Source organism: Comamonas resistens (genome assembly GCF_030064165.1).
Taxonomy (GTDB): Bacteria; Pseudomonadota; Gammaproteobacteria; order Burkholderiales; family Burkholderiaceae_C; genus Comamonas; species Comamonas resistens.
The window spans coordinates 2555903-2613573 of record NZ_CP125947.1; the positions used below are offsets into that span (position 1 = coordinate 2555903).

The 57671-nt window shown below is 58.7% G+C and carries 47 protein-coding genes; 26 read left to right on the forward strand and 21 right to left on the reverse strand.

Annotated elements, in window-relative coordinates:
- Positions 1-215 precede the first annotated feature (215 nt).
- Together QMY55_RS11910 and QMY55_RS11915 are read left to right on the forward strand one after the other, a co-directional pair.
- Entirely contained in the window at positions 216-1322 is a 1107-nt protein-coding gene (locus tag QMY55_RS11910) for a site-specific integrase (protein WP_283488795.1), read from the forward strand.
- Between the two features lie 584 nt (positions 1323-1906).
- Complete coding sequence (locus tag QMY55_RS11915) at positions 1907-2836, forward strand: outer membrane protein transport protein (RefSeq protein ID WP_283488796.1); 930 nt, start codon at positions 1907-1909, stop codon at positions 2834-2836.
- A gap of 117 nt (positions 2837-2953) precedes the next feature.
- Here the strand turns inward: QMY55_RS11915 and QMY55_RS11920 are convergent, their stop codons facing one another.
- The 6 genes from QMY55_RS11920 to scpA form a co-directional block, all read right to left on the reverse strand.
- Positions 2954-3418, reverse strand: a complete 465-nt coding sequence (locus QMY55_RS11920) for a VOC family protein (RefSeq protein ID WP_283488797.1) — start codon at positions 3416-3418, stop codon at positions 2954-2956.
- 69 nt (positions 3419-3487) lie between these two features.
- Positions 3488-4300, reverse strand: a complete 813-nt coding sequence (locus QMY55_RS11925) for a YdcF family protein (RefSeq protein WP_283488798.1) — start codon at positions 4298-4300, stop codon at positions 3488-3490.
- A gap of 145 nt (positions 4301-4445) precedes the next feature.
- On the reverse strand, positions 4446-6494 hold the full coding sequence (locus QMY55_RS11930) for an acetyl-CoA carboxylase biotin carboxylase subunit (protein ID WP_283488799.1): 2049 nt from the start codon (positions 6492-6494) through the stop codon (positions 4446-4448).
- Positions 6495-6521: 27 nt separating this feature from the next.
- Positions 6522-8057 carry an acyl-CoA carboxylase subunit beta gene (locus tag QMY55_RS11935; RefSeq protein WP_283488800.1) on the reverse strand — a complete coding sequence of 512 codons (1536 nt, stop codon included), beginning with the start codon at positions 8055-8057 and terminating at the stop codon, positions 6522-6524.
- 80 nt (positions 8058-8137) lie between these two features.
- Positions 8138-9142, reverse strand: coding sequence for a methylmalonyl Co-A mutase-associated GTPase MeaB (gene meaB, locus QMY55_RS11940; protein ID WP_283488801.1), 1005 nt, complete (start codon positions 9140-9142; stop codon positions 8138-8140).
- A gap of 37 nt (positions 9143-9179) precedes the next feature.
- Positions 9180-11357, reverse strand: a complete 2178-nt coding sequence (gene scpA, locus QMY55_RS11945) for a methylmalonyl-CoA mutase (protein WP_283488802.1) — start codon at positions 11355-11357, stop codon at positions 9180-9182.
- A gap of 124 nt (positions 11358-11481) precedes the next feature.
- Between scpA and QMY55_RS11950 the strand changes: the two genes are divergently transcribed.
- The 3 genes from QMY55_RS11950 (at position 11482) to QMY55_RS11960 (ending at position 15806) form a co-directional block, all read left to right on the forward strand.
- Positions 11482-12117 (forward strand): GntR family transcriptional regulator, encoded by a 636-nt coding sequence (locus QMY55_RS11950; RefSeq protein WP_283488803.1) that lies wholly within the window; start codon positions 11482-11484, stop codon positions 12115-12117.
- A 152-nt stretch (positions 12118-12269) separates the two neighbouring features.
- Positions 12270-13814 (forward strand): MHYT domain-containing protein, encoded by a 1545-nt coding sequence (locus tag QMY55_RS11955; RefSeq protein WP_283488804.1) that lies wholly within the window; start codon positions 12270-12272, stop codon positions 13812-13814.
- Positions 13815-13865: 51 nt separating this feature from the next.
- Positions 13866-15806, forward strand: a complete 1941-nt coding sequence (locus tag QMY55_RS11960; RefSeq protein ID WP_283488805.1) for an AMP-dependent synthetase/ligase — start codon at positions 13866-13868, stop codon at positions 15804-15806.
- 276 nt (positions 15807-16082) lie between these two features.
- On the opposite strand, the gene QMY55_RS11965 is transcribed toward QMY55_RS11960, so the two are convergent.
- From QMY55_RS11965 to QMY55_RS11980, 4 genes are all read right to left on the reverse strand, one after another.
- A complete protein-coding gene (locus QMY55_RS11965; protein WP_283488806.1) occupies positions 16083-16757 on the reverse strand; it encodes an alpha/beta fold hydrolase in 675 nt (224 codons plus the stop codon).
- 78 nt (positions 16758-16835) lie between these two features.
- A complete protein-coding gene (locus QMY55_RS11970; RefSeq protein WP_283488807.1) occupies positions 16836-17204 on the reverse strand; it encodes a DUF1428 domain-containing protein in 369 nt (122 codons plus the stop codon).
- A gap of 180 nt (positions 17205-17384) precedes the next feature.
- A complete protein-coding gene (locus QMY55_RS11975; protein WP_283489067.1) occupies positions 17385-17567 on the reverse strand; it encodes a hypothetical protein in 183 nt (60 codons plus the stop codon).
- Between the two features lie 84 nt (positions 17568-17651).
- Positions 17652-18119, reverse strand: a complete 468-nt coding sequence (locus QMY55_RS11980) for a hypothetical protein (RefSeq protein ID WP_283488808.1) — start codon at positions 18117-18119, stop codon at positions 17652-17654.
- On the opposite strand from QMY55_RS11980, the gene dusA reads away from it, so the two are divergent.
- The 3 genes from dusA to rsxB all read left to right on the forward strand — a co-directional run bounded on the left by dusA (position 18109) and on the right by rsxB (position 21367).
- The gene (gene dusA / locus QMY55_RS11985; RefSeq protein ID WP_283488809.1) at positions 18109-19089 is read left to right on the forward strand and encodes a tRNA dihydrouridine(20/20a) synthase DusA; all 981 of its coding nucleotides are present in this window, start codon (positions 18109-18111) and stop codon (positions 19087-19089) included. The two genes, QMY55_RS11980 and dusA, sit on opposite strands and share 11 nt — an antisense overlap.
- A gap of 156 nt (positions 19090-19245) precedes the next feature.
- Entirely contained in the window at positions 19246-20664 is a 1419-nt protein-coding gene (locus tag QMY55_RS11990) for a polyhydroxyalkanoate depolymerase (protein WP_283488810.1), read from the forward strand.
- A 28-nt stretch (positions 20665-20692) separates the two neighbouring features.
- Positions 20693-21367, forward strand: a complete 675-nt coding sequence (rsxB, locus tag QMY55_RS11995; protein ID WP_283488939.1) for an electron transport complex subunit RsxB — start codon at positions 20693-20695, stop codon at positions 21365-21367.
- A gap of 69 nt (positions 21368-21436) precedes the next feature.
- On the opposite strand, the gene QMY55_RS12000 is transcribed toward rsxB, so the two are convergent.
- A complete protein-coding gene (locus tag QMY55_RS12000; protein WP_283488811.1) occupies positions 21437-22924 on the reverse strand; it encodes a methyl-accepting chemotaxis protein in 1488 nt (495 codons plus the stop codon).
- Positions 22925-23133: 209 nt separating this feature from the next.
- Here QMY55_RS12000 and dapC point away from each other — a divergent pair, with 209 nt between their 5' ends.
- The 5 genes from dapC (at position 23134) to prmB (ending at position 28918) form a co-directional block, all read left to right on the forward strand.
- Positions 23134-24339 carry a succinyldiaminopimelate transaminase gene (gene dapC / locus QMY55_RS12005; RefSeq protein WP_283488812.1) on the forward strand — a complete coding sequence of 402 codons (1206 nt, stop codon included), beginning with the start codon at positions 23134-23136 and terminating at the stop codon, positions 24337-24339.
- 106 nt (positions 24340-24445) lie between these two features.
- Entirely contained in the window at positions 24446-25279 is an 834-nt protein-coding gene (gene dapD, locus QMY55_RS12010) for a 2,3,4,5-tetrahydropyridine-2,6-dicarboxylate N-succinyltransferase (protein ID WP_283488813.1), read from the forward strand.
- Positions 25280-25553: 274 nt separating this feature from the next.
- Positions 25554-26720: a PilT/PilU family type 4a pilus ATPase gene (locus QMY55_RS12015; RefSeq protein WP_283488814.1), complete on the forward strand. Its 1167-nt coding sequence runs from the start codon at positions 25554-25556 to the stop codon at positions 26718-26720.
- 51 nt (positions 26721-26771) lie between these two features.
- Positions 26772-27974 carry a succinyl-diaminopimelate desuccinylase gene (gene dapE, locus QMY55_RS12020; RefSeq protein ID WP_283488815.1) on the forward strand — a complete coding sequence of 401 codons (1203 nt, stop codon included), beginning with the start codon at positions 26772-26774 and terminating at the stop codon, positions 27972-27974.
- Positions 27971-28918: a 50S ribosomal protein L3 N(5)-glutamine methyltransferase gene (gene prmB, locus QMY55_RS12025; protein WP_283488816.1), complete on the forward strand. Its 948-nt coding sequence runs from the start codon at positions 27971-27973 to the stop codon at positions 28916-28918. Before dapE ends, prmB begins: the two co-directional genes overlap by 4 nt.
- A 126-nt stretch (positions 28919-29044) precedes the next feature.
- On the opposite strand, the gene QMY55_RS12030 is transcribed toward prmB, so the two are convergent.
- On the reverse strand, positions 29045-29905 hold the full coding sequence (locus QMY55_RS12030; protein WP_283488940.1) for a ferritin-like domain-containing protein: 861 nt from the start codon (positions 29903-29905) through the stop codon (positions 29045-29047).
- A 169-nt stretch (positions 29906-30074) separates the two neighbouring features.
- Between QMY55_RS12030 and QMY55_RS12035 the strand changes: the two genes are divergently transcribed.
- The 5 genes from QMY55_RS12035 (at position 30075) to QMY55_RS12055 (ending at position 37269) form a co-directional block, all read left to right on the forward strand.
- Positions 30075-31055: a LysR family transcriptional regulator gene (locus tag QMY55_RS12035; RefSeq protein ID WP_283488817.1), complete on the forward strand. Its 981-nt coding sequence runs from the start codon at positions 30075-30077 to the stop codon at positions 31053-31055.
- Positions 31056-31284: 229 nt separating this feature from the next.
- A complete protein-coding gene (locus QMY55_RS12040) occupies positions 31285-32871 on the forward strand; it encodes a class I adenylate-forming enzyme family protein (protein ID WP_283488818.1) in 1587 nt (528 codons plus the stop codon).
- Between the two features lies 1 nt (position 32872).
- Positions 32873-34096 (forward strand): acyl-CoA dehydrogenase family protein, encoded by a 1224-nt coding sequence (locus QMY55_RS12045; RefSeq protein WP_283488819.1) that lies wholly within the window; start codon positions 32873-32875, stop codon positions 34094-34096.
- Between the two features lie 40 nt (positions 34097-34136).
- Positions 34137-35135 carry a Bug family tripartite tricarboxylate transporter substrate binding protein gene (locus QMY55_RS12050; RefSeq protein WP_283488820.1) on the forward strand — a complete coding sequence of 333 codons (999 nt, stop codon included), beginning with the start codon at positions 34137-34139 and terminating at the stop codon, positions 35133-35135.
- A 100-nt stretch (positions 35136-35235) separates the two neighbouring features.
- Positions 35236-37269 carry an ABC-F family ATP-binding cassette domain-containing protein gene (locus QMY55_RS12055; RefSeq protein ID WP_283488821.1) on the forward strand — a complete coding sequence of 678 codons (2034 nt, stop codon included), beginning with the start codon at positions 35236-35238 and terminating at the stop codon, positions 37267-37269.
- 721 nt (positions 37270-37990) lie between these two features.
- On the opposite strand, the gene phbB is transcribed toward QMY55_RS12055, so the two are convergent.
- The 3 genes from phbB to QMY55_RS12070 all read right to left on the reverse strand — a co-directional run bounded on the left by phbB (position 37991) and on the right by QMY55_RS12070 (position 42247).
- Positions 37991-38728: an acetoacetyl-CoA reductase gene (gene phbB, locus QMY55_RS12060; RefSeq protein WP_283488822.1), complete on the reverse strand. Its 738-nt coding sequence runs from the start codon at positions 38726-38728 to the stop codon at positions 37991-37993.
- A gap of 302 nt (positions 38729-39030) precedes the next feature.
- On the reverse strand, positions 39031-40212 hold the full coding sequence (locus QMY55_RS12065; protein WP_283488823.1) for an acetyl-CoA C-acetyltransferase: 1182 nt from the start codon (positions 40210-40212) through the stop codon (positions 39031-39033).
- Positions 40213-40351: 139 nt separating this feature from the next.
- A complete protein-coding gene (locus tag QMY55_RS12070; RefSeq protein ID WP_283488824.1) occupies positions 40352-42247 on the reverse strand; it encodes a PHA/PHB synthase family protein in 1896 nt (631 codons plus the stop codon).
- Between the two features lie 189 nt (positions 42248-42436).
- Between QMY55_RS12070 and QMY55_RS12075 the strand changes: the two genes are divergently transcribed.
- Complete coding sequence (locus QMY55_RS12075; RefSeq protein ID WP_283488825.1) at positions 42437-42748, forward strand: hypothetical protein; 312 nt, start codon at positions 42437-42439, stop codon at positions 42746-42748.
- Here QMY55_RS12075 and QMY55_RS12080 read toward each other — a convergent pair.
- Both QMY55_RS12080 and maiA read right to left on the reverse strand, forming a co-directional pair.
- Entirely contained in the window at positions 42659-43597 is a 939-nt protein-coding gene (locus QMY55_RS12080) for a polyphenol oxidase family protein (RefSeq protein WP_283488826.1), read from the reverse strand. The genes QMY55_RS12075 and QMY55_RS12080 overlap by 90 nt on opposite strands.
- Before the next feature lie 11 nt (positions 43598-43608).
- Positions 43609-44274: a maleylacetoacetate isomerase gene (maiA, locus tag QMY55_RS12085; RefSeq protein WP_283488827.1), complete on the reverse strand. Its 666-nt coding sequence runs from the start codon at positions 44272-44274 to the stop codon at positions 43609-43611.
- Between the two features lie 159 nt (positions 44275-44433).
- On the opposite strand from maiA, the gene QMY55_RS12090 reads away from it, so the two are divergent.
- The 3 genes from QMY55_RS12090 to QMY55_RS12100 all read left to right on the forward strand — a co-directional run bounded on the left by QMY55_RS12090 (position 44434) and on the right by QMY55_RS12100 (position 48581).
- Positions 44434-45129 (forward strand): fumarylacetoacetate hydrolase family protein, encoded by a 696-nt coding sequence (locus QMY55_RS12090; protein ID WP_283488828.1) that lies wholly within the window; start codon positions 44434-44436, stop codon positions 45127-45129.
- A gap of 136 nt (positions 45130-45265) precedes the next feature.
- Entirely contained in the window at positions 45266-45826 is a 561-nt protein-coding gene (locus tag QMY55_RS12095) for an NUDIX hydrolase (RefSeq protein ID WP_283488829.1), read from the forward strand.
- 289 nt (positions 45827-46115) lie between these two features.
- Positions 46116-48581, forward strand: coding sequence for a putative bifunctional diguanylate cyclase/phosphodiesterase (locus QMY55_RS12100; protein WP_283488830.1), 2466 nt, complete (start codon positions 46116-46118; stop codon positions 48579-48581).
- Positions 48582-48649: 68 nt separating this feature from the next.
- On the opposite strand, the gene QMY55_RS12105 is transcribed toward QMY55_RS12100, so the two are convergent.
- The 3 genes from QMY55_RS12105 to QMY55_RS12115 all read right to left on the reverse strand — a co-directional run bounded on the left by QMY55_RS12105 (position 48650) and on the right by QMY55_RS12115 (position 52095).
- Positions 48650-51136, reverse strand: a complete 2487-nt coding sequence (locus tag QMY55_RS12105; RefSeq protein WP_283488831.1) for a YgiQ family radical SAM protein — start codon at positions 51134-51136, stop codon at positions 48650-48652.
- A gap of 237 nt (positions 51137-51373) precedes the next feature.
- Entirely contained in the window at positions 51374-51925 is a 552-nt protein-coding gene (locus tag QMY55_RS12110) for a PepSY domain-containing protein (RefSeq protein ID WP_283488832.1), read from the reverse strand.
- The gene (locus tag QMY55_RS12115; protein ID WP_283488833.1) at positions 51910-52095 is read right to left on the reverse strand and encodes a hypothetical protein; all 186 of its coding nucleotides are present in this window, start codon (positions 52093-52095) and stop codon (positions 51910-51912) included. The genes QMY55_RS12110 and QMY55_RS12115 overlap by 16 nt, the downstream gene beginning before the upstream one ends.
- Positions 52096-52274: 179 nt before the next feature.
- Here QMY55_RS12115 and QMY55_RS12120 point away from each other — a divergent pair, with 179 nt between their 5' ends.
- From QMY55_RS12120 to QMY55_RS12135, 4 genes are all read left to right on the forward strand, one after another.
- Positions 52275-52865, forward strand: coding sequence for an IMPACT family protein (locus QMY55_RS12120; protein ID WP_283488834.1), 591 nt, complete (start codon positions 52275-52277; stop codon positions 52863-52865).
- A gap of 904 nt (positions 52866-53769) precedes the next feature.
- Positions 53770-53922, forward strand: a complete 153-nt coding sequence (locus QMY55_RS12125) for a hypothetical protein (RefSeq protein ID WP_283488835.1) — start codon at positions 53770-53772, stop codon at positions 53920-53922.
- Between the two features lie 207 nt (positions 53923-54129).
- Positions 54130-54912, forward strand: coding sequence for a YoaK family protein (locus QMY55_RS12130; protein ID WP_283488836.1), 783 nt, complete (start codon positions 54130-54132; stop codon positions 54910-54912).
- 428 nt (positions 54913-55340) lie between these two features.
- Positions 55341-56537, forward strand: a complete 1197-nt coding sequence (locus tag QMY55_RS12135) for a GGDEF domain-containing protein (protein ID WP_283488837.1) — start codon at positions 55341-55343, stop codon at positions 56535-56537.
- Positions 56538-56699: 162 nt separating this feature from the next.
- Here QMY55_RS12135 and QMY55_RS12140 read toward each other — a convergent pair whose 3' ends face one another.
- Positions 56700-57635 carry a LysR family transcriptional regulator gene (locus QMY55_RS12140; RefSeq protein ID WP_283488838.1) on the reverse strand — a complete coding sequence of 312 codons (936 nt, stop codon included), beginning with the start codon at positions 57633-57635 and terminating at the stop codon, positions 56700-56702.
- Positions 57636-57671: the final 36 nt, after the last annotated feature.

Sequence of the window (57671 nt, forward strand, 5' to 3'; positions counted from 1 at the left end):
ATATTATGTATTTAATTTTCATACAGAAGAATACATACATTAGCTCGGTTTTAGATCTCAAAAGCAACTCAAGAGTAGCTTTTAAGCTGCTGCTGTGAAAAATTCACCAATAAAACAAGCAAATTTATAGTCAATGAGCCTAGACAGAAATCACCAGCAAAGAAGCTTCTTGACACACTGTGTAAAGATCCAGATAAAGGATCGAAAATAGAGACATGGATTTCTCCAAGCCCTCCCCTCCTTCTTTGCTGGTATCAGATGAGGAGCAAGCTCTTGTCTTGCGTGTTGCTCCAGGCTGCGCCCTCGCCCCGCAAGCGCGTGACGCCATCCAGGAATTGATGCACGAGGGCGAGTCAGCAAATACGCGCAGCAGTTATCAAAGTGCCATGCGTTATTGGGCTGCGTGGCATGTGCTGCGGTTGGGCAGCACGATGCAATTGCCTCTGAGCGTGGCCAGCGTGCTGCAGTTCATCATTGATCATGCCCAGCGGCAGACTGCTGCAGGCTTGCAAAGCGAAATGCCGGAAGCGGTAGATGAGGCTTTGGTCGCCTCCGGATACAAGGCTAAAAAAGGCCCTCCCTCACATAGCACCTTGGTTCATCGCATGGCGGTTCTGTCCAAGGCACACCAGGTTCATGCACTTGCAAACCCCTGCCAGGATGGCGCAGTCAAGGAGTTGATGTCACGCACCCGCAAGGCCTACGCGCGACGCGGCGAATTGCCCCAGAAAAAGGAGGCATTGACGCGCGATGTTCTGGAGCAGTTGCTGGGCACCTGCGACGACAGCCTACGCGGGTTGCGTGACCGTGCACTTTTGCTTTTCGCCTGGGCCAGTGGCGGGCGGCGCCGTTCCGAGGTCGCAGGTGCCGACATGCGTTACCTACGGGCCGTGGGACAGAGCGATTTCATCTACACATTGGCTCACAGCAAAACCAACCAGAGCGGCACCGATGCGCCGGAAAATCACAAGCCCGTCACGGGCCGCGCGGCTATGGCCTTGAAGGCCTGGCTTGGCGCTGCACAGATCTCGGAAGGCGCTATCTTCAGGCGTATCCGCAAGGGCGGCCATGTGGCCGAACCGCTGACACCCGCTGCAGTGCGCAATATCGTTAAGCAACGCTGTGCGCTGGCGGGCGTGGAAGGCGATTTTTCTGCGCACTCATTACGCTCCGGTTTTGTGACCGAGGCAGGACGACGCAATCTGCCGCTGGCCGACACCATGGCCTTGACCGGGCATCAGAGCGTCAATACGGTGCTGGGATATTTCAGGGCAGATTCGGCGCTCAACAATCAGGCAGCCCGTATGCTGGATGAGGATTGATATTCCGAAAGCCAAGACTCACAAGGGTAAGGCCCTTGCACAAGCAGATCAACGAGCCATCCGTATAGCCAAGCCTCAGGTAATTGGCAAACTTGGTTCGGGCTGTGCTCCGACATCATGACTTGGGCAAGCTTCTAATGGAGCATGATGACGATCGCGCTCGTGTTGGCCCAAATATGGATCACGATGACAGCTCTGCCCTTGCACCTCTTCCAATGATCACCCCGGAACTGCTGGCACGTAAGCATGGACAAAAGTGAAGGGCGAGTCCGAAGATCTGGCGATATGAGCTATGCCTCTCTATGCCATCACACAAAAGCCTGAGTTGATTACCATCGGCCAGCCGTAATTCCCGACCTCAAGATACTTTAAATTACATCTTGCGGCATGAGCTGTGTCGTGATTGGGAGAAGAAGTTGGGCAGTACGCGAATAGCCGCGGCCTGCGTGGTCCTGGTGCAGGGAAGCGTTGTGCAGGCAGGCGGGCTGGATAGAACCGGACAAAGCCTTGAGCCGTTATTTGCGAAAGGAAATGTCCTCTCGGTAGATGTTTATCGCTCCAGGCCCAGCGTCAAAGGCACTGATGTGCTGGGCCAATCCACCGGGCAAGTGGCAGACGCATACACGCAGTGGGGCTTTGCCTACAAGCAGGAGCTGACTCCTCAGACCTCGATGCTGATCATGCTGTCGCGCCCTTTCGGGCTGGACATTCACTATGGCGTCCAGCAATCTTCGTTGCTAGGCGGTACCGAGGCCCGTGTCAGTACCCATGAACTGATGGGAGCGCTGCGCTACCGATGGGATGAACAATGGGGTGTTCATGGAGGCCTGCGCATGCAGCGCTCTGAAGGCAATGTGGGCTTCGGCGGGTTGGCTTTTGGGGCTGCGCACGGTTACCGGGTGGACTTTCGCCCCAGCACCGAGCCAGGCTATCTGCTGGGCCTGAGCTATGAACGCCCCGATGTCTCTTTGCGAATGGCCGCAACCTACTACTCAGCCATTCACCACAAAATGAGCACGCGTGAAAACGTGCTGCCCGTGACAACGACCACCTCTTCGACATCGCCCCAAAGCTTCAACCTTGATGTTCAGGCAGCCATCGCACCGAGTACGCTGGCTTTCGGGCAGATTCGCTGGATGCAGTGGAGCCAGTTCAAGCTCAGTCCGCAAGTCTTTGCGGCAGCAACGAACGGCGGCAGTCTGACCGATCTGGAAGACACCACCACCTACACGCTGGGTCTGGGGCAAAAGCTGTCCTCTCAATGGTCCGGGTTTGTCTCGGTATCTTATGACCGCAGCAAACATACCAACGCTCCGTCGGCGTTGCGACCCAGCAATGGGCGCGTCGGCTACGCCCTCGGTGTGAGTTATCAGGACCCGCGTTTCAAGCTCACCCCATGGATCAGTTATCAGCGCCTGGGGGCGGCAGATATCTCGCTAGTCAACTATCCAATAGCAAGCTTTAGGCAAAGCTCGGCCATGGTGTTTGGTGTCAAGCTTGACTACACCTTTTGAAGCGATTCAAGTGCGGCTCAGATTGGCCAGAGTGCTACTGCAGTCATTCTCAGGGTTCAGCCTCGGAATGTGAAAACGTGGTTCAGGGCATCTCCTGAACCACGTCTACCACAGGCTCTAACCCAGGGCGGCAATCACATCGGCGGGCGCCTGCACCAGCTCGATCAGCACGCCCTCGCCGGCAATCGGAAACTCGTCATTGCTCTTGGGGTGCAGAAAAGTGATGTCATAGCCTGCCGCTCCCTTGCGGATACCGCCGGGAGCAAATCGCACGCCATTGGCCGTCAGCCATTCCACGGCCTTGGGCAGATCGTCGATCCACAGGCCGATGTGGTTCAGCGGCGTGGCATGCACGGCGGGCTTTTTCGCTATGTCCATGGGCTGCATGATGTCCACTTCCACCTTCATCGCGCCCCGCCCCATGGCCAGAATGTCCTCGTCCACGTTTTCGCGCTCGCTCTGAAAGGTGCCGGTCTGCTCCAGGCCCAGCATGTCCACCCACAGCTTTTTCATGCGCTGTTTATCGGTGCCGCCGATGGCGACTTGCTGAATGCCCAGAACCTTGAAAGGACGATTGCTCATGAATGACTCCTTGATTAATAGCTTAAAGCGCAATACTGGTAAGCGCCAGAACCGATTTCTATTGAAATATCAGACCTCGCCCAGCAACCAGCTGCTGGCCATGGCAAAGTATTCGCGCAGCCAGGCATTGAATCGCGTGGCCAAAGGGGTAGGAGCCGCCACGGGATAGACCTGAGGCAGATCCTGCCGCTTCGCAATGTCCATGGCGCGCATCAGATGAAAGTCGCTGCTGACCATGGCCATGGGCGCATCCGCAGCCACGCCGCGCTCGGCCAGCAAGGGCCGGCTGAGCTTGAGGTTCAGCTCGGTGCTGGTGCTGAGCTTTTCCAGCACCAGCCGCTGCGCAGCAATACCGTGGCGCTGCTGCAGATAGCGGGCCATGACCTCGGCCTCAGACTCTTTTTCACCCCAATCGACACCGCCGCAAACGGCGACCAAGGCCTGGGGCTGCAGCTTGGCCAGTTCTGCTGCCGTATCCAGTCGCGCAGCCAGAACCGGCCTGGGGTGACCATCGAGCGTGCCGCTGCCCAGCACCACAATGGATTGCACGGGCGGCACTTGCTGCGGCGCAAGACCCAGACCGAAAAGGTGGCTCCAGAACCAGAAAAGGCTGATCAGCCACAGCGCCAGGCCGGTCCAGGCAAGCAACCAGAGCCTTGCATGCAGGGCTCTGGCTGCACGCCAGTGCTGCACGGCCTGCCATTTCCAGCTCAGCCCCAAGGCCGTAGCGCCCAAGCCGGCGGGCAACACCACACCGACATTGAAATGCCCCATGCCCATCAGTACCAGAGCATCGACAAGCAGCAGCGCCCCCAACATAGCCAGCAGCGCACGCGCCAATCTGGCAGGGCGGGAAATCGTTGTATCTGCTTTCAATGTCATAGCTACTAGCTGAATCTGGATAAAGGATAGAGCCGATCTTATTGAAAATTGGAAAGCCCGCAGAGCCAAAGCCGTGCGGGCTTTTGCTTCGGGGCCTTATGCTCAGACCATATCGGCTCTGAACAGAGGCCCCGAAAAGTTCTCATCACTCGAATTCCAGAATGATGTCGTCCACCGCCAGCGAGTCGCCCTTGGCGGCGCTGATCTTGCTGACCACACCGTCCTGGGCTGCGAACAAGATGTTCTCCATCTTCATGGCTTCGATGACGGCCAGCTTCTCGCCGGCCTGCACCTTCTGGCCGGGCTGCACGGCGACATCGACCAGCAGGCCTGGCATGGGCGAGAGCAGAAACTTGGACAGATCGGGCGGAGCCTTGTAAGGCATGAGCTTGTGCATCTCGGCGCCCTTGGGCGAGAGCACCAGCACATCGGCTTGTGTGCCGTTGTGGATGACGCGCAGGGCCAGCGGGTTCTTGCCGTTGCCGCGCTCGATCTGGCAGGTGAACGCCTTGCCGTTGCAGACGCCGCGCACGACCAGATCGCGAATGTCGGCATTGCTGCGGAACTCGTAGGCCTTGTCGCCGATGACGACCTTGCAAACGCGCGCCTGGGCATCAAAGTCGGTCACCTCGCCAGTCACATACTGGTTCTTGCCTTCAGCCCCCAGAACCACGGCGGTGTACTTCTCGCCCACCTGCACCTGGTGGCCTTGCATCTGGCCGGTGATGGTCGATGCACGCGCACGGTAGCGGCGATTGCGGAACAGGGCCAGAGCCACCAGGAAGTCGGGGTCATCGTGGGGCACGTCCTCGGCATGGAAGCCGTCGGCATAGTGTTGGGCGATGAAGCCGGTGTTGAACTTGCCCGAGACAAAGTCCGGGTGCGCCAGCAGGGCCGCCTGGAACGGGATGTTGGAGCTGATGCCGCGGATGGCAAAGCCGTTGAGCGCTTCGCGGGCCTTGGCAATGGCGTCGTTGCGATCCTTGCCGTGCACGATGAGCTTGGCAATCATCGAGTCGTAGTACATTGGGATCTCGCCGCCGTCGTAGACGCCGGTATCCACACGCACGCCGCTCAGATGCTCGGTGTCGGACTGCCACATGGTCTGCTCGGGCGGCGCAAAGCGAACCAGACGGCCGGTCGAAGGCAGGAAGTTGCGGAACGGGTCTTCGGCGTTGATACGGCACTCGATGGCCCAGCCGTCGCGCTTTACATCTGTTTGGGTGAAAGCCAGCTTTTCACCCGCGGCCACACGAATCATCTGCTCGACCAGATCGAGTCCGGTGATGCATTCGGTCACCGGGTGCTCGACCTGCAGACGGGTATTCATCTCTAGGAAGTAGAAGTCCTGGTCCTTGCCGACCACGAACTCCACGGTGCCGGCGCTCTGGTACTTGACGGCCTTGGCCAGGGCCACGGCCTGCTCGCCCATGGCCTTGCGGGTGGCGTCGCTGATAAACGGCGAAGGCGCTTCCTCGATCACCTTCTGGTGACGGCGCTGAATCGAGCATTCGCGCTCGTTCAGGTAAACCACATTGCCGTGGCTGTCGCCCAGAATCTGGATTTCGATATGGCGGGGCTCCTGCACGAACTTCTCGATGAAGATGCGGTCGTCGCCAAAGCTGTTGCGCGCTTCGTTCTGGCACGAGGCAAAACCTTCAAAGGCTTCCTTGTCGTTGAAGGCCACGCGCAAACCCTTGCCGCCGCCACCGGCCGAGGCCTTGATCATCACGGGGTAGCCAATGCCCTTGGCGATTTCCACGGCCTGCTCGGGGCCGGCGATGGCGTCGTTGTAGCCGGGGATGGTGTTGACTTTGGCCTCGCCGGCCAGCTTCTTGGACGCGATCTTGTCGCCCATGGCCGCGATGGAATGTGACTTGGGGCCGATGAAGGCTATGCCTTCTTCTTCGCAACGCCTGGCAAAGCCCTCGTTCTCCGAGAGAAAACCGTAGCCTGGGTGAACTGCCTGTGCGCCGGTCTGCTTGCAGGCTTCAATGATTTTCTCGCCCAGCAGATAGGACTCGCGGCTAGGCGCAGGACCCAGGCGCACGGCCTCGTCGGCCAGCTTGACATGGCGGGCATCCTTGTCGGCGTCGGAGTAGACCGCCACGGTCTGGATGCCCATCTTGCGGGCGGTGGCGATCACGCGGCAAGCGATTTCGCCGCGGTTGGCAATCAGGATCTTGGTAAACATGGATAAATCTCCTGGTTCTTCTTGTTCTTACAGAGGGATGTTCCCGTGCTTGCGCCAGGGGTTGTCCAGCTGCTTGTTCTTGAGCATCTCCAGCGAACGGCAGATGCGCTTGCGCGTTTCATGCGGCTGGATCACATCGTCGATAAATCCACGGGCTCCGGCCACGAACGGATTGGCAAAGCGTTCTTTGTATTCGGCTTCGCGGGCGGCCAGCTTGACGGGATCGTTCTTGTCTTCGCGGAAGATGATTTCCACCGCACCCTTGGCGCCCATCACGGCAATCTCGGCATGGGGCCAGGCCAGGTTCACGTCGCCGCGCAAATGCTTGGAGGCCATCACGTCGTAGGCTCCGCCATAGGCCTTGCGGGTGATGACGGTGATCTTCGGCACCGTGGCTTCGGCATACGCATACAGCAGCTTGGCACCGTGCTTGATGATGCCGCCATACTCCTGAGAGGTGCCGGGCATGAAACCGGGTACGTCCACGAAGGTGACCACGGGGATGTTGAAGGCATCGCAAAAGCGCACAAAGCGCGCGGCCTTGATGGAGGACTTGATATCCAGGCAGCCTGCCAGCACCAGGGGCTGATTGGCCACGACGCCCACGGTCTGGCCAGCCATGCGGGCAAAACCGATGACGATGTTCTTGGCGTACTCGGGCTGCAGCTCGAAGAAATCGCCATCGTCCACGGTCTTGAGGATCAGCTCCTTCATGTCGTAGGGCTTGTTGGCGTTTTCGGGCACCAGCGTATCCAGCGACATGTCGGCGCGGCCCACGGGGTCCGTGGTTTCGCGCACAGGAGCCTTTTCCTTGTTGTTCAAGGGCAGGTAGTTATAGAGGCGACGCAGCATCATCAGTGCTTCCACGTCGTTGTCGAATGCCATATCGGCCACGCCGCTCTTGGTGGTGTGGGTGATGGCCCCGCCCAGCTCTTCGGCCGTGACTTCCTCGTGCGTCACGGTCTTCACGACTTCGGGACCGGTCACGAACATATAGGAGCTGTCCTTGACCATGAAGATGAAGTCGGTCATGGCCGGCGAGTACACGGCGCCGCCGGCACTGGGGCCCATGATCATGGAGATCTGGGGCACCACGCCCGAGGCCAGCACATTCTTCTGGAACACATCGGCATAGCCGCCCAGGGAGGCCACACCTTCCTGGATACGCGCACCGCCCGAGTCGTTGAGGCCAATGACGGGTGCGCCGACCTTCATGGCCTGATCCATCACCTTGCAGATCTTCTCGGCATGGGTTTCGGACAGCGCACCGCCGAACACCGTGAAGTCCTGGCTGAACACAAAGACCAGACGGCCGTTGATCATGCCGTAGCCGGTGACCACGCCGTCACCGGGGATCTTGGTGTTTTCCATGCCGAAGTCCGTGCAGCGGTGCTCCACGAACATATCCCACTCTTCAAAAGTGCCGTCGTCCAGCAGCAGCTCGATACGCTCGCGCGCCGTCAGCTTGCCTTTCTTGTGCTGCGCATCGATGCGCTTTTGTCCCCCACCCAGCCGAGCGAGTTCTCGCTTGGCTTCCAGCTGCTTCAGGATATCGTCTTGCATGCTTGTCCTCTAACGTGATTTGGGTTGCTTGTCTCGCAATGGTGATGCTGCGATGCTATGGTAATAAGAGCTTCTAGCGCCTACTGCATTTGGGCTAGAAGCAGATTTCTTGCTGCGGTACTGGCGGCGATACGACCCGCTGCCACAGCGTCCTGAAGGACGGGGAGCATGGCCTTGACCTGCGGATGCTGGCGAAACGCCTGCTTGAGGCCGAAGTCGATGCGCTCCCACATCCAGGCCAATGCCTGCTTCTCGCGGCGCAGGGCCAGGCGGCCGTTGGCGGTTTGCAGTTCCCTGAAGCTGCTGACTGCAGCCCAGAACCCCTCCACGCCCTGGCCCAGCAAGGCACTGATCTGCAGCACCCGCGGCTGCCATAGCGCGCCAGTGTTGGCGTGGTCGGGATTGCCGTGCATGCCCAGCAGGCGCAGGCTCGATGTGATCTGGGCCTGGGCACGCGTGGCAGCATGGGGGTCGATGTCCGCCTTGTTGATGACCACCAGGTCGGCCAGCTCCATCACGCCCTTCTTGATGGCCTGCAGATCGTCGCCCGCATTGGGCAGCTGCAGCACGCAGAACATGTCCGTCATGCCGTGCACGGCGATCTCGCTCTGGCCCACGCCCACGGTTTCGACGATGACCACGTCGTAGCCCGCGGCCTCGCAGACCAGCATGGCCTCGCGCGTCTTTTCGGCCACGCCGCCCAGCGTGCCGCTGCTGGGGCTGGGGCGGATATAGGCCTCGAGCCGCATGGACAGTTGCTCCATGCGGGTCTTGTCGCCGAGGATGGAGCCGCCCGAGACGGTGCTGGACGGATCGATCGCCAGCACGGCCACACGCAGCCCCTTCTCTATCAGGTACAGGCCCAGGGCTTCGATGAAGGTGGATTTGCCAACACCCGGCACGCCGCTGATGCCAAGGCGAAACGCCTTGCCCGTATGCGGCAGCAGAGCGGTGAGAAGGCCGTCCGCCTGTTCACGGTGGTCGGCCCGGGAGGATTCAAGCAAGGTAATGGCCTTTGCCATGGCCCGGCGCTGCACGGCAGGGTTGCCGCGCAGGATGCCGTCTAGCATTTGCTCAGGGGTCACGTCGCGATCGCCTTTGCTATCGATGCTTGCCGGCCGATCAGAGACCGTTGGCCTTCTTGATCTGCTCCAGCACATCCTTGGCGCTGGCGGGAATGGGAGTGCCGGGGCCGTAGACACCCTTGACGCCCGCGTTGTAGAGGAAATCATAGTCCTGGGCGGGAATCACGCCGCCCACGAAGACGATGATGTCGTCGGCGCCCTGCTTCTTGAGCTCGGCAATGATGGCCGGCACCAAAGTCTTGTGCCCGGCGGCCAGCGTGGAGACACCCACGGCGTGCACATCGTTCTCGATGGCCTGGCGCGCGCATTCTTCGGGGGTCTGGAACAGCGGCCCCATGTCCACGTCGAAACCCAGGTCGGCAAAGGCGGTGGCGACCACCTTGGCGCCGCGGTCGTGACCGTCCTGACCCAGCTTGGCTATCATCACGCGGGGGCGCCGGCCCATGGCCTGCGAAGCGGTGTTGATCTCTTCCTTGAGCTTGTCCCAGCCTTCGGCCGAGTCATAAGCGGCAGCGTACACACCGGTCACCTTCTGGGTATCGGCGCGGTGGCGGCCAAACGCCTTTTCCATCGCGTCGGAGACTTCACCCACCGTGGCGCGCAGGCGCACGGCCTTGATGGACAGATCCAGCAGATTGCCTTCGCCGGACTCTGCTGCAGCAGTGATAGCAGCCAGCGCAGCCTCCACTTGGGCTGTATCGCGTTTTGCCTTGATATCCTTCAAGCGGGCAATCTGGCTATCGCGCACCTTGACGTTGTCCACGTCCAGAATTTCAATCGGGTCTTCCTTGGCCAGCTTGTACTTGTTGACTCCAACGATAACTTCCTTGCCGGAGTCAATGCGGGCCTGCTTTTCGGCGGCGGCGGCTTCGATCTTGAGTTTGGCCCAGCCGCTGTCCACCGCGGCGGTCATGCCGCCCATGGCGTCGACTTCCTCGATGATGGCCCAGGCCTTGTCGGCCATTTCCTGGGTCAGCTTTTCCATCATGTAGGAGCCGGCCCAGGGGTCGATCACATTGGTGATGTGGGTCTCTTCCTGAATGATCAGCTGGGTGTTGCGCGCGATGCGGGCCGAGAACTCCGTCGGCAGGGCAATGGCTTCGTCCAGCGCATTGGTGTGCAGCGACTGGGTGCCGCCAAACACGGCTGCCATGGCTTCGATCGTAGTGCGAACCACGTTGTTGTAGGGATCCTGCTCGGTCAGCGACCAACCCGAGGTCTGGCTGTGGGTACGCAGCATCAGGCTCTTGGGGTTCTTGGCATCGAAGCCCTTCATGATGCGGCACCACAGCAGGCGCGCGGCACGCATCTTGGCCACTTCCAGATAGAAATTCATGCCGACGGCCCAGAAGAAGGACAGTCGGCCCGCAAAAGCGTCCACGTCCATGCCCTTGGCGATGGCGGTCTTCACATATTCCTTGCCGTCGGCCAGCGTGAAAGCCATCTCCAGCGCCTGGTTGGCACCGGCTTCCTGCATGTGATAGCCCGAGATCGATATCGAGTTGAACTTGGGCATGTTCTGGCTCGTGTACTCGATGATGTCGCCAATGATCTTCATCGACGGCTTGGGCGGGTAGATATAGGTGTTGCGCACCATGAACTCTTTCAGAATATCGTTCTGAATCGTTCCGGCCAGCTGGTCTTGAGACACGCCCTGCTCTTCGGCGGCCACCACATAGCCGGCCAGCACAGGCAGCACGGCACCGTTCATGGTCATGGACACCGAGACCTTGTCCAGGGGGATCTCGTTGAAGAGGATCTTCATGTCCTCGACCGAATCGATGGCCACACCGGCCTTGCCCACATCACCCGTCACACGTGGATGATCAGAGTCATAGCCGCGGTGGGTAGCCAGATCAAAAGCGACAGAAACGCCCTGACCGCCGGCGGCCAGTGCCTTGCGGTAGAAGGCATTGGATTCTTCGGCGGTGGAGAAACCCGCGTACTGGCGAATCGTCCAGGGACGGCCTGCATACATGGTGGCCTGAGGGCCGCGGATATAGGGAGCAAAGCCCGGCAGCGTGTTGGTATGGGCCAGATCGGCCGTGTCTTCGGCCGTGTACAGAGGCTTGACGGTGATGCCGTCGGGCGTGAGCCAGTTCAGATTGTTGATGTCTCCACCAGGAGCAGCCTTGTTGGCTGCCTTGGTCCAGGCCTGCAGATCAGCAGCGGGGAATTCGGTCTGGCCCTGTGCTGTCGGGTTCTCTTGGCTCATGTTGTCTCTCGTATGCGGTGCGCGCAGTGAAGTTTGGAATTTCGGTGAACTACCTAGAGGTGCAGATAGTGTACATGATTCATAATTATGAATTCAAAATACTTAAGACTTACAATCACGTGTAATGACAAGCAAAACCCTTACACCCAGCGCGCTATACGAGCAAGTTGCCGAGCAGCTGCGTCAACGCATCTTCCAGCGCGAGCTGGAGCCTGGCGCATGGATCGACGAGCTCAAAATTGCCGAGGAATACGGCATCAGTCGCACGCCCCTGCGTGAAGCACTGAAAGTGCTGGCGGCCGAAGGCCTTGTGACCATGAAGGTCCGCAGGGGTGCTTATGTGACCGAGGTCTCACGCAAGGACATTGCGGACGTTTATCACCTGCTGAGCTTGCTTGAAGCCGATGCAGCAGGTGTGGTGGCAGAACAGGCCACTGATGAAGAATTGCAGCATCTGGCGCAGACGCATGAAGAGCTCAAGCTGCAGACCGCAGACGCCGAACGCTTTTTCGCTCTCAACGAGAGTTTTCACATGCAGATTTTGGAGATTGCTAACAATCGCTGGCGCAATCAATTGGTGGCAGACCTGCGTAAGGTCATGAAGCTCAATCGCCACAAATCGCTATTCAAACAAGGTCGTATTGAGGATTCGTTGGCTGAGCATGAGGCCATTATGCAGGCCTTGCTGCAGCGCGATTCCAAGCAAGCAGCCCAGGCTGTGCGGCTACATTTTGGCAATGGGCTACAAGCCGCAGTTTGATAATGCATACCAGTGCATTCGCATAAGATTGCAGGCAATATTCCTACAGAATGGAAGTATTCCTACCGATAGATAGACATTCAACTACCAACTGCGTGCGATGCTCCTAGGGTAAATGTCTGTGCGTCTTTCATACATTTGGAACACAAGTCATGCAGTCCCATTTCTTTTGGAGTCAAGCTCCTGGCACATCCCTGCTGCAAGGTGAATATGACTTGGGTCTGGTACTGCTGTCACTGATGGTCAGCAGTATTGCTGCGGGTCAAGCCTTGCGTCTTGCAGCTTTTGCAAGACTGGCCCTCACCTCCCAATTACGTGGCTGGGCCATTGCCAGTGGCTCGCTGGCGCTGGGAACGGGAATCTGGGCCATGCATTTTATTGGCATGCTGGCCTATAAGCCCCATGCAGCCGTGCAGTACGACCTGCCGCTGACCATTCTCTCCATACTGCCGGGAATTGGTGCTTCGGCCGTTGCCATCACCTTGTTGGCCAAGGCCGAACTGAACAGCAAGCAACTGGTACTCGGAGGCATCATCATGGGTGCAGGCATTGCGACCATGCACTACAGCGGAATGGGCGCCATGCGCATGGAGCACATGGCGCAGTACTCCCCCATCTGGTTTGCCATCTCTTTGTTGCTAGGGGTTGTACTGGCAATGCTGGCGCTGTGGGTACGCTTTGGCCTGGCACGGCTTAGCGATCAGCTCTCCCTCGGGGTGAAGGCACTTGCCGCCATCATCATGGGCTGCGCTGTCGCGGGCATGCACTACACCGCCATGCTGGCGCTGCGTACCTCTACTCCTGAGAGTGCTCACGCCAGCAGCGCTGCACACAGCGACAACCAACTAGTCCTGGCTCTGGTCATTGCCCTGGTCACACTGAGCATTGGTGGCCTTATCGGACAGGCCAACGGATTGCTGCACTACCGCACACGCTGGCAGCAAGTGGACATGAATGAAGCACGCTTGCGTGCGCTGGTTCAGATGGCCGCCGATGGAATCATCAGCATTGACACCCAGGGCAATATTCAGGAATACAACCCTGCTGCCGAAGCCATCTTTGGCTGGTCTGCGGAAGAGGTTGTGGGCCAGAACGTGAAAATGCTGATGCCTGTCGCACTGGCCCATCACCACGATCACTACATTCAACGCCACGAACAGGGCCAAATAAACGCCCAGCCACCCTTGCGCAACAAGATCTCCGAAGTGCTGGGTCAACACAAGAATGGGACATTGATTCCGTTGCGGCTGGCCCTGAGCCAAGCGGAATCACGAGGTCAGCGTATGTATGTGGGCGTGCTGACCGATCTGTCTGATCGCAAAAAAACCGAACGGCAGTTGCATATCGCTGCGACCGTGTTCGATCATTGCTTTGAAGGCGTGATGGTGCTGGACGCCAATCGACGCGTGGTCGACATCAACCCTGCTTTTGCGCGCATGGCAGGGATATCACGCCACAGCGCTAGAAACAAAGATTTCATCGCCCTCTTCCACGGCAATGAAGACGATGCCAGCATCACCGATATGTGGACGGAGGTTGGCCGCAATGGTCATTGGCAGGGAAGCTGGAGGATGCGTCATAACGACTCCCTGCAAGAAGTTTCCATCACCGCAGTACGTGATGAGCAGCACCGCCTGCACCATTACATTGCCATCTGCTATCAGTCTGTCAGACAGGAGCTGGCCTCGTTGATATAGAGGAAGGACTGGCTTGTAACGCTATCATTCCTGAAACTACAGGAAAACAGCATGATCCAGGCGGATGTACTCGATATGGATTCCTCTTTGCCACCAAGCATCGGCCAGGCAAAGACACTGCCCCAGTTGCTGGCACTGCGCACCAAGGCAACTCCGAATGCTGAGGCTTATCGAGAATTCGATGAAAAATCCAATCAATGGAAAAGTTTGAGCTGGATCCAAACTGCTCAGAGAGTCGCCGACTGGTCAAGAGCATTGATGGCATCAGAGCTGCCCCCAGGAGCAAGAGTTGCCATTTTGCTGCCCAACGGACTGGATGCCATGTGCCTCGACCAGGCTTGCTTGCGTTGCGGAATGGTGCCGGTACCTTTGCATGCCATCGACAATGCCGGCAGCATCGCCTATATCCTGAAAGACTCTCAATCCAGCCTGCTGATGCTATCGCAGCTACAAACCTGGGAGCAAATTTGCGCCATTGGAGAAGAGCTACCGTATCTGCAAACGGTTGTGGTAGCGCCCCCAGGCAAACAAGCAGGAGTGCTGTACGACTACCCCGCAGATGAAAGGCATCAAGGCAATCTCCGGGAGATTCCGATAAACATACTGAGCCGGGAAAGCTGGCTGGAGCAAGGCAAGGCGCAAAACAACGCATTACCCATCCCTCCGGCCGAGTCTGAGCTGGCTGGCATTGTCTATACCTCAGGAACGACCGGAAAACCCAAGGGAGTAATGCTGACTCATTGCAATGTGGTCAGTGATGTCCATGCAGTCATGCAACGTGTCCAAGCCACAGAGCAGGACATATTTCTCTCGTTTCTCCCGCTTTCCCATACGTTCGAGCGCACCACTGGCTATTATTTTGCGATAGCCACTGGCTCTTGCGTGGCCTATGCACGCTCTGTCGCCTTGCTTGCAGCGGATCTGAAGGAAGTCAAGCCGACGGTGCTGATTTCTGTACCGCGCATTTATGAGCGTGTATATGCCAAAGTGCAGGAAGCATTGGCTCACGCGCCCCACAAACAAAAACTTTTCAGAGCAGCCGTTCAGAAGGGCTGGAAAGTATTTTGTGAAAAACAGAGCATTAAAAATGCCACAGACTATGTTCAAGACTCTGAAATCAACAGTGGTTGGGCAAGCTGTTTACCCTGGTTTGTACTTCAATCTTTGGTCGCCAAGCCAATGCTTGCACAGTTTGGTGGTCGCTTGCGGGTTGCGGTCAGTGGTGGCGCGCCCCTCTCTCCGACGATTTCCCAATGCTTTTTAGGACTGGGCCTGCCCATGATCCAAGGCTATGGCATGACCGAGACCTCTCCTGTTGTCAGCGCCAATGCTTTGGAAGACAACCATCCAGAGACCGTTGGCAAAGTCTTGCCTGGAGTGGCGGTGCGCATCGGGGAGGACCAGGAGTTGCAAGTTCGCGGCCCCATTGTGATGAAAGGCTACTGGAATCGTCCAGAAGACACTGCTCGTGCCTTTACCCAGGATGGCTGGTTAAAAACCGGCGACCAGGCTGCAATTGAAAATGACCGTATTCTTATTAAAGGCCGCATCAAGGAAATCATAGTCACATCCACAGGAGAGAAAGTTCCACCCAACGATGTTGAGCAAGCAATCATGGTGGATCCATTGTTCGAGCAGGTTTTCGTTGTTGGCGAGGATCGCCCGTTCATTGCATGTGTGGCTGTTCTCAACCAAGTGGAATGGGCAGAGATTGCCCGGTCTTTAGGGCTTGATCCCCGCGCTGAAAGCAGTCTTCAGCATGCGGCGGCAGAGCGAGCCGTGCTTGCTAGAATTGAGAAACAGACATCCAGCTTTGCCAAATACGCGGTACCGCGTGCAGTGCATCCGGTGCTGGAGCCCTGGACAATCGACAACGGGCTAATGACCCCTACCCTCAAGCTCAAGCGAAAGAATCTGATGGCGCATTACACGGAGGCGATTGAGCAGATGTATGGCAAACCCGCAGACCGCTGGAAAAGGGAACCTTCTTGAGTTTCTAAGGGCTGGAACAGCCCTTCATTTATCTGAGCTCATTCCTTGATATTGAATTATCAACACATGTAAGTTACATTAAATAAATTACAAGTCTCAAACCTCAAAATTTCCGCACCGACTAAACCTGCATCGTTTTACATCTGAGAGACTTGGGTAGTTCATTCATAAATTACTCGTCACTTTTTGACGTTGCAGATTCTCTCTGCAATGCTCCGACCCCACTGGCTATGAAATATGAGCGGCGCGCAAAGGCCGAGAAACCCTCCCGAGCCCCTACTTTCCCTCTTGCTTCTTGAGCCACTCGATAACGATATCTGACACCGGTTTTTCATATCCACGGTAGTCGTGCTTCGCGCCGTGGACTTCAACTTGTACAAAATTCTCGGATACAAGAGGTTTTCGAAAAGATGCAGCTCTCGCATCCATGTCGTTGTCGCCATAAATATCGATAACAGGGATCTTCACTTTTCGCAGATTCAGATTGGTGTTAACAGGCTCTTTACCACCTGCAGTTAATCTGACTCCTATGAACCCCACAACTGGGGCAGCAGGATTGCTTGCCAGGAAACCTGTAGTCATGCGCCCACCCATGCTGTGACCCATAAGGTAAATACGCTCGACTCCTCTTTGCGTCTTCAGATATTCAATTGCAGCCTGGATCCGTTGATAGGCCTCTGGAAACGATGCCGCAAGTTCTGGCGAATCCGGCGAATCTGCGCCAGGGACCGGCATGCGCAAAGAAAAAGTGTGGAACCCTAGATCCTTGTGAATGGAGCGCCGCAGTGGTCCGACCACATTACCGTCCGGAGAGTTTCCTCTGCCGTGTGCCAAGACAACTCCTACCTTGGAGTCCTTCCCGTCTAGGTATTCGCCTTGAGGCGTCTGCGCCACAACGTTCGTTACCAAGACACAGCTGCAAATCAAGATCAGTGATTTGAGTACTGACATGACAGAAGCCTCCTAGGTAAAAGCCAACTCTGAAATGACTATTTCGTGCCTCAATAAGACGCATATCTAGAGACCGCGTCACGCCTTCACTTCAAGCACCTGCTCAAATCCCCCAAAGATCATGCGTTTGCCGTCGAAGGGCATGGGCAGGTTGCCGGGAGTGGAAGGATCCATGCGCGGGTCGTCCATCATTTTCTTCATGGCTGAGTCACGTGTGGCCTTGTCCGGCCATTCGACCCATGAGAAAGCCACGGTCTCCTCAGCCGTAGCCAGTACCGAGCGTCGGAAGTCGGTAACTTTGCCATCGGGAACATCATCTCCCCAACCCTCGATCACACGGATCGCTCCCAGCTCGATGAATATCGGGTCGAATTTGCGCGCATGCTCAATGAACTTCGCCTTGTTTGCTGTGGGGACAGCGATCACGAAACCATCGATATATGACATGTGTCCACTCCTGTTAGGTTGAACAGGCGGCGCGTGAGCAGCACCGCTTCAGAATGCCCTTCAGGCCAAGCATGGCTTGGCAAGATTCCTTATGGCGAAGGGCTAACAGAACAAGCCTGATCTTCAAACTCGATATCAGCTGAAATCAATAATCACAGAGGCACTGCGCCTTGCGCCCAGCTACTTGCTTTCCAGCAGCGTGTCAGGCCCCACGTTCGAAGGGGCTTCCTCGGCAGCTGCGGCCTTACGCTGTGCCTTCTCGGCCTTTTTTTTCTTCTTCTCTTGCTCGCGCTGTCGTTTTTCGAATTGGTAGTTTGGTTTGGGCACCGGACGGTTCCTTTTGTGGTTTGCGTTACCCACCATACTCCATATGCTGGTTCTGCGAACTCTTATCTCTACTGAGACTGTGTGGTCAGCCAGCAAAGTAGCATGCGTCAAGTCAAGGAGTTAGATGTGCCGAAACGCGGATGGCATGGCCCACCTGGCCCGCCCCCATGCCACGATGCCTTTTGCATCGCTGACATAATCCTGCAGTATCTGCTTGAGGGTGACGAGACCTTGAACAGGCTGGCCAGTCGCCTGGGCCTCCTCGATTTCTGCTTCACATCTCCCCAGCCATTCCTGGGCAAGAGCGCGCCGGGTGAACATCTTGGCCTCGGAAAGAGTCAGTTCTCCGCCCTCCTTCAGACGGATCTGAGCCCGAAACGATACGACACCCTTGGCACTCTTTCGCTGGGTGATGGTTCCCATCAGTGCTCCATGAAATTCGTGGTGCACCAATGCAGCATTCAGTGTCAAAAAAACCGGCAAAACGGGGTAACCAAGGTCAATTTTCAGTGCACCACAAGGCACTTTTTGTAGTATGAGCACCGAGCAAACCTTTAAAAAACAATCAGATAGCAGCATGTGGCGCATGTCGGTGGCCCCTATGATGGACTGGACAGACAAGCATTGCCGCTTTTTTCACCGGCTGCTGAGTCAGCACACCCTGCTCTACACCGAGATGGTGACTACGGGCGCATTGATTCATGGCGACGTCAAGCGTCATCTGCGTTTTGAGGCACAGGAACATCCTGTCGCACTGCAATTGGGCGGCAGCGAGCCTGCGGACCTCGCGCAAAGCGCGCACCTTGGTCAGCAATGGGGTTATGACGAGATCAATCTCAACTGCGGCTGCCCCAGCGAGCGTGTACAACGCGGCGCATTCGGCGCTTGCTTGATGAACGAAGCATCGTTGGTTGCAGATTGTGTCAAGGCCATGGTTGATGTGGTTGATGTGCCGGTGACCGTCAAGCACCGCATCGGCATCGACAAGATCGAGAGCTATGACTTTGTCCGCGACTTTGTGGGCACCGTTGCCGAAGCGGGCTGCGAAGTCTTTATCGTCCATGCGCGCAACGCCTGGCTCAAAGGTCTGTCGCCCAAGGAAAACCGTGAGGTTCCCCCTCTTCGCTATGAAGTCGTGGCTCAGCTCAAGCGTGATTTCCCCAGACTCACGATTGCGGTCAATGGCGGCATCAAAACTGACGATGTAGTGCAGCAGCAGCTCAACCAGGTCGATGGCGTGATGGTTGGCCGCGAGGCCTATCACAACCCCTGGTGGCTGGCTTCATGGGATGCGCTTTACTATCAGGACGGGAGCATCGAGCGTTCACGGGAAAGCGTTGAAGAGCAAATGGTGCTCTATATGGAGCATGAGGCCCGAGAACACGGAACCCATTGGTATTCCATCGCCCGTCACATGCTGGGTCTGCGCAACGGGCTTGCCGGCGCCCGCCGCTGGCGCCAGGTCTGGAGCGATCACAAGCTCAAAACCTTGCCTCCACACGAAGTGATGAAGCTCGCCCGCACCAAGCCCGTTCAGGCCGAAGCGCTGAGCCTCTAAGGCGCTTCAGAGCCCTGGAGTCAAAACCTTGGCAGCTCAGTAATTACCTGCGTTGCGTGCATCCATCAGCAGGCGGGCTTGAAGGGCTTTTACTAGTTTGCATGTCAAATGCTGCTGTTATATTGCACTGCAACATAACCAAAAGCGCCCCCACTCATGCTCTATCAGATCTACGAAATGCAACGCGCAATGGTCGAGCCTTTTGCCGACTTTGCTCAGGCTGCCTCCAAGTTCTACAACAATCCCCACTCGGCCTTCAGCCAGTTGCCCATGGCTCAGCGCATGGCCGCGGGCTTCAATCTGATGTATCGCCTGGGCAAAGATTATGAAAAGCCCGAGTTCGATCTGCATAGCGTCGAAGTCAACGGCGTAGACGTCACCATTCGCGAGCGCGTGGAAGTCGACAAGCCGTTCTGCGAGCTGCGCCGCTTCAAGCGCTTTTCCGACGACCCCGAGACGCTGGATCTCATGCTCAGCCAACCCGTGGTGCTGATCGTGGCACCACTCTCGGGCCACTATGCCACCTTGCTGCGCGACACTGTTCAAAGCATGCTCGGCGGCCATAAGGTCTACATCACCGACTGGAAGAATGCCCGCACCGTCCCGCTGTCCGAGGGAGAGTTCCATCTCGACGACTATGTGAACTATGTGCAGGAATTCATACGCTATCTGCAGGGCCGTTATGGCCAATGCCATGTGGTCAGCGTCTGCCAGCCCACGGTGCCGGTGCTGGCCGCCGTGTCGTTGATGGCCAGCCGTGGCGAAAAAACGCCCTTGTCCATGACCATGATGGGCGGGCCCATCGATGCCCGCCGCTCGCCGACGGCCGTGAACAACCTGGCCGAGACCCGCAGCTACGAATGGTTCGAGAACAACGTCATTTACGAAGTACCGAACAATTACCCCGGTGCCGGCCGCCGTGTCTACCCGGGCTTTTTGCAGTACTCGGGCTTTGTGGCCATGAATCCCGACCGCCACGCCAACAGCCACTACGACTATTTCAAGGACCTGATCAAGGGCGACGAGGCCAGCGCCGAGCATCACCGCAAGTTCTACGACGAATACAACGCCGTACTCGACATGGATGCCGACTATTACCTGGAGACCATTGCCACCGTGTTCCAGGAATACAAGCTGGTCAAAGGTACATGGCAGGTCAAAAACGAGCAGGGAGAGCCTGAGCTGGTGCGCCCGCAGGACATCAAGAACTGCGCTTTGCTGACCGTTGAAGGAGAGCTGGATGACATCTCCGGCGCCGGCCAGACCCGTGCCGCCCATGATTTGTGCACCGGCATCAAGGCCGATGCACGCCAGCATATTGAAGTGCCAGGTGCCGGTCACTACGGTATCTTCAGCGGCAGCCGCTGGCGCAAGAACGTCTACCCACAGGTGCGTGACTTCATCCTCTCCCATCAGCCTGCCAGTGCAACAAAGGCCAGCGCTGCCGGCCATGTCAGCAGCATGAGCGATGACGAGTTGGAAGTCTCCAGCAAGCCCCAAGCCAGAAGCGATGTGAAAAACGGCGACAATGCCAGCTCGCCAAAAAACGCACGCCAAGCGCGCGAAAAGGTTTAAAAGCTAGAGATTTCGCATGACCTCATCAATGTCCGCAGCCTCTTCGCTTCAAGCACTGGCTGCGAACATTGATGCAGCCTTGCCCCAGACTCAGTGCACACGCTGCGGTTATCCCGACTGCGCGGCCTATGCAGGGGCAATTGCTCGTGGTGAAGCGCCTATCAATCAATGCCCTCCCGGAGGCCAGGAGGGCATTCGTCGTCTTGCCGCCATTACCCGCCAGCCCGAAATTCCACTGAGTGCAGAACATGGCGTGGAATCCTGGCGCAGCCTTGCTGTGGTCGATGAGGCCTGGTGCATAGGCTGCACGCTGTGCATCAAGGCCTGCCCTACCGATGCCATCCTGGGCGCCAACAAACGCATGCATACCGTGATCGCAGAGCACTGCACAGGCTGCGAACTGTGCATTCCCGTCTGCCCCGTGGACTGCATCGAGCTGATCAATGCCAGTGGCAGCGCAACGGGCTGGAACGCCTGGAGCACCGAACAAGCCCAGCATGCGCGTGGCCGTTATGCCCTGCACCATCAGCGAACCGGCCGCAAGGCCAATGCTCCCGTCCGCACCACGGCACAGGAGCCGGCTGCCGAAGCTGCGACTGAAAGCACGGAGCAGCCTCAATCCTCTGCTGCCATGGACAAGAAAGCCATGCTGGCCTCCATCATGGCTAAGGCCAGAGCGCAGCGCACAGAACAAAAATCATGATAAAACAGTCCTGTAACGCTTACCCAGAAAGCGCTACAAGCTATCAAAACAAGAGTTCCAAGTCTTTACTCAGACAGCCGCCAGACTCTTGTAGACGCCGCAGCCCCAATACAGCCCGTTGTGCTTGCAGACATAGGACATCTTGGTCTGCACTTTCTGTGTGCTGGGGTTGATGTAGTCGTACTCCACCCAGCCCGGGCAGGACTCCGCCTGGGCAATGATGTCGGCAATCAACTGCTCGCCTCGAATGCCAGGCACATCCTGCACGCGCACGCCGACTTTTTCGGGATTGCCACCAAAGGCCCGATATTCTCCCTGAGCGTTGAGCGCAAACACATACATATCGCGGTCGTGATAAGGCTGCAGGGGGTCGCTGATGGAGTGCAGCACCTGACTCTGGCTGTGTCCTCCATTGAGCAAGCGCAGGGCTGCATCGACCAGGGCTACCGCCTCCTCGGCCGTGCCTTGCTGCAGCCGGAACCGCTCGACCGTTCCCGACAGAGCCTGCGCACGCAACTGCAAGGCCTGGGCCTGTTGCAATGCATGGCCCACCATCTGGGCATTGTGTTGTGTGATGTCATCGATCTGGCGCACTGCATTCGTGATTTCCTGCAGGCCCGTGCTCTGGCTGCTGGCCGAATCGGACAGCACCCCCATATGGGAGACCACATCATGAATGGCACGCGTCACGCCGTTGATCTCCTGGCCCGCATCGCGCAGCAGTTGCACGCTCTGGGTCACCTGCTCCACGGTCTCGCCAATCAGCTGGCGGATTTCCTTGGCGGCTTCACCGCTGCGCTGGGCCAGAGAGCGCACCTCGCTGGCCACCACGGCAAACCCCCTGCCTTGCTCGCCCGCCCGGGCCGCTTCCACGGCAGCGTTCAGCGCCAGGATATTGGTCTGAAACGCAATACCATCAATGACACCGATGATCTCGCGCATGCGCCCGGCGTTGCGCTCTATGGATTCCACCGAATGCACGGCATGCTCCATGGCCGCTGCGCCCTGGTCCGCCGCTGCACGCACACCATGCGCCTGGGCATGTGCAGCCCGCGCCACATCCACATTGTTCTGTACGGCAGTGGTCAGTTGCTCCACGCTGACCACGGTCTGAGTCAGATTGCTGGCCTGAGCCTCGGTACGCTCGGCCAAGGCCTGGTGTTCTCCGATCAGGCTCTGTCCGGCCTGCGCCACCAGCGCCGCATTGCTGCGCACATCGGCCACCATGCCGGACAGCGCTTGCACCATGCCTTGGGTCAGATTCGCGGCATTGTCCGGAACTGCGGCCAGCCTCAGGTCACCATGCGCGACCTGCTCCAGGGCCTGTTGCAACTCCAGCCAACGCGCCTGCCAGCGCCTGTAGAACCAATGTCCCCACAGCAGCATGCCCAGACCCCAGACCGGCAACCAGCCCAGCTGCAGCCCTCGGTCCAATGGAGCCAGCATGACCAAGGGCCCTGCCAGCAGCCACGGCAGGCCTGTGAGGGCAGCCACGGGGCTAATGGCACGCGATAAACGGGGATCTCCCTTGTCTGAACTGACGATCTGTTGCTGCATGGCATATCCTCTCTTGCATCTAATCTCTTGTATGCGGTTCGGGCCGTGCAACTGCCAGCCTCCTCGCCACCTCTTTGCCTCGGTGTTTGCTTTTGCCCGCCAGCTTAAGTAACAAATTGCAATATTTCGAGACTGGGAAACCCGAAATTTCAAAAAGTTGAGCCTGCATTTGTCCATGCTCAAAGTGCATCACTTCATAATAGATGGCTATGAACCCCCTGCTTTCGCGCCTTCAGCCTTATCCGTTTGAACGTCTTCGCCAGCTGTTCGCCGGCGTGCAGCCCCCGGCCGGGGTACGTCCTATCAGCCTCGGCATCGGCGAGCCACGCCATGCCACGCCCTCATTCATTGAAAACGCCTTGAGCGCCGAGCTGCAGGGCCTGTCGGTCTACCCCGCCACCGCCGGTCTGCCTGCGCTGCGCGAAGCCTGTGCTCAATGGGCCAACCAGCGCTATGGCATAGAACTGGATGCAGCCACCCAGGTACTACCCGTCAACGGCTCGCGTGAAGCCCTGTTTGCCTTCACTCAGGTGGTGGTTGACAACACCAGGGCTGGTGCCCGTGTCATCTGTCCCAATCCCTTCTACCAGATCTACGAAGGCGCGACCCTGCTGGCCGGTGCCACGCCCTATTACGCGGCCAGCGATGCCTCGCGCAACTTTGCCGTGAACTGGGATGCCGTACCCGAAGACGTGTGGCAGAACACACAGATGATTTTTGTCTGCTCACCGGGCAACCCCACGGGCGCCGTGATGCCACTGCCCGAATGGGAAAAGCTGTTTGCCCTATCCGACAAGCATGGCTTTGTGATTGCCAGCGACGAGTGCTACAGCGAGATCTACTTCCAGGAAGAAGCTCCGCTAGGCGGCCTGGAAGCGGCCAAGAAGCTGGGCCGCCATGACTTCAAGAATCTGGTGATGTTCACCAGCCTGTCCAAGCGCAGCAATGTGCCCGGTCTGCGCAGCGGCTTTGTGGCAGGCGACGCGGCCTTGCTCAAATCCTTCCTGCTCTACCGCACCTACCACGGCGGCGCCATGAGCCCCGTGGTGCAGACCGCATCGATTGCTGCCTGGGGCGATGAAGCCCATGTGGTCGAGAACCGCCGCCTGTACCGCGAAAAATTTGCGCAGGTTACGCCTGTGCTCTCCCAGGTCATGGACGTCAAGCTGCCCGATGCCAGCTTCTACCTGTGGGCTGGAATTCCCCCACAATTGCAGATGGATGACGCGCAGTTCGCCAAAGAGCTGTATGCTCATACAGGTGTTACCGTGCTGCCCGGCAGCTATCTGGCGCGTGAGGCTCAAGGCTTTAACCCTGGGGTCAACCGCGTGCGCATGGCGCTGGTGGCCGAAACCGCAGAATGCCTGGAGGCTGCGCAACGTATCGCCCAGTTCATCGAGTCGCGCACCCGCTGATACCGACCCAAGGCCTGCCCCCGCAGGCCTTTTTTGACCCAAGCTTGCTGATCCGAGCTTTCCCTGCCGCTTTACTTCAACCTTTCGATCTTTGACCGAAAACATCATGACGCAACAACTGCAATCCATCATCGACAACGCCTGGGACAACCGTGCCAATCTCTCGCCCTCCGCTGCCCCCAAGGAAGTGGTGGATGCCGTGGAGCATGTGATTGCCGAACTCAACGACGGCAAGCTGCGCGTGGCCAGCCGCGCCGGCGTGGGCCAGTGGACCGTGCACCAGTGGCTCAAGAAAGCCGTGCTGCTGTCCTTCCGTCTCAAGGACAACGCCCTGATCAACGGTGGCGCGCTGAACTTCTTTGACAAGGTGCCCACCAAGTTCGAAGGCATGAGCGAAGCCGAGATCGCCGCCACCGGCGTGCGCGTGGTGCCTCCTGCCGTGGCCCGCCGCGGCTCCTTCATTGCCAAGGGCGCCATCCTCATGCCCTCCTACGTGAACATCGGCGCCTATGTGGACGAAGGCACCATGGTCGACACCTGGGCCACCGTGGGCTCCTGCGCTCAAGTGGGCAAGAACGTCCACCTGTCGGGCGGCGTGGGCCTGGGCGGCGTGCTCGAGCCCCTGCAAGCCAACCCCACCATCATTGAAGACAACTGCTTCATCGGCGCCCGCTCCGAGGTGGTCGAAGGCGTGATCGTCGAGGAAAACTCCGTGCTGGGCATGGGCGTGTACATCGGCCAGTCCACTCCTCTGTTCAACCGCGAAACCGGCGAAATCACATACGGTCGCGTGCCCAGCGGCTCGGTGGTGGTCAGCGGCAACATCCCCAAGCAGACCAAGGATGGCAAGGACTACAGCATGTACGCCGCCATCATCGTCAAGCGCGTGGATGCCCAGACCCGCTCCAAGACCAGCATCAACGACCTGCTGCGCGACTGATGCGTACATGGGCAGCAGCGGTTTTCGCTGCTGCTTTCCCATCAGCAACACTCAAGCCTACCCGCCCTCAAGGCGCGCAGGCTTTTTTCATCGCCGAGCCGCCTCAAGATCAGAACACCCCTCACGGAGGGCCTGCGACCACGCGCAGCGGGGAGCATGGAGTGCCATTTTTCTTGCGCAAGATCTGACGCAAGCCATGGTTCAGCGCTCTGTCTAGCGCTGTCTAGCGCTGACAGGCGCTAACATGGGTGCCGAGAGGCTTAATGGGATTCGAATGAGCAATATGGAAAAAATTCTGCGTCTGATGGCCGAGAAAAAGGCTTCGGACATTTATCTGTCGGCCCGTGCCCCCGTGCTGATCAAGATCAATGGCATCTGCGTCCCCATCAACCAGCAGGAATTGCCGCCCGAAGCACCGCTGGCCCTGCTGTCTGAAGTCGTCAGCCCCAAGGCCATCGAAGAGCTCAAGCAAACGGGTGAACTCAATATCGCCATCCCGCTGAGCGGACTTGGCCGCTTTCGTATCAGCGCCATGCGCCAGCGTGGCAGCTATGCGGTGGTGGTGCGTTACATCTCCCAGCAGATTCCCAAGCGCGACACACTGAACCTGCCGCCCGTGCTCAGCAATCTGGTCATGGAAAAGCGCGGCCTGGTGCTGGTGGTGGGCGCCACGGGATCGGGCAAGAGCACCTCGCTGGCCTCCATGATCGATGAGCGCAATGAAAAGCTCAGCGGCCACATTCTGACGGTGGAAGATCCCATCGAATTCCAGTTCCGCAGCAAGCGCTCCATCGTCAACCAGCGCGAGGTGGGCACCGATACCGAGTCCCTGCAGGTCGCCCTCAAGAATGCTCTGCGCCAGGCACCGGACGTGATTCTGATCGGCGAAATCCGTGACCGCGAAACCATGTCTGCCGCTCTGGCCTATGCCCAGTCCGGCCATCTGTGCCTGGCCACGCTGCACGCCAACAACAGCTACCACACGCTCAACCGCATCCTGTCCTTCTTCCCCGAGGAGGTTCGGCCCAGCATGCTGGGCGAGCTGGCAGCCTCGCTCAAGGCCGTGATCTCCCAGCGTCTGGTGCGCAGCGTCGACGGCACACGCGTGCCGGCCGTGGAAGTCATGCTCAACACCAAACTCATCAGCGACATGATCTTGCGCGGCGACTTTGGCGGCGTGAAGGAATCCATGGAGAAATCCATGGCCGAAGGCTCTCAAACTTTTGAAGAAGCCCTGGCCGCGTTGGTGCGCAATGGCACAATTGAGCGCAGTGAAGCGCTGGCCTATGCCGACTCGCCCACCAATCTGATGTGGCGTATGGATAATGACCTCAGCCATGCCAACGCCAAGCGTGCACCCGAAGTGACCGATGTGCTGCTGCCCGGTGAAGACGATATGCCGTCGTTCACCGAAATCACCCTTGATGTCAGACCTGCCTGAGTCCGCTGCATCTGCGGCTCCGGCAATGCCCTAGTTGAAACCTTCCCCCTCATGTCCCGCACTCTGCAACTGACCGAGCAGCTCATCAGCCTGCCCTCCGTCACCCCTGAAGACGCTGGCTGCCTTGAGCTGCTGGCCGATGCCCTGACCCCCATGGGCTTTGCCTGCGAACGGCTGGACAGCGGTCCGGAAGACTTCCGCGTCCGCAACCTTTGGGCAAAACGCCCTGTAGCCCAGGCTGCATCCGCGCAAGCCGCTATCAAATCCGATAGACCCGTGCTGGTCTTCGCCGGGCATACCGATGTGGTACCGCCCGGCCCGCTCAAGGAGTGGAGCAGCCCGCCTTTTGTGCCCATGCACCGGGACGGCAAGCTCTACGGGCGTGGCGCCAGCGATATGAAAACCTCCATCGCGGCCTTTGTCGTGGCGGTGGAAGAGTTTCTGCAAACCACGCCCGAGCCCGCTTTCGATATTGCCTTTTTGCTGACCAGCGATGAGGAAGGCCCCTCCATCGACGGCACCAAGATCGTGGTCGAAACCTTCAAAAAGCGCGGCGAGCGCCTGGACTGGTGCATCGTGGGCGAGCCCACCTCGGTCGAACGCACGGGCGACATGATCAAGAACGGGCGCCGCGGCACCATGAGCGGCAAGCTCACCGTCAACGGCATACAAGGCCATATTGCCTACCCTCAGCTGGCGCGCAACCCCATTCATGAAGCCCTGCCCGCACTGACCGAGCTGGCGGCCACCGTCTGGGATCGCGGCAATGACTTTTTCCCCCCCACCAGCTGGCAGATCAGCAATATCCACGGCGGCACGGGAGCAAGCAATGTCATCCCCGGCCATGTGGTGGTCGACTTCAACTTCCGTTTCTGCACCGAATCCAGCTCGGAGTCGCTGCAAAAGCGCGTGCACGAGGTGCTGGACCGTCACGGCCTCGAATACTCACTGGTCTGGACCATTGGCGGCCAACCCTTTCTGACCACACCTGGCATTCTGGTCGGCGCGGTGCAGGCCGCCATCAAGGACGAAACCGGACTCGATACCGAACTGTCCACCACGGGCGGCACCAGCGACGGCCGTTTCATCGCCCAGATCTGCCCCGAGGTGATAGAGCTCGGCCCGCCCAACGCCAGCATCCACAAGATCGACGAACACATCGCCGTGGCCGATATCGAGCCTTTGAAAAACATTTACCGCAAGACGCTGGAGCAACTCCAGCGCCAGCAAACGACAGTCACGACTGCAGCATGAACGCAAGCCATCCCCATGCCGTCAGCGGCAACACCATCGCCGAACTGATTGCCAGCGGCGCTCAGGCGCTGACCCAGGCCCAGGTCGCTTTTGGCCATGGCACGGCCACCGCCGAAGACGAGGCCGCCTGGCTGGTTCTGTGGAAGCTGGGTCTGCCCCTGGACAGCGAACTCACGCCTGGCGCACCAGATTCCGTATCAAATCAGCCTGTAACGCAATCCAGCCAAGCGCAAGTAGCTACTCTTTTTGAAGAACGCATCCGTACGCGCAAGCCCGCCGCCTATCTGACGAATGAAGCCTGGCTGGTTGGCGTGCCCTTCTATATCGACGAACGCTCCATCGTGCCGCGCAGCTTTATCGCCGAGCTGCTGGCCGACGGCAGCATCGACGACTGGCTCTCGGACCAGACCACGCAGGTGCTGGACCTCTGTACCGGCAATGGCTCTTTGGCCTGCCTGGCTGCCATGGCCTATCCCGAGGTACAGGTCACCGGCGCCGACCTCTCGCCCGACGCCCTGGCCGTGGCCCGCATCAACGTCGACAAGCACGGCCTGCAGGAGCGGGTGCGCCTGCTGGAAAGCAACGGCATGACCCAAGTGCCCGGCCCCTGGGATCTGGTGCTGTGCAACCCGCCCTATGTGAACGCCGACAGCATGCGCAAGCTGCCTGCCGAATACCTGGCAGAGCCCGAGCTGGCTCTGGCTGGCGGTGAGGATGGCATGGATTTCATCCGCCAATTGCTTGCAGACCTGCCATCACGCCTGAACAAGGACGCGGTGGTGATACTGGAAATCGGCAACGAAAAGCCATTTTTCGAGGCGGCCTTCCCCGATCTGCCCGTGTTCTGGCTGGATACCAGTTCCGGCGACGAGCAGGTGCTGCTGATTACGGAGGAGACGCTACGCCAATGGTCCGAGGGCCATACGGCGGGGCTGAAGCTTTAACCAGGCACAGCAAGCATGTACAAGGCGCAGGGCCTCAAAAGCCTTGTGCCTTTTTCTTTGGACATCGCAGGCAATCAAAGCCAAGGCCCGGGAAACCGGGCCTTGAACGATTGGGGTGCCCTGTACTCAGTAGGACATCATGTGCGTGGCGATTCTTGAGATCGGCGTACGAATCAGCCCTTCCACCTTGGACGGCAGCAGCATGGGCTTGAGCAGCATGCGCACGGCCAGATCGGCGGGCAGGCGACGGCTCACGAGCTCATAGATATGCCTGGCCATATCGTCAAACGTGGTGGCGCTATCGGCGAAATAGCGCCCCTTGTGCGCCCAGACATGGCGCAGAGCAATATCGGAGTCGCTCTCGCGCAATTCCTTGAGGCGTCCGTACAAGGCCTTGGCAATGCGGGCTCGCCCCACCGGAGATTCGTCCTGCAATTCCTTGAAGTACTTGAGAAAGTGCTTGAAGTGGCTGACCTCGTCGTTGCGGATATTGCCCAGCAACTGACTCAGCACCGGCTCGCCACTGAGTTCACGCAGCGTGTGATAGTAGGCCGTGGTGCCGGTTTCCACCACGCAGCGAGCCACCATTTCCAGGCGCTGGTCGGGATAGAGTTCCTCCATGGTGCAGATCTTGGAATACTCGGCAAAAAAGCTGTCATAGGCCTGCTGCCATGGAAAATCGGGCCAGACCGTTTCCACATAGGCACGCAAGGCGCGGCCATGCTGCAACTCCTCGGCCTCCCAATGCTCCTTGAGCCAAGTGGCGATTTCCGGGTAAGCGGCATAGTGCTCGGCCAGATTGGAGGCATAGGTATCCGAGCCGGTCTCGATGAAGGACGCGCTCATCAGCAGAAAGAACAGGTCTTCGTTGTGCTCTATGGCGCTGCGATCGATGGCAGAGAAGTCTATGTCTTCAATGCGCCAATGGGCAGAGCCGTTTCTGCCTTGGGTGGTTGGATGTGAAGAGAGGGACACGTGTTGCTGCATCAGTTGTAGGACCGACATATCGGATCTATCGGGCTTCAAACGTCAAGATACGTCATCTTGTATATGGTTAGCCCGGGAAGCATGTCAGAGTACACCGACATTACAGGAAGCTAACAATTCTTCAAATACCCTGTCACAGGATTTCGAGACGACTTTTTGAGTTGAAAGCATGGATTTACGCGCTCTTCGCTATTTCATCACAGTGCTGGAGGCAGGCTCGCTCTCGCGCGCCGCACACTCGCTGTATGTGGCCCAGCCTGCGCTGACGGCGCAGATCAAGAAGCTCGAAGCCGAGCTGGGCGCGCAATTGCTGGAGCGCACCCATGCCGGCGTCACGGCCACGCCCGCAGGCACCCAGCTCTACGAGGATGCACGCCGCCTGCTCTCCGATGCCGATGCCATGTGCGAGCGCATACAGCGTCTGCCCATGGGGCCCGAAGGTTCGGTCAGCATTGCCATGCCGTTTTTGCTGACCGGCTTGCTCATGGGCCCGGTGATCGCCAGCCTGCGCCAAAGCCACCCGCGCATACGCGTGTTTGTGCTCGATGACTCCAGCCTGATGGTGCAAAAAGCCATGCTGGAGCGCCGGGCTGACCTGGGCATTCTGGTCGATACCGCCAGCCTGCAAGATCTGCAGGTACAGCCTTTGGCCACCGAGCCCATTTATTTCTGCGGCCATGACGCACAGGGCGAGGTCGCCCCCCTGCTCTACCAAGGCAGTACGGAGGAAAAAACGCCCTGCCTGGACTTTTCCCATGCCACGGCCCAGCCCCTGGTGCTGCAATCACGGCGCTTTTCCATACGCCAGACTGTGGAGCAGGCCGCCAGCGATCTGCAACTGAGCCTGAACATCGTGCATGAGCATGACTCGGCCCGGGTCATACGCTCGCTCTATCAGTGCGGCGCAGGCTTTACCTTTACGCCCTCCTGCTCTCTGGCCGAAAGTCCGCAGCCACAGGCCGCGCATTCGCAGTGGATCGTGGCCCGGGTCTGCCAGCCCGATCTGCAGCGTCACTACCACCTGGCACGCCAACCTGGGCGCAGCCAGGATGCCGCCGTGAATGTGGTTCAACACGCTTTGCTTGAACATGCCCAGACTCTGATTGCCCAAGGTCACTGGCAAGCGCAGTGGCTCTACCAAGCACCATGAATCTGCAGCGGCATCATCCATCCTGCCCGGGATTAACCCGCAGCCTCCAACACCAGTGCTAGCCAGGCATCACGCAAGCCATTGATTTTCATAGTCATCAAAAAGATTGATCGCCATAAATCATCAAACGGTATTTCCTTGAACCGCACCACTTTGGGACAGTGGACCCAGACACCGCAGACCAATAGGCATTGGTTCCATGCGGATCGGTTTCAACAAGGACTTGCCCATGCCCACTGTTTTGCCCACGGCCAGCACGCCAGGCGCTCTGATTCCCAATGTCGGCGCTCTCGTTGCCCGCTGCTGCCGTCTGTATGCCCACCATCTGGCGGTGACCAGCGCCAGCCAGAACCTCACTTACGCGGCGCTGGAGCAGCGCAGCAACCGTCTGGCCAACGCGCTGCTGGCCCAGGGCCTCAAGCGCGGAGACCGCGTGGGCATCTATCTGCCCAACTGCACCGAAATCGTCGAGATCGAGCTGGCCTGCTACAAGGCCGGTCTGGTCAAGGCGCCGTTCAACGCCCGCCTCTCGCCGCGTGAAGTCGTCGAGATTGCCGACAACAGCGATGCCGCCCTCATCGTCACCACGGCGGAGCGTGCCGAGAGCTTTCGCGCCCAGCTGCGCAACCCGCAGGTTCAGCTAGTGGAGCTGGGTAGTAATGAAAACCATAGCTACGAGCGTTTACTGCAAAAGGCTTCCGACCATTTTTCGGCGGTAGAGGTCCATGAGCATGAGGTGGCCGTGCTGCATTACACCTCGGGCTCCTCGGGCACGCTCAAGGCCGCCATGCAGACCTTTGGCAACCGCCTGGCCCAGTTGCGCAAGTTCCTGATGCGCGGCGAAGGCATGCAGGCCGGCCATACGCTGGGCCTGGTAGGGCCGGTCACCCATGCCTCCGGCATGCAGATGATGCCGGCTCTGTGTACGGGTGCCACCATCCACCTGTTCAGCAGCTTCGAGCCCGCGCGCTTTCTGCAGGACATGCGCAGCCTGCATGTGACCCACACCTTCATGGTGCCGACCATGATCAATATGCTGCTGGCGGAGACAGCGGGACGGTATCGTCCCCTGCCCGATCTGCTGCGCCTGGGCTATGGCGCCGCTCCCATGGCTCCGGCCCGCATTCTGCAGGCCATGGATGTGTTCGGCCCTGTCCTCAGTCAGGGCTATGGCGCGGGCGAGACCACTTCGGGCGTCTGCGCACTCACCGTTCACGACCATCTCTATGCCCGCGCCGCCAGGCCCGAGCTGCTGGCCTCCTGCGGGCGGCCGTTTCTCGAATCCTGCGTGGAAGTGGTGGACGACGAAGGCCAGAGCGTTCCCCAGGGCGAGGTGGGCGAGATCGTGGTCAGCGGTGCCGATGTATTCGCCGGTTACTGGCGTGCCCCCGAGCTGACGGCCGAGGTGCTGAAAAACGGCCGCTATCACACCGGCGACCTGGCCCATGTGGACGAGCAAGGCTTTGTCTACATCGTGGATCGCAAGAAGGACATGGTGATTTCGGGCGGCTTCAATGTCTATCCCTCGGAGGTCGAGGCCGTGCTCTACGAACACAGCGCCGTGCAGGATGCCTGTGTGTTCTCCATCCCCGATGAAAAGTGGGGCGAAGCCGTGGCCGCCCACATCGTTCTCAAACAGGGACAGTCAGCGGATGACGAAGCCATCAACCGCTTTTGCGCCGAGCGCCTGGGTGGCTTCAAACGCCCCCGCCATATCGAGTTTGTGCAGCAACTGCCCAAGAACCCCAACGGCAAGGTGATGCGCAAAACCGTGCAAGCACCGTACTGGGCCAATCACAGCCGAAAGGTCAACTGAAATGAATGCCAAGGACAGAATGCAAACCGCCATCCCGCTCGACTCCTGCCTGCTTGAAACACCATTTGAAGGCTCACCACGTGCCGCCCAGCTGATCGCCGCGCTGCAGGATTTCTTGCACGGCGAATTGGCCGAACTGGCGCAACAGCACGGCATCAACCATGAAAACAGCGCCAGCAAGGATTTGCTGCGCCAGGTCTGGAAACGCTCGCATGCACTGGGTTTCTATGGTATGACGCTGCCCCAGGCCATGGGCGGCGAGGAGCTCTCGGTGCTGGACCAGGTGCTGATCAAGGAAGCCATCTATGCCAGCGGCTCGCCGTTCGCCCCCCATGTGCTGGGCGAGCTCAGCGGCCCGCCGCGCATAGGGTCTCTGGTGCGCAAGGCCACGCCGCTGCAGATGGAGCAGTTCATCCTGCCTGTGGCGCGTGCCGAAAAATCCATCTGCTTTGCCTTGACGGAAGCGCAGGCTGGATCCGATGCAGGAGCTCTCGAAACCAGAGCAGTTCTGGAGGGCGAGCATTACGTGCTGACAGGCCATAAGCGCTTTATCTCCGGCTCGCCGTTTGCGGACTTTGCCGTGCTCATGGCCTCCACCGCCCCTGAGGGTAGTGCCGAGCGGGAAATCAGCGCCTTCTTCGTGGACCTCGCAGCGCCCGGCGTGGAAGTGGTCAGCGGCTACAAGACCATGGCCGGGCAGTCCCATACCGGCGATATCCATCTGAACGCCGTGCGTGTGCCAGTCGCCCAGCTGATTGGCGAGCCCGGGCGCGGCCTGGGCCTGGCGCTGGGACGCATTACCGTCAACCGCTTGCTGCATTGCCCGGCCATGGTCGGTCTGGCCCAATGTGCGCTGCGCGACGCCCGCGACTATGCGCTGGGCCGCCAGCAGTTTGGCCGCAGCATTGCGCAGTTCCAGTCCATACAGCACATGCTGGCCGATATGGCCACCGACTGGATGGCCGCACGGGCCCTGATGATCCAGACCGCCCGGGCGCTGGACGCCGGTATCGATGCCCGTGCCCAGGCTTCAATGAGCAAGCTCTTCTGCTCTGAAAAAGCCTTTGCCATTGCCGACCGCGCCGTGCAGATCCACGGCGGCGAAGGCATTGTCCACGGCCGCCGCGTGGAGTTTCTGTTCCGCCTGCTGCGCATGTACCGCGTGCTGACCGGCACCAGCGAAATCCAGCGCAACACCATTGCCAAAGAGCTGCTTCAGCCCTGATGCAGCAAGCCCAAGCAGCTATCCAAACAGGAGACAGACAATGATGAATCTGCCCTTGAACACCTCTCTTTGCAGCAGTGATCGCCGCCAGTGGCTGCGCATGGCCGTCGCCAGCCTGGGCGCTGCCGGCCTGCCGGCCATGGGCCAGGCCTGGCCCAGCCGCCCGATCAAATGGGTTGTGCCCTATATGGCTGGCACCGGGCCCGACAACGCCGCGCGCATCGTGGCCGAAGCCTTGGGGCAGCACCTGGGGCAGCCCGTGATCATCGAAAACCGCCCCGGCGCAGGTGGCAACATCGGCGCACGCCAGGTGGCCCGGTCTGCCGCTGACGGCTACACGCTGATGTACTCGGGCTCGCCCATGGCTGCGGCCATGCGCATGTATAAAAATCCAGGGTTTGAGGTGTTCAAGGATTTCAACCACGTGATGGGCATGTCCCGCTCGGACATCTTGCTGGTCGTGCACCCCAGCTCGGGCATACGCAGCGTGGCCGATCTGCTGGCAGCCAGCAAGTCTCGCGATATCGACTACGCCTCGGGCGGCGTGGGCACGCCTTCACATCTGGGCGTTGAGTTGCTCCTATCCGCCTTGAAAACCAAGGCCACGCATGTTCCCTACAAGGGCGCATCCGACTTGGTCAACGCTGTATTGGGCCAGCAGGTCGTCTTTGGCGCACCGATCTTCTCTGTCGCCTATCCCCATGTGCAGGCGGGCAAGCTCATCCCCCTGGCCGTAGCTGGCGAGCAACGCAACGACAAGCTGCCTCAGGTCCCCACGCTGGACGAGGCTGGAGTGAAGAATGTGCACCTGAGTTCCTGGGGCGGCGTGTCCGTACCAAAGGACACGCCAGAAGACATCGTCACCAAGCTGCGCAACGCGATGGAAGCCGTGCTGAGCCAGCCCAAAGTGCGCCAGACACTGGAGATGGACGGCGGCAAGGTGCAAGTGCTGGACTCGGCCACCTATACCCAAGCCTTCGAGCAGGAGCTGAAATTCACCGAAACCATGATGAAGCGCGTAGGCCTTCAAGCGGTATAAAAAACTCAGGCCCCCCCGAGATGACCGGGGCACCGCTTTTGCCCGCCCATTCCCGCAAGCGCCGGAGTCTGCCGGCATTCGCGGATAATCGGCCCCAGTCATGATCAGCCTCAAGAACATCACGCTGCGCCGCGGCACCAAAGTCCTGCTCGACCAAGTCAGCACCACCATCAACCCAGGAGAGTCCGTCGGCCTTGTCGGCCGCAACGGTGCGGGCAAGTCCAGCCTGTTTGCCCTGCTCAATGGCAGCATCAGCGAAGACGGCGGTGATTTCTTCATCCCTCCTCAGTGGCGTATGGCCCAGGTGGCCCAGCACATGCCGGAAACCGACGAATCTGCCACCCGGTTCGTCCTCGATGGCGACACGCGCCTGGCCGAGCTGAATGCCAAGTTGGCCGCCGCCGAAGCCTCCGGCGATGGCATGGAAATCGCACAAGCCTATGTGGATCTGGCCGATGCCGGTGCACATGATGCCGAATCGCGCGCGCAAGCCCTGATTCTGGGTCTGGGCTTCAAGGTCTCCGAGCTCGATCACCCGGTCAACAGCTTCTCGGGCGGCTGGCGCATGCGTCTGCAACTGGCCCGTGCACTGATGGCCCCCAGCGATCTGCTGCTGCTGGACGAACCCACCAACCACCTGGACCTGGATGCCCTGGTCTGGCTGGAGGCCTGGCTCAAGCGCTATAGCGGCACGATGATCGTCATCAGCCATGACCGCGAATTTCTGGACGCCATCACCAACGTCACACTGCAGATTCAGGGTGGGCAGATCAACCGCTACGGCGGCAATTACTCGCGCTTTGAAGAGCTGCGCGCCCAGCAGCTGGAGCTGCAGGCGGCAAGCTTTGCCAAGCAGCAGGAAAAAATGGCTCACCTGCAGAAGTTCATTGACCGCTTCAAGGCCAAGGCCAGCAAGGCCAAGCAGGCGCAAAGCCGGGTCAAGCAGCTCGAGCGCATGGAAAAGATCGGACCGGTGCTGGCCGAAGCCGAGTTCACCTTTGAATTCAAGGAGCCCGCCAATCTCCCCAACCCGATGCTGGCGATTACCGATGCCAGCTTCGGTTATGAGGACGAAGACGGCAGGCAGACCACCATCCTGCGCGGCGTAAACCGCTCCGTGCTGGCAGGCCAGCGCATCGGCATTCTGGGAGCCAACGGCCAGGGCAAATCGACCCTGGTCAAGACCATCGCCCGCGAGATGAAGGCACTGGCAGGCACCGTCACCGAAGGCAAGGGCCTCAATATCGGGTACTTTGCCCAGCAGGAACTGGACGTGCTGCGCCCCAACGAGAACCCGCTGGAGCACATGGCACGTCTGGCCAGGGAACTCGGCGCTGCCGCCCCTGCCGCCAGCCGCGAGCAGGATTTGCGCAACTGGCTGGGCACCTTCAACTTCAGCGGCGACATGGTCAAACAATCCGTGGGCAGCATGAGCGGCGGCGAAAAAGCCCGTCTGGTGCTGGCCATGATCGTCTGGCAACGCCCCAATCTACTGCTGCTGGACGAGCCCACCAACCACCTGGACCTGGCCACGCGCGAAGCGCTGGCCATAGCGCTCAACGACTTCGACGGCACCGTGATGCTGGTCTCCCATGACCGTCACCTGCTGCGTGCCGTATGTGAAGACTTCTGGATGGTGGGCCGCGGCGTCGTCGGCCCCTTCGATGGCGACCTGGACGATTACCAGCGCTATCTGCTGGACGAATCCAAGCGCCTGCGTGAAGAAGCACGCAACGCCGAACAGCAGCCAGCGGTGCAAACACCGGTAGATTTGACACCAAATACGCCTCTAGCCCCTGCTGCACAAGCGCCAGAAGCTCCGAAAATAGAAACATTCACCGACGCCGTGGCTGACCCCAAGGAAGCCCGTCGCCTGGCCGCCGCAGCTCGCCAGCAACTGGCCGAGAAGACCAAGCCCTTCAAAAAAGAGCTGGAACAGATCGACAAGACGCTGCCCAAGCTCAATGTCCAGCGCAGTGCGCTGGAAGAAAAGCTGGCCACGCCCGGCCTGTCCGGTGGCGATATCGTTGAAGCCGGCAAGCAACTGAGTGCCGTCAACGCTGAAATCGAACAGCTGGAGGAGCGCTGGCTGGAGCTTTCCGAGCAAGTCGAGTCAATTTCAGCCCAAGTCTGACAGCTCTAAAAATCAGTTGAGATCGGCGGCTAACTCATGCCAATCATGCATTAGCCGCTCCTGTTTTTGAATATTTAGAACAGCTAAACGCAACATCGGAACACCTGGCTTGCATTTTTTTGCGGTTTTGATTCAGCTTTCCGTCAACCTGCGGTAATCCCCAGGCGTTGAACACGCAAAGGAGTGAACTGCAATGACCAACACTGTTATCGACACCGCCAACGCCCTGCCCCATCAGGCCGCCGCCATGTCCCTGATGGCTTGGCCCTGGGACGAGCGCGACCGCAAGCGTGCACCGGCCTACGCAGCCTGATTCACCACTGTATAAACGATCAGCTAAAAAATATTCAAAAGCTGTCAACGAGCTGAACTGCTCAGGCGTTGAACAGACAAACAGGAGAGATTTCCCCATGCAAACGACTTTCATCATGTCCATCTGGCCCGAAGACGAACGCGATCGCAAGCGCTAAGCGCTCGCAGGCAATACCGCCAAGCCGGTATTGCAGCCAGGTGCCCCGGCAGCAAGGCACTGAGGGCGACTTGAAAACCAAGACTCGCTGCCTTTCCGCCCAGAATCGCTGTCACCAGCGACACCCCACAAGGCCCGCAAGAATTCGTTTCTGCGGGTCTTGTCATTTCTGCTCCCGGCCCACTTACCCAGCTTGCGCAAACAGACATGAAAAAAGGAGCCGAAGCTCCTTTTGTGTGATGCCTTGAGGGCTTAGTGCATGTGTAGGCCACCATTGACCGAGAAATCGGCGCCGGTGGAATAGCCACCTTCGTCGGACGCCAGCCAGGAAATGATGGAAGCGATTTCGCTGGGCTCGCCCAAACGCTTGACCGGCACGCCAGCCACGATCTTTTCCAGCACATCGGGGCGGATGGCCTTGACCATGTCGGTACCGATATAGCCGGGGCTGACGGTGTTCACGGTCACGCCCTTGGTCGCCAGTTCCTGGGCCAACGCCATGGTGAAGCCGTGCATGCCTGCCTTGGCTGCCGAGTAATTGGTCTGACCGGCCTGGCCCTTGGCGCCATTGACCGAGCTGATGTTGACGATGCGCCCCCAGCCCTTTTCCACCATGTCAGCCACCACTTGTTTGGTGACGTTGAACATGGAGTTCAGGTTGGTTTCGATGACGGCATGCCAGTCATCGGGTGTCATCTTGACGAACATGCGGTCGCGAGTGATACCGGCATTGTTTACCAGCACATCGATTGCGCCATGTTCGGCCTTGGTTTTGCTAAAGGCCTCGACAGTGGAATCCCAGTCCCCCACATTGCCAACCGATGCATAGAAGGTATAGCCCAGCGCTTTTTGCTCGCTAAGCCACTTCTCGAAATCACGGGATGGTCCACAGCCCGCGATGACCTTGAAGCCATCTTTATGCAAACGTTGGCAAATCGCGGTACCGATACCACCCATGCCCCCCGTGACGTACGCTACTTTCTGAGCCATTCATCTCTCCTGTCAATCAATGGTTATTTCACGATCACACTATCAACAATAAGCATTGATTTACTCAACCTATTGCTTAGCACGCCAAGAACTCTGCACACCATCAGTATGCATGTCTTGAGCTTGAGAAAAGTCCGGAGTCGCTCCAGATCGCTTAGCGATCTTCCCTAGGTTGCACACCTTGGTGTTGGACCCGGACAATTCTGGATTGGCGGCAGCCTTCAGGAGCGCTGCCGCCAAACTCAGAGCGCCTTCCCATCCGCAGCCGAGACGGTAGGCAAATTTCTAAACTGGGCCTAGGCTCAGCAGGCTTCCAGCGCCATGGCCACGCCCATGCCACCGCCGATGCACAAACCGGCCAAGCCCTTTTTGGCACCGCTGCGCTGCATCTCATGCAGCAGCGTCACCAGGATGCGGCAACCTGATGCACCGATGGGGTGACCGATGGCAATGGCGCCGCCATTGACGTTGACCTTGGCGGAATCAATGCCCAGATCCTGATTCACCGCGCAGGCCTGCGCAGCGAAGGCTTCGTTGAGTTCGAACAGATCCACATCGGCAGCCTTCCAGCCGGCGCGATCCAGCGCCTTGCGTGTGGCATAGACGGGGCCCAAGCCCATGACTTCGGGAGCCAGACCGCTGGTTGCATAAGACACGATCTTGGCCAGAGGCTTGAGGCCCAGGGCCTTGGCCTTGGCAGCCGTCATCACCACCACAGCCGCGGCACCATCGTTCAGACCCGAGGCATTGCCGGCCGTCACCGAACCGGCCTTGTCGAAAGCGGGCTTAAGGGTAGCCAGCACATCGGCATTGGTCTTGCGGTTGATGTATTCGTCGCTGTCGAAAACAATGGGGTCGCCCTTGCGCTGAGGAATGCTCACGGGAACGATCTCGTCCTTGAACTTGCCGGCATCCTGGGCTGCTGCAGCCTTTTGCTGGCTGGCCAGCGCCAGCGCATCCTGCTGGGCGCGGCTGACGTTCTTTTCCTTGGCCACGTTCTCGGCAGTGATGCCCATGTGGTACTGGTTGTAGACGTCCCACAGGCCGTCAACGATCATGGTGTCTACCATCTTCCAGTCGCCCATGCGCTGGCCGTCACGCGAATTGGGCAGGACATGGGGAGACAGGCTCATGTTTTCCTGGCCACCAGCCACCACGATTTCGCTGTCGCCGGTGGCCACGGCCTGGGCCGCCAGCATCACGGCCTTCAGGCCCGAGCCGCAGACGGCATTGATGGTCAGCGCAGGTGTTTCCTTGGCAATGCCTGCTGCCATCATGGCCTGACGCGCAGGGTTCTGGCCCGTTGCAGCGGTCAGCACCTGGCCCATGATGACTTCACCGACCTGATCCTTGCCCACCTTGGCACGGGCCAGAGCCTCGCTGATGACGGTCGCGCCCAGTTGCGTGGCAGGAACCTTGGCCAGAGAGCCGCCGAACTTGCCCACGGCTGTACGCACGGCGGAAACGATAACGATGTCTTCCATGATGTCGAACCTTTCTAGGTTTCTTTCCAGTGATGTGTGAAAGTGGTCTGCCGCATGTTCATCGTGCTGACAAACCTCACCTATTGCCTTGCAAATGCTGCACTGCAATATGGTGAATCATTGTGCATCAGAACAGATGTCAGGCCTTAGCCAGAACGTAGCGTCCAGGAGCCGCCTCAATGGCTTCGTAGGCCTTGGCACGCCCATAGGTTTTAGGCGCAGCTTGCTGCTTGCCAGCATGGCCGGCCAGCCACTCGCTCCAATCCGTCCACCAACTGCCTGGATACTCGGTGGCACCAGCCAGCCATTCCTGCTGCGATGCAGGGAACTCTCCATCCTCACGCAGCCAGTGGCTGCGCTTGTTCTTGACCGGTGGGTTGATGACGCCCGCAATATGACCAGATGCCCCCATGGCAAAGCGCAGATCGCCACCCAGCACCTGGGTCGAGGCATAAGCCGCGCTCACCGGCACGATATGGTCTTCGCGCGAGCCATACAGATAGACGGGCATCTTCACCTGGGACATATCGATAGCCTCGCCACACACCGTCAATGCCGCGGGTTTGATGAGATTGTTTTCCAGATAGAGATTGCGCAGATACCAGGCGTAGAACGGACCTGGCAGATTGGTGCTGTCGCTGTTCCAATACAGCAGATCGAATGGTGGTGGCGTCTCGCCCTTGAGGTAGTTTCCCACCACATAGTTCCAGACCAGATCGTTGGGACGCAGAAAGCTGAAGGTGGAAGCCATGTCCTGGCCCTTCATCAGGCCGCCCTGGCCCATCTGCATCTCGCGGAAACGCACGACGTTTTCGTCAATGAAAATATCCAGAATGCCGGTGTCGCCAAAGTCGAGCAACGTGGTCAGCAGCGTCATGCTGGCTACAGGGAATGGCATTGCGGCTGCCGTAGAAGCCTTGGCTGTACTTGTCTTTGCTGCTGTCCGGCTGCGACCGGGTTGCTTGGTCGTCGGTTTGGACTCACCATGCTCGCGAGCATGACGTGCGGCCAGCACAGCCATGGCCGCAGACAGCATGGTGCCGCCCACGCAAAAGCCCAGCACATTGATTTGTGGCGCCTCGCAGATATCCTGCACTGTGCTTACCGCCTTGAGCACGCCGTTTTCAATGTAGTTGTCCCAGGTCTGATGCGCCTGGCTTTCATCGGGATTGCGCCAGCTCACCACAAAAGTGCGGTGCCCCTGGCTGACTGCGTAGCGGATCAGCGAGTTATCGGGTTGCAAGTCCAGGATGTAGTACTTGTTGATGCAAGGAGGCACCATCAAAAACGGCTTTTCGTAAACCTTGGCGGTGAGCGGCTTGTATTCGATGAGCTGGAACAGCTCATTCTCGAACACCACGGCCCCTTCGGTGGTCGCCACGTTCTTGCCTACGGTGAACAGGCTCTCATCCGTCATCGACACATGACCCTGGCGCATATCGGCCAGCAGATTGGCAATGCCCTGAGCCAGGCTCTCGCCCTTGGTCTCGACGACTTTGTTCAGTGCATCGACATTAAGTGCCAGAAAGTTGCTGGGCGCCATCGCCGCGATCCACTGCTCCACGGCAAAGCGCAACCGGCTTTTGGTCTTTTCATCACCCTGCGCAGCCTCAGCCATGCCCATCAGCATGCGACTGCCCAGCAGATAGTTGGCCGCAGCCGCAGCCGCCATGGGATTGGCAGTCCATTGGGGGGCGGCAAAGCGCCTGTCCTTGGAGAGCAGTGCCTGCACGGACTGGCTATCGCCCAGAGACTTCACAGCCTCGAGGTAATCCTGCTGCAGGGTTTGCAGCTTGTTGGCGTCAAACTGCACTGGTGAGCCAACTTGTCCAGCCAACTGGGGCATGGCGGACTGCATGGCATCCATGATTCCCGCCCATGGATTGGGCGCGCCGCCCAACCCTGGCATGCTGCCCAATGCGCCAGGAGCAATGCCACTCCATTGCGGTAGCGATTGAAGGCTCTTGCTCCACTGTTCCTGCCAGAACTGTTGAACGGAATGGGCGGTCTGGCCCCAGCTCGGGTCAAAATTCATGCTTACATCCTCATCAAAGCAAGCGACCGGCGAACTCAGGGTCTGGGCGCTTGCGGAATCTGCAACACGGCTCACACATACGTATTGTCACCTATGCGCCAGCAAATTCTGACAAAAATGATCGTCGTTTTTACTGCGGTGAAGCTGTTTTTACACAAAGCGCCTTAGCCTCACCGCAGAATCGTCAATATGTACCTGATTGCCATCGCCTGGATGTATGTCGTCGTCATGATGACCATTGCCGAGGCCGCCAGTCCAAGCGGCACCCTGCTGGGTGCGTTTTTCACCTTTGTGCTCTATGGCCTGCTACCGCTTTCCATCCTGCTCTATATCTTGGGCACACCTGGACGCAAGCGCCGTCTCAAGGAACGCGAACGCGTCCAGGCAGAGCAACAGGCCAAGGCTCTCTCCTCAGACAGCTCCATCCCGCCAGATACAGGCAGCCAAGCGACCACTGCTGCCCAGCCGGCCGGCATCGCGCCGATGCGAGAAAAACCGTGATTCATTGCTGACCGTACACCACTGCTGGCTACCGTCGTTGCCATAGATCTGCGTTATACCCAAGGCGTTCAGACGTTGACGCGCGAGCTGCGGCAGATTGGCCAGGTATTTACGACCTTCAGTGCCTTCCCGCAGCTGAAAATACCGGGCGGCCTGCTCATCGTGAGCCAGAAATATCTCTCTCACCTCTGCCCCCACCTCGAAGGATTGCGGGCCTATACAAGGGCCCAGCCAAGCCTGCGTACGCGCAGCAATCGCTTTGAGATCTTCACTTTCGATAGCATCTTGCGCAGATGCAGCATGCACTTCATGGCAAAAAGACCGAAAAAGTGACTCCAGCACGCCATCTGGCAACGGCCCTTGCAGCGCACTTCGCCCAGGCGGCATGCCGGCGAGGCCGCGCCAGCCTGCATGGGCAGCCCCCACAACCAGGCCAGACTGATGGGCAAGCAGCACAGGCAGACAGTCCGCCACCATGATGGTGCAGACAACTCCTGCTTCATGCGTGACGCAAGCATCAAAGGCTGCGCCTGAAGACTGCTTCACATTGCCCCCATCCAGCGCCAGCACATCCACGCCATGCACCTGCTGCAAAAAAACAGAGCAGGCCCCCGGAGTTTGCTCGGCAATCACATTGCCCAGCAACTCCCTGTTGCGCTGCACATGCGCGGGTTCATCACCGACATGGTCACCCAGATTCATGCTGCCCCAGGGGGACTGGCTCACACCGCCGTCGCGGGTGGTACACAGAGCGTGGACACCGGCGATGCCAGGCCAGTCCGGCACCAGCCAAGAGCCGGGAAAAGACGCAGTCTGCGGCTGCGTTTGCGGTATTGACGAAGGGCTCATGAATGCCCCCCTCACTCAGCATCTGGGCAAGCTGACGGGTGAGCAGCCTGGAACGCTGGCAGCGTATTGCAGCGCTCCACCACGGCCGTCAGCCGCGGCAGCCCCTCCAGGTTCACATTGAAACGCTGTGCATTGAAGACCTGTGGAATCAGGCAGCAGTCGGCCAGCGTGGGTGTATCGCCCCAGCAGAAGGTGGATGGCGGCAGACCATCGGCCTTACGCTCAGCCTCTAGCAGTACCAACTGGCGCTCGAAAGCCTCCAGACCCAGGCGCGCCCAATGCGCATACCAGCCCGTCTTGGCCTCGTCGGAGACACCCAGATCCCTGACCAGATACTTGAGCACGCGCAGATTGTTCAAAGGGTGGATTTCGCAAGCCACCATCTGCGCCAGTGCCCTCACATGGGCTCGGCCCAGTGCATCCGAAGGCAGCAAGGGTATCTGGGCATGGGTCTCGTCGAGATATTCGATGATGGCCATGGATTGCGTGAGCCTGTGCCCGTCGTCAAGCTCCATGGATGGCACCAGCGCATCGCCCACATGATCGGCATAGGCCGAAGCTTTTTGCTCGCCACGCACCAGATGTACGGGCACGGACTCATAACTCAGACCCTTGAGCTGCAGCGCAATGCGCACACGATACGAGGCCGAGGAACGGAAATAAGTGTAGAGCTTCATGGCCGCAGCATAGCCTGAACCGTACGGCCAACCACGCTGACCATGCAGCGGATACGTAAAAGCCGAAATGTATTTTTGCGGCGCCTGGTCCTGGCCGTGGCACACTGCTTTCCACATCAAGCAATGCTGATTTCAGCGCATGTTTTTGCCGAGGACTTCATGAGCTACGTGTTCACTCCCCCTGCTGTTGCCAGCCTCCCCGTTGTGGGCCGTGGCGAGCGTTTTCCGATCCACCGCATTTACTGCGTGGGCCGCAACTATGAGGATCATGCCAAGGAGATGGGCTTCACCGGCCGCGAACCGCCTTTTTTCTTCCTCAAGCCCGCCGACACGGCCCTGCCGGTTGAAGCCGGCAGCACGGCCCAAATGAGCTACCCCACGCTGACGCAGAACCTGCACCATGAGATCGAGCTCGTGGTTGCCATCGGCAAGGCCGGCAAGAACATCAAGGCGGCAGACGCGCTGCAATACATCTACGGCTATGCCGTGGGCCTGGACATGACCCGTCGCGACCTGCAAAACGATATGAAGAAGCAAGGCCGCCCATGGTGTATTGGCAAAGGCTTCGAGCAATCCGCCCCCGTTGGTCCCGTCACTCCAGTTGATCAGGCAGGCGATATTGGCAATGCCGAGATTTCTCTGCAAGTCAATGGCACGGAGCGCCAGCGCAGCCATATCAGCAAGCTGATCTGGAATATCGCCGAGACCATCGAGCATCTGTCCGCGGCCTGGGAGCTGCAACCGGGCGACCTGATCATGACCGGCACGCCCGAGGGCGTGGCAGCCGTGGTCAAGGGCGATATGCTTGAAGGTACGGTGACCGGCTTGGCCCCGATCAAGGTACAGATCGCCTAAAAAGCCAGACACCACAGCTACTTAAGTTTGAAAGTCAGGAGGGAGTCGTCCAACAAGCACAGGACGACTCCCTTTTTCATAGCTGATTGCGCTCTATATACCTGCGCTTGAAGCCCGATTTGCTTATAGTTGCGGGATGATTTTCCGCAGCCCCATCAAGTTCTGCCGCAACTGCGGCACCGCAGTCACCTACCGCGTTCCTGACGATGGGGACACGCGTGAGCGCGCCGTCTGCCCGGCCTGCAACACCATTCACTACGAGAACCCCCTCAATGTGGTGGGCACCCTGCCCGTGCTCCATGACGGTCGCGTGCTGCTGTGCAAGCGCAACATCCAGCCCCGGCTTGGCAAATGGACCTTGCCCGCAGGCTTCATGGAACTGGCCGAAACCACGGCAGCAGGCGCCCGGCGAGAAACCGATGAAGAAGCCGGCGCCGATATCGAGATGGGCCGCCTGTTCTCGGTGATCAATGTCCCCCAGGTAGGACAGGTTCATTTCTTTTACCTGGCACAGCTCAAGAGCGAGCATTTCTATCCCGGCCCAGAGACCATGGAAGCGCGCCTGTTCACCGAAGCCGAAATTCCCTGGGATGAAATAGCGTTTCGCACCGTCAAGCTGACGCTCGAACATTTCTTTGCCGACCGCCGCGCCGCCCAACTGGACGAGCCCAAGGTTCATTGCCTAGATCTGCTCTGAGCCAACTGTGCCGAAGAAGACGCTGCCTCATTGAGCCTTGGCAGCTCCGGCCTGCACGCCTGCGACGATTTCATGGGCGGCTCAAAATAGCCTTTGTCTTACGCGAAGCGGGGCATCGCATCCGGAGAATTTACTTTTAAATACATTTCAAACAACAACCAACACTCACCCAGAGATGCCTCGTGACAGCATGTTGCCGTTGATCACATAGAAGAGACAGCCCGGCATTGCACCGCACTGCTTGGTTGGCCAAAGCCCTCATAACGAACAAGAGACATTCTCCAAAGTCATGCAGGTACCTTTGAGTCAAACCTTCAAATCAAGGCAATTTCTGCAACGGATCTGGCCTTTGGTGCTGCTGGTCCTGGTGTTGACGCTCACCGCGAGCTCCAGCCTCTACCTGCTGTCGGCCGTACGGGGAATGACCAACGGAGAAAGCCTCTGGTCCAAGGCGCAAAAAGACGCCATCTACTATCTTTCGCGCTATGCCGATGATGGCAAGCCAGTTGACCTGCAGCGTTATCAGCAAGCGCTTCGCGTCCCTCATGGCGATGCCATGGCACGGGAAGCTCTGTACGCCACACCGCCACAGCTCGAGCTCGCCCGGCTCGGCATAGAGCAAGGCCAGAACCACCCCGACGATGTCAATGCACTGATCTGGCTGCTGCGCACCTTTCGCCATGTGCACTGGGTGCAGGACCCTGTCGCTCACTGGCGCCAGGGCGACGCCTATCTGCAGCAGCTCGACAAGCTGGCCCAGGAAATCACCACGGCCTACCAAAATAGCCAGGTCCAGCCCTATCTGATCAGCACCTGGAAGCGCGAAATCGACCAGATCAATGAAGGCGCCACGGCTGCCACCAAAGCCTTCAGCGACTCGCTAGGCCATAGCTCGCGCGAGATTGTGGCTCTGCTGCTGGTACTCAATTGCGGTCTGGCGCTCTTGCTGATCGCTCTATGGACCTGGCATACCATGCGACTGGTCCAGCAACGTCAGCTGATGCAGGCAGGTCTGCAAAGCGAAATAGAGCGCGCCGAAACCACGCTGGCCGCGCTGGGGGATGCAGTCATTACCACCGATGCCGACGGCCTCGTGAACTACGTCAACCCTGTCGCCGTTGGCCTGCTCGGCAGCGTCAAGCACAGCCATCTGGGCAAGCCCATCAAGCAGGTGCTGCAGTTCTACTCCATGGACTCTTCATTCACCAGCGAAGGGCTGCTCAGTCAGTTGCTGTCCGACCAAGTGTCTGTGCGTAACGAGCAAACTCACTGGGTACGCCGCGCGGACCACAGCATCGTGCCGGTCAAGGTCATGGGCAGCTCCATCGTGCGTGAAGAACAAACCACTGGCGCGGTTCTCGTGTTGCGCGATGTCTCTCGCGAACAGCATTACATGGATCAGCTGTCCTGGAATGCCCGCCACGATGTACTGACCGGCCTGGAAAATCGGGGCGAGTTCGAGCGACGCCTGCAAAAGCTGCTGCACCAGGGGCTGCACCATGTCAAACCCTGCGCGTTGCTCTATATCGACCTCGATCAGTTCAAACTTGTCAACGAAACCAGCGCTCATTCCGCTGGCGATGAGATGCTGTGCGAAGTATCACGCATGCTGCAAGCCAATCTGCGCGAGAGTGACTGCCTGGCACGCATGGGCGGTGACGAGTTCGGCGTGTTGCTGGAGAACTGCCCTCCGGCCAATGTCGCGGTCATTGCCGAAAAGCTGCGCGTAGCCGCTCAGCAGTTGCAGCTGAATTGGGGCGAGAAAATACTGCGCACCGGCTTTTCCATCGGCGTGGTCCACATCCCGGGAGATGCGACCAATGCCTCCGACCTGCTGCGCATGGCTGATATGGCCTGCTATCAGGCCAAGGAGCGCGGACGCAACAAGGTCTTTGTCTACACCGCCGAAGACGGTGTCTACAGCCGCTATGTCAGCGAAATGGAATGGGCCAGCCGCATCCGCACGGCCCTGGATGAAGACAGGTTCTGTCTCTACGCCCAGAGCATTGCCCCCTTGCAAAAAGGAGGCCGTGACGGCAGGCACTTCGAAGTGTTGCTGCGCCTGCGCGATGAAAACGGGCAGATTCTGTCGCCAGGGGCCTTTATCCCCGCAGCGGAACGCTACGGCCTGATGCCAACACTAGACCGCTGGGTCATAGGCAGAACACTGCAAACACTGTCTCAGCATGTTCGCAGCAACACATTGATCGACACCTGCGCCATCAATCTCTCTGGGCCCAGCCTTGACGACGATGCTTTGCTGGAATTTGTGAAGGGGCAGATGCAGCAATACGGCATCTCGCCACAGATACTGTGCTTTGAGATCACAGAAACCAGTGCCATTGGCAACCTCAGCAACGCCACCCGCTTGATCCAGGCGCTCAGGTCCATGGGATGCCGCTTTGCACTGGATGATTTTGGCGTGGGCATGTCCTCTCTGACTTATCTGAAGCAGTTGCCCGTTGATTACCTGAAGATCGACGGCGGCTTTGTGCGCGACATGTTGCAGGACAAGAGCAACCACGCCATGGTGGAGATGATCAACCGCATCAGCCATATCCTCGGCAAGAAAACCATTGCCGAATTCGTGGAAAGCCGTGAAATTGCCAAGGCACTCAAGCAGATGGGCGTGGACTACGCTCAGGGCTATGCCATTGCCCATCCCCGCGCCATGACCGCCGAATTCTTTGCCCCCACCCAAGAAAATCAGTTGCCACAGTGGTGCGATGCCTTGGTGTTGGGCGGGACGAATTGATGGTTCGACCTCTTGCAGAAGTTACAGCGCATAAAAACAAAAAGAGAGCCCTAGGCTCTCTTTGATCTTTAGCGTGGCTTGCGTCCCGATGCCGCAATGCCAGCTTTGGATGACTTGGGCGCCGGCCTGGCTTTAACACCCGCACGCGGCGGCAGACCTGTGTGCTGAGTCAGCAGCTTGCCGGGCTGGGGTTGGGCCTTGCGGAAACGCACATCGCCCTTGGGCTCCATATTTGTTTCTTCCGAACGGCGACGCACTGCCACGGCCTTGCCATCCTTGTTGGTGGTGTAGCCGATGCCGCCACCGCTCTTGGACGAGGTGCTGTTCTTCTTGCGCGCACTCTGATAACTGCCGTCCACCAGAGGCTGGAAGGTCGGAATCAGATGCTGCTTGCCATTGCCGATCAGGTCGGCGCGGCCCATGGCCTTGAGCGCCTCGCGCAACAGCGGCCAGTTGTTGGGGTCGTGGTAGCGCAGAAAAGCCTTGTGCAGGCGGCGACGCTTTTCGCCGCGCACGATGTCCACGCGTTCCTCGGCCTCGTCACGCATCTGGCGGCGCACCTTGGTCAGCGTGTTGCGGCCGCTGTGGTACATGGCCGTGGCCGTGGCCATGGGGCTGGGATAGAAGGTCTGCACCTGGTCGGCGCGGAAGCCGTTCTTCTTGAGCCAGATGGCCAAATTCATCATGTCTTCGTCGCTGGTGCCCGGGTGGGCCGCGATGAAGTAGGGAATCAGGAACTGCTTCTTGCCGGCCTCTTCGCTGAACTTCTCGAACAGCTGCTTGAACTTGTCATAGCTGCCTATGCCCGGCTTCATCATCTTGGTCAGCGGGCCTTGCTCGGTATGTTCGGGCGCGATCTTCAGATAGCCGCCCACATGATGCTGGACCAGTTCCTTGACGTACTCGGGCGACTTGACGGCCAGGTCGTAGCGCAGACCGGAGCCGATCAGGATCTTCTTGATGCCGGGCAGCTTGCGCGCACGGCGGTAGATCTTGATCAGCGGACCGTGGTCAGTGTGCAGGTTCTGGCAGATGCCGGGGAACACGCAGCTGGGCTTGCGGCAGGCGGCTTCGATCTGCGGGCTCTTGCAACCCAGTCGGTACATATTGGCCGTGGGCCCGCCCAGGTCGGAAATGGTGCCCGTAAAGCCCTTGACCTTGTCGCGGATCTCTTCGAGCTCCTGAATGATGGAGTCTTCGGAGCGGCTCTGGATGATGCGGCCCTCGTGCTCGGTGATGGAGCAAAAGGTGCAGCCGCCAAAACAGCCGCGCATGATGTTCACCGAGGTGCGGATCATCTCCCAGGCCGGGATCTTGGTCGCGCCCTCATGGCTGCCGTTCTCATCGGCATAGGCCGGGTGCGGGCTGCGTGCATACGGCAGGCCGAAAACCCAGTCCATCTCGGCCGTCGTCAGAGGAATGGGCGGCGGATTCATCCACACATCGCGCGCCGTGGTGCCCTCGCCATGGGCCTGGACCAGCGCACGGGCATTGCCGGGGTTGGTCTCCAGATGCAGAACGCGGTTGGCGTGGGCGTAGAGAATGGGATCGCTCTTGACCTCTTCGTAGCTGGGCAGACGCAGTACGGTGCGCTCGCGCGGGGGCAGCTTGGACTTGCTGCGCAGCGAAAGATTGGGCACGAACTGTATGGGCTGGGCCGCAATCGGCTGCACCGACGCCACGGACTTGGCGTCATCAGCGCTGTCGTTGCCGGATTTCGCAGCATCTTCCTTGGAACAGCTCTGGCCCTGGGCCTCGGCCTGCTCGCTGGTCGTCATATAGGGGTTGATATGGGGCTCGACTTCGCCGGGCTCGTCCACCGTGGTGGAATCGACCTCAAACCAGCCCTCTTCCGAAGCACGACGGAAAAACGAGGTGCCGCGCACATCGGTGATCTGCTCCACCGGCTCGCGCGCTGCGATGCGGTGCGCCACCTCGACCAGGGCGCGCTCGGCATTGCCGTAGAGTAGGATGTCGCACTTGCTGTCCACCACGATGGAGCGGCGCACCTTGTCGCTCCAGTAGTCATAGTGGGCAATGCGACGCAGCGAGCCCTCGATGCCGCCCAGCACGATGGGCACGTCCTTGTAGGCTTCGCGGCAGCGCTGGCAGTAGACGATGGCCGCGCGATCGGGGCGCTTGCCGGCCACATCGCCAGGGGTATAGGCGTCGTCACTGCGAATCTTGCGATCAGCCGTGTACCGGTTGATCATCGAGTCCATATTACCGGCCGTCACGCCCCAGAACAGATTGGGCTTGCCCAGGGCCTTGAAGGCCTCGGCGCTGGTCCAGTCGGGCTGGGCGATGATGCCCACGCGAAAGCCTTGCGCCTCCAGCACGCGACCGATGACGGCCATGCCGAAGCTGGGGTGATCCACATAGGCGTCGCCCGTGACCAGAATGATGTCGCAGCTGTCCCAGCCGAGCTGCTCCATCTCCGCGCGACTCATGGGCAGGAACGGCGCCGGGCCGAAGCGCTTGGCCCAGTACGGCTTGTAGCTGGTCAGCGGCTTGGCATCGCGATGGAAAAAGGAAACATCAACCGGGGCGTTCATGTGGATGGGCTTTATGTGGCCTCATGGCCTGTGCGGGGGAAAGAACCGGGCAGTGTACTTTTGTGCCCTCGGCCTTGCAGGTGCAAGGTCTTGTCAATCCTTGCCAGAAAATCAAAATTCGTAGCATCTACCGCATACAGATATTGAACTTTAGGAATAAAACAATGGAAATACTATGAGATAGAAGCGCTAAGCGCTTTCCTCTTCATAGCAAAACGTGGTCTGAAAGCCAGGATCTCAATCTTTTTTCGAGTCTATGACCGCACCAGTGGCGGAGTCCACCTTGACTTTCATCACGACTCGGTCGGCCTGCAGCAGCTTGATCTTGTAGTGCGTCCTGCCCCAGTCCGAGTCCAGCTTGGCCTCAAGCGGCTTACCAGGCCGGGCCGCCACTGCCGCATCAACCGCCTGGGCCAACGTGATTCGGGTATCGGCCAGACGCCTGAAATGCTTGCTTTCTGCCCTGCCTTTTTTCTCGTCAATCGCTGCATCGCCTGTCACGGCACTCACCCTAAGCGTGACCATCTCGTTGCCAACGCTGATCAGCGTCACCTCATAGTAAGGGGCAGCGCCCTTCTTGCCCTCTTCCAGCTCAATCTCTATCACCTTGCCCGGCAGCAACATCTGAGCCTTTTCCATCGCCTGATGGATACCGATCTGCACACCAGCGGTAACAGCCAACCATTGCGATGCCGTTTTTGCCTGAGCCACTCCTGCCCCAAGGCTCAGCGCCGCTGACAACACCAGGGCAGCAGAGCCTGCGATAGGCCGCATCAAAACGCTAGCCATCCCCACTCGCCCACGCTGCGGATCCTGCGCAAAAGATCCCACTCATCCTCAGCGCCCGATGCCTGCATGGATACAGAGACCTGCTCCTGCTCCAGCGGTGGCGGCGAGAAATGCTCGTGGCCAAAAGTATGCTCATTCGAAACAGGAACAGGAGGAATAGGCATGTTCATGATCGGCTCCTTTCCCGCCAGCTTACGTAGCTCTCGCCTCGCTGTCTGTAGGAATCACCTGTCTGCCTTTGGAAAGATGCCGGCTTAAGCTGCATAAAGCACCTGGGACCAAGGGCAGTACTGCTCTTATTTCCGCAGTTCCAAAGTGAGCTGGCTTTGCGGTTATGCTGCCGCCCTCTATGCCCCAGACTCTACACGCCCCTGCTCATAGTGAACTGATCATCAAGAAAAGCCGCTTCATCGGCTGCGTGCAACCCATGAGCGACCGCGCCAGCGCTCAGGCGGTGGTCGATGCGCTCTGGCGCGAACACCCAGGCGCTGCCCATGTCTGTTGGGCCTTGCTGGCAGGCGGCCAGTCAGCCGCAGTGGATGATGGAGAGCCCAGCGGCACCGCAGGCCGCCCCATGCTTGACGTGCTGCGTCATCAGGACCTCGAAGGCGTGCTGGCGACGGTCGTGCGTTATTTTGGAGGTGTCAAACTTGGCGCCGGTGGACTGGTGCGCGCTTATACCGACTCCGTGGCGCAAGCACTGCTGCACGCTGAAAAAGTCGCCATTCAGCGCATGCAAACCTTGCACTGCACGGCCCCCTACGCACTGGAAGGTGTAGTCAGACGCATGAGCGAAGCCGCAGGCGTGCAGTTGCTAGAGGTTGAACATGCAAGCCTGGTCACTTTCAAGCTTCAATTGCCTGAAGCTGCCGCAACGTCATTCATCCACGACCTCAACGAAAGCGGCCAGGGACGCATTGGCTGGCTCAAGCCGGACTGAATCAGGGCACGACACGGCTCTGCCGTCAAAGCAGCACGGCACTGCTGGCTCGAATCCAGCACAGCAGGCACCCAAAAAAATGCCCGCACAAGGCGGGCAAGTTTCGGGGGCGTATCAAAGTGGTCACACAGCGTCGACAGTCAATGCATTTGAATACTTGGCGATGGCTTTGCTTCCTCACCCAGTTGCCGCTTATTGCACTTGCACTGTTGCTGATCAAAATTTGGACCATTGATAGGTTGCCCCATCTGCAGCGGCCAATACAAACTGCGAAACTGCTTTTTCACCAATGGATGGCACGCTTCACAATCCGTTCCAGCCGCCTTGTCTCTCTCCATCGAGTTAGTCGCAACTTCCGGCCTTGAGCCTGCACTGCTGCTACCACTTCGGGCTGTATTGCATGGCTTGCTCCTTTGCTTGAGCAGGCAATCACCTGCTACAAGCCTAGGATGAACCTTTATGAGAAACCACATTGTAGGAATTCATTGACCAAGCCTGTCTTTTGTAATAACGATCACCAATGAGCTTGCCTTCTTGGCATTTGTCAACCAAGGAGCAACAGGCCCGGGTTCAACTCAAAGGAGATGCGTGATGAAAAATCAGAACCTGCAATCAGTGAGTACGCCCGACACGCCTCCTGTCGACGACCCCAATCGCCCTGCTGGCGCTCCATTCAAGCCCAAACCCACTGACCCACCGCCAGACGTTCCGCCAGTGAAATTGCCGCCAGAGCCTGCAATCTGCTCCAAATGCTAAAGGCGCAGACCACAGTTTGGCTGCAAATCAAACCTAAGACTGGCAGTCGTTATCACGGCCATTGTTTACATTTCTGTCAACCAACTGACATAGTCAATCGTTAAAAACAACATACACCAATTTCTATCCATCATCTCCAGGAGTAGCCATGACCTACCTATACGCCGCATATCCAGACTTCAAAGCGACGAACCGGGAGGTCATGAAGCCAATGCCTGAGCCACGCTCTCCAGAAGAGGTGCTGCGCATGCTTTCACAGAATCCTCCTCCTGCCGGTGAATACAGCGTCGACGCTTTCTAAACCACTGCCCACTCATTCAGCCAAGCCACCCTGAGGTGGCTTTTTTGTTTTCTCGATTCAAACACAGCGCAAAAACATGGCAACTGCACCGGCATTTGCAGTCAAGAACGACGATGCCGTGATTTCGATATCTTCACTCAGCCCAACTCTCTTTGTACTTGGTCGACAATCAGTTGTTACCTGTTGTTCTGGCTTAGTGGAATATTGATGCGCAGACTTCGTCACCTTACCAATCGCCATCGCGCGACCTCCACCAATTTCGTGCTGGGTTTGCTGCTTGCCTTCAATGCAGGAGCAGTCAATGCGGGCGGCTTTCTCGTACTGCACATGTATACCTCTCACATGTCCGGTTTTGCATCGCAATTGGCTGACGGCTTGGTCATGAGCAGCGGCAGGCTGCTACTCAATGCACTTGGAGCCATTCTGGCGTTCACAGCCGGCGCCGCCTTGTGCGCAATACTGGTGAACTGGGCTCGCCAGAAGGGCCTGTACAGCGTCTATGCCTTACCCCTCATGCTGGAGGCCTTGATGATGTTTCCCTTTGGCCTGATGGGTGCCGTCACACTGAACTGGAATACTCCGTTCGCGGTCCCGCTGACCGTATTGCTGCTGTCGTTCATGATGGGTTTACAAAATGCGGTGGGCTCAAAAACGTCTGGCGGCAGCATCAGAACAACCCATATGACGGGTAATTTCACTGATCTGGGAATGGAACTGGGGAAGTTGTTTTTCTGGCGAAGCCAGGCCCATCTGCAAAAGCCCCAATCCAGACATGTTCTGCATAACTGGGCCCGTATGCGCACATCAGCGGGCTTGATTGCCATGTTCGTTCTGGGAGGCATCGCTGGCGCCCTGGGTTTCAAGCTACTCGGCTTTGTATGCGTTGTACCGCTGGCAGCCTTGCTGCTTGCACTCTCGGTGCCTCCGTTTGTGCGAGATGCAACAAAGGTCAATATGACGCTGAGTCAGTTCTACAAGAAGACAAACTGACACTGATACCAGCCGCAAGTCAAAAACTGCCTACCGGTAAACATCCGTACCGCAAGCCGCAGCCACTACCGGGACAGTCACAGTCCAGTCTTTGCCCGCGATCACTTCCCCCGATTGCTGTCGTAGCGATCGACATAAACATTGCCATACCAGCGTCCATGGCCGCGCCCCTGTCCAGACCGCTTCAAACATTCATGCGAGCGTGCTCTGGACACCCTGTTTACTCCACCAAGGCCAGCGAGATTTCACTTATCCCCTTCAAACCTGAGCTTCAATGACATGGATCAGACACTGTGCACTGCAATAACTTGTTAAGTTACGCACCAAGATGTATGAATAGTAAAGAGTGACTATTGATTGTCGATTTGCACTTGAGGAACAGGCAATGCTGCTCCGTTTCGATCTTTGATCGGGGAGGCTCTGGTTAAATGTTCGCGAATAACGACTTCATCCTAGTTATTACGCCATCGCTGGCAATGCTGGTTCTTGCCCTACTGTTGCTCATTGCATGGCTGGTCCAGCGCTCCCAGCGCTTTCTGCTCTGGCAGTCTGGCGCATATTCACTGGCGGCCCTGCCGCTTGGGCTTCAAAGCCTGTTGCCTCTGGAGGAGCTCAATCGCTACGCCCTATTCATTGGCAGCTTCTATCTTCTAGGTGCCTGGTGCCTTGCCAAAAGTTGGGCCGAGAGGTGGCGGGTATCCGCTCAACCACATACCGCGCTGCTTATTGCTGCGATTACCTTGACCGCGCTGTATTACTTCAGCCACATCGAGCAAAGTGCCTGGGCGCGAGTGAGCTCCTTTAGTTTTGGATCTGGCCTTGTTCTGGCTTTACCGATCCTGGAGGTCCGGGCAAAGAAGGTCCCATCTGACTGGCTAGACAAATCATTGCTTTGGCTAAGCATCACCTTCACGGTCTACACCTTCACACGGCCCATTTTGATCTGGCTATTGGGTTACTCTGATCTCCGATCGCTTCCTAGCTCACCCTATTGGCTCTTGACGCTAATCAGCATACTCAGCTTCTCACTACTCTTTACCGTGGTGATGTCCGCCATCGCCGTCCGGGACACAGTTCACAAGCTGCGGGATGAACGCGACCACGACCCATTGACCAGAATGCTCAATCGCCGATCTTTTCAGGAGCGTGCCCAAAAGCATCTTGGGGACCCCAAACTCTATCCAATGGCAGTGCTGGCCTGCGATATAGATCACTTCAAGCGCATCAACGATACCTGGGGGCATGAGCGCGGCGACCAGGTTCTGCAACTGGTTTCCTCGATTCTGCAAAACAACTTGCGGCAACACGATCTGGTTGCACGGTTCGGCGGCGAAGAGTTTGTGATTCTGTTGACTGACATCACGCTGCGAGATGCAGAGCTCTTAGCACAGCAAATTCAGTGTGACCTGGGGTCCAAGAATGCAGTTCTTCCATCTGGCCCGAAATTGACCATGAGCTTTGGGATTTCGCCAATCAGCGCGTCGTTTCAGTTGGAGCAAGCCCTGAAAGAAGCCGATCATCTTCTTTACCAGGCAAAAAATGCGGGACGTGATCGGGTCCATATATCTGGGGTGATGTACCCAGATATCTTTATCGATAGCGCCCAATCCGAGGTTATTGCCTGAGCAAGCCCAGCAGCAATCATGGCGGACCCAAGGCATGGTTTGCAGGAAATCCTGCTGAAAAGGTGGGCTACCGCCTCGCCACAGATGTATCGCCAAGTTGACTACAGCAAGCCGCATTCAAAGAACCACTGGCTCGGCTCTCACGTCATGGCAAGCACCCTTTCAGGTCCTGGAGCTTATCTGCTCCTGCATCAGGTCCACAAAGGCTCTGACCTTGGCAGGGCGAAAGCGTGCGGCCGGGAACACGGCATGGATGCCGCCCGATGGCAGCCCCCACTTCGGCAGCACCTGTATCAACGTGCCGTTCTTCAGATCATCGGCCACGGCAAAGTCGGGCAATACCGACAGGCCCGCCCCCTGGCGCACGGCTTCGCGTACGCCCAGCGTTGCATCGAGAGAGATCACGGGATGCACGGTCACGCTCTGCGGCTCCAACCCGCCATGCGAGAAGCTCCAACTGCAAGGCGTGCGCAAGGCCGTGTTGGCGACAAATGGCAGCGCGCCGATATGCTGGGGCTGCCTGATCTGCGCAAGCTGACCGCGCATGGAGGGAGCAGCGACCAGCAACTGCCTGAAGCCGCCGATCTGGCGCGCCTGCACGTTCAAGTCCGAGAGCCAGCCGACTCGGATTGCCAGCTCCACCTGCCCCGACATCAGATCCAGCGGCTGGTCGCTGAACACGGCATCCACCCTGCATTGCGGATAGCGCCGCGTGAACTCGGTGATGGCAGGCACCACGGCCGTGATGCCATAGTCCAGCGGGGCTGTCATGCGCAGCGTTCCTGAGGGCTCGGCCGCGACTTCACCAAGCTCGTCGAAGGCATCGCTGGCTTCCTTGAGTATGGATGCGCAGCGCTGGTAGAAGATCCGGCCCGCATCGGTGGCCACGACCTTGCGCGTGCTGCGAGTCAGCAGCGTGGTGCGGAACTCGCGCTCCAGTCTCGCGACCTGCTGGCTGACCACGGCCTTGGTGATGCCCAGCCGCTCAGCTGCCGCCGTGAAACTACCAGTCTCCACCACGGCCGCAAAGTAGGCCAGGCGCTTGAGGTTGGCAAGCCTGGACGCTGCAGGCTCTTCTGTATTGTTTGCCATTGACATACGGTTTATCTATTCGATCAGACTTTTTCTGTCAAT

Bases quoted from the DNA above. Each gene is read 5' to 3' on its own strand.
- QMY55_RS11910 (WP_283488795.1), top strand. From the start codon at position 216: ATGGATTTCTCCAAGCCCTCCCCTCCTTCTTTGCTGGTATCAGATGAG.
- QMY55_RS11920 (WP_283488797.1), bottom strand. From the start codon at position 3,418: ATGAGCAATCGTCCTTTCAAGGTTCTGGGCATTCAGCAAGTCGCCATC.
- QMY55_RS11925 (WP_283488798.1), bottom strand. From the start codon at position 4,300: ATGACATTGAAAGCAGATACAACGATTTCCCGCCCTGCCAGATTGGCG.
- QMY55_RS11930 (WP_283488799.1), bottom strand. From the start codon at position 6,494: ATGTTTACCAAGATCCTGATTGCCAACCGCGGCGAAATCGCTTGCCGC.
- QMY55_RS11935 (WP_283488800.1), bottom strand. From the start codon at position 8,057: ATGCAAGACGATATCCTGAAGCAGCTGGAAGCCAAGCGAGAACTCGCT.
- scpA (WP_283488802.1), bottom strand. From the start codon at position 11,357: ATGAGCCAAGAGAACCCGACAGCACAGGGCCAGACCGAATTCCCCGCT.
- QMY55_RS11950 (WP_283488803.1), top strand. From the start codon at position 11,482: ATGACAAGCAAAACCCTTACACCCAGCGCGCTATACGAGCAAGTTGCC.
- QMY55_RS11955 (WP_283488804.1), top strand. From the start codon at position 12,270: ATGCAGTCCCATTTCTTTTGGAGTCAAGCTCCTGGCACATCCCTGCTG.
- QMY55_RS11960 (WP_283488805.1), top strand. From the start codon at position 13,866: ATGATCCAGGCGGATGTACTCGATATGGATTCCTCTTTGCCACCAAGC.
- QMY55_RS11965 (WP_283488806.1), bottom strand. From the start codon at position 16,757: ATGTCAGTACTCAAATCACTGATCTTGATTTGCAGCTGTGTCTTGGTA.
- QMY55_RS11970 (WP_283488807.1), bottom strand. From the start codon at position 17,204: ATGTCATATATCGATGGTTTCGTGATCGCTGTCCCCACAGCAAACAAG.
- QMY55_RS11975 (WP_283489067.1), bottom strand. From the start codon at position 17,567: ATGGTGGGTAACGCAAACCACAAAAGGAACCGTCCGGTGCCCAAACCA.
- dusA (WP_283488809.1), top strand. From the start codon at position 18,109: ATGTGGCGCATGTCGGTGGCCCCTATGATGGACTGGACAGACAAGCAT.
- QMY55_RS11980 (WP_283488808.1), bottom strand. From the start codon at position 18,119: ATGCGCCACATGCTGCTATCTGATTGTTTTTTAAAGGTTTGCTCGGTG.
- QMY55_RS11990 (WP_283488810.1), top strand. From the start codon at position 19,246: ATGCTCTATCAGATCTACGAAATGCAACGCGCAATGGTCGAGCCTTTT.
- rsxB (WP_283488939.1), top strand. From the start codon at position 20,693: ATGTCCGCAGCCTCTTCGCTTCAAGCACTGGCTGCGAACATTGATGCA.
- QMY55_RS12000 (WP_283488811.1), bottom strand. From the start codon at position 22,924: ATGCAGCAACAGATCGTCAGTTCAGACAAGGGAGATCCCCGTTTATCG.
- dapC (WP_283488812.1), top strand. From the start codon at position 23,134: ATGAACCCCCTGCTTTCGCGCCTTCAGCCTTATCCGTTTGAACGTCTT.
- dapD (WP_283488813.1), top strand. From the start codon at position 24,446: ATGACGCAACAACTGCAATCCATCATCGACAACGCCTGGGACAACCGT.
- QMY55_RS12015 (WP_283488814.1), top strand. From the start codon at position 25,554: ATGAGCAATATGGAAAAAATTCTGCGTCTGATGGCCGAGAAAAAGGCT.
- dapE (WP_283488815.1), top strand. From the start codon at position 26,772: ATGTCCCGCACTCTGCAACTGACCGAGCAGCTCATCAGCCTGCCCTCC.
- prmB (WP_283488816.1), top strand. From the start codon at position 27,971: ATGAACGCAAGCCATCCCCATGCCGTCAGCGGCAACACCATCGCCGAA.
- QMY55_RS12030 (WP_283488940.1), bottom strand. From the start codon at position 29,905: ATGCAGCAACACGTGTCCCTCTCTTCACATCCAACCACCCAAGGCAGA.
- QMY55_RS12035 (WP_283488817.1), top strand. From the start codon at position 30,075: ATGGATTTACGCGCTCTTCGCTATTTCATCACAGTGCTGGAGGCAGGC.
- QMY55_RS12040 (WP_283488818.1), top strand. From the start codon at position 31,285: ATGCCCACTGTTTTGCCCACGGCCAGCACGCCAGGCGCTCTGATTCCC.
- QMY55_RS12045 (WP_283488819.1), top strand. From the start codon at position 32,873: ATGAATGCCAAGGACAGAATGCAAACCGCCATCCCGCTCGACTCCTGC.
- QMY55_RS12050 (WP_283488820.1), top strand. From the start codon at position 34,137: ATGATGAATCTGCCCTTGAACACCTCTCTTTGCAGCAGTGATCGCCGC.
- QMY55_RS12055 (WP_283488821.1), top strand. From the start codon at position 35,236: ATGATCAGCCTCAAGAACATCACGCTGCGCCGCGGCACCAAAGTCCTG.
- phbB (WP_283488822.1), bottom strand. From the start codon at position 38,728: ATGGCTCAGAAAGTAGCGTACGTCACGGGGGGCATGGGTGGTATCGGT.
- QMY55_RS12065 (WP_283488823.1), bottom strand. From the start codon at position 40,212: ATGGAAGACATCGTTATCGTTTCCGCCGTGCGTACAGCCGTGGGCAAG.
- QMY55_RS12070 (WP_283488824.1), bottom strand. From the start codon at position 42,247: ATGAATTTTGACCCGAGCTGGGGCCAGACCGCCCATTCCGTTCAACAG.
- QMY55_RS12075 (WP_283488825.1), top strand. From the start codon at position 42,437: ATGTACCTGATTGCCATCGCCTGGATGTATGTCGTCGTCATGATGACC.
- QMY55_RS12080 (WP_283488826.1), bottom strand. From the start codon at position 43,597: ATGAGCCCTTCGTCAATACCGCAAACGCAGCCGCAGACTGCGTCTTTT.
- maiA (WP_283488827.1), bottom strand. From the start codon at position 44,274: ATGAAGCTCTACACTTATTTCCGTTCCTCGGCCTCGTATCGTGTGCGC.
- QMY55_RS12090 (WP_283488828.1), top strand. From the start codon at position 44,434: ATGAGCTACGTGTTCACTCCCCCTGCTGTTGCCAGCCTCCCCGTTGTG.
- QMY55_RS12095 (WP_283488829.1), top strand. From the start codon at position 45,266: ATGATTTTCCGCAGCCCCATCAAGTTCTGCCGCAACTGCGGCACCGCA.
- QMY55_RS12100 (WP_283488830.1), top strand. From the start codon at position 46,116: ATGCAGGTACCTTTGAGTCAAACCTTCAAATCAAGGCAATTTCTGCAA.
- QMY55_RS12105 (WP_283488831.1), bottom strand. From the start codon at position 51,136: ATGAACGCCCCGGTTGATGTTTCCTTTTTCCATCGCGATGCCAAGCCG.
- QMY55_RS12110 (WP_283488832.1), bottom strand. From the start codon at position 51,925: ATGGCTAGCGTTTTGATGCGGCCTATCGCAGGCTCTGCTGCCCTGGTG.
- QMY55_RS12115 (WP_283488833.1), bottom strand. From the start codon at position 52,095: ATGAACATGCCTATTCCTCCTGTTCCTGTTTCGAATGAGCATACTTTT.
- QMY55_RS12120 (WP_283488834.1), top strand. From the start codon at position 52,275: ATGCCCCAGACTCTACACGCCCCTGCTCATAGTGAACTGATCATCAAG.
- QMY55_RS12125 (WP_283488835.1), top strand. From the start codon at position 53,770: ATGACCTACCTATACGCCGCATATCCAGACTTCAAAGCGACGAACCGG.
- QMY55_RS12130 (WP_283488836.1), top strand. From the start codon at position 54,130: ATGCGCAGACTTCGTCACCTTACCAATCGCCATCGCGCGACCTCCACC.
- QMY55_RS12135 (WP_283488837.1), top strand. From the start codon at position 55,341: ATGTTCGCGAATAACGACTTCATCCTAGTTATTACGCCATCGCTGGCA.
- QMY55_RS12140 (WP_283488838.1), bottom strand. From the start codon at position 57,635: ATGTCAATGGCAAACAATACAGAAGAGCCTGCAGCGTCCAGGCTTGCC.